A 57,671-nucleotide genomic window follows, 5' to 3' on the forward strand; every position below is an offset into this window, starting at 1 on the left:
GCCAATGGCTAAAAATCTTGACGAGGTTTATGATTTTATCATTGCTGATTCAGAAAAAGCAATCGAATTATTAAAAGTAAATCAAGCTTTAGGACGTGCAGATAAAGTGGCAGCTCAGGCATTATTAGCTAAAGTGTATTTATACATTGCTTCTTCAAAAGAGCATAATGTACCGCAATATGCAGAAATGACTAAAGATGTTGCAACGATGTATCAGTTGGCGGCAAAAAATGCAAATGATGTAATTACGGGACAAAGTGTTTACGGTTTCGAAAATAATCTATTATCTATTTATGATGTTGAAAAACCACTGGGCAAAGAAAACATCTTTTTGCTTTCGATGGATAGAACGGGAGCGACAGAAGGAGATTATTCTAAAATTTCAAAACTGTTTATTCCGTATATCGATGGTGCGACAATTTATTTGAAAAATCCTGATAATACCTACACAAAATCGCATGACGGATGGAGCGTTTTTCAAACGTTGACAGGCTTTTATAACAGTTTTGATAATGCCGATAAAAGAAAAACAGATTTGTTTGTTGCTACAACTTACGATGCATCAGGCGTAGTTTCTGCACAATATCCAGGGAAAATTGTGTATCCGTTTACACGTAAATATATCGATCCAAATTTCATTGGAGATAAAACAAGTACGAAACCGTTTTTAATCCGATTCAGCGAAGTTGCTTTGACTTATGCCGAAGCAGCAGGACCTACAACAGAAGCATATGCATTAATCAACCAAATTAGAAACAGAGCAGGTTTAGGAAATCTGGCTCCAGGTTTAAGTCTTGAAAATTTCAGATTAGCTGTTTGGAATGAGCGTGCACTAGAATTGGCTTTTGAAGGAAACCGTCTGTACGATCTTCGCCGATTCAATAAAGTTTCTCAAGTTGTTCCGGAAGCTTCTGGAATCACTGCAGAACAAGCAGCATTTTACCCAATACCGCAAACAGAAATAGATTTAAACACTGGTTTATAATTCTTAAAAATATTATTATGAAAAAAATACTATACGTCTTGTTTGCCGCTATTGCCTTGATGCAGACAAGTTGTCAAAAAGATCCTTTAGAAGATATTGAAGAAGGAAACTGGAACAACGAACGCAATGTTTTGGAAATCAAATTTGAAAATCAGGTTGGTAACGCTCAAATTGTTCGCGTAGACGATCAAGCGGGAACTATAAATTTAGCTATTAATGTAGATGCTGTTCCTAATCTGAGTAATATCATTATTAAAGAAATTGTTTTGTCTTACGGCGCTAAATCATCTGTAAAAGAAGGTGAGGCTTTGAATTTTGAAAATGCTCAAAACAGCGCACAGCTAACAGTGACCTCTCCAACGGGAAAATCGAGAAATTATACAGTTGTAGCTAGTTCATTTAGAGAATCCCTGGTTGGGACTTATGATATTGACAACCTGATTGTCTATGGAGGAACTGGACCAGAATATGGTGGAGGAGCGGTTTTGGCCATGACAGATAAACCTTGGATTTGGTCAGCTACAGAAGGTCCTGACAAAGAATTAGACAACCAGCTTATTTTTGAGATGACAGGAATTACAGAAGATGGAAATACCTATGGAACCGTTACCAATACAGCTGGAGCTGATGGGAAATATGCTGACTTTGTTTTTATTGGAACACCTCAGACTGATGTCAAAAAATTCTACAGAAATATTCCAAAAGGAGAAGGGAAATGGCTGAGAAATTATGCCACAGGAACAATCACTTTCACTTTTGCCGACGGAACTACTAAAGTTGGAACTTTTGAAAATGCCGGAACTGAAAATCTTGGAAACGGAAGTACTAAAACCATTGCACACAATGCTTTTGCTTTCAACTTGAACGGAACAGACGATTGGGATAAAATTTATACCGATTACGACAAGTTCGTTAAAAAGCCGAGACGTTTTTGGATAGATGTCACTAAAGTATATTAAAATATAAATGCCATAAAGCCTTTTTATGAGACCGATAGTTTCAAAAATTATAGTATCATTTTGGTTAGTGACAACAGTAATCAGTTGCTCGGCAGTGCCCGATGCAACTGTTGCTGTTGATAACACGACCATTATAAATGCCAATTATATTGGTAATGGAGTCCAATGGGATCCTTACCAGCTGGATTATGGCGAAAAGCAATTAAAAATTTCCTCGGAAGACTGGCAGAAATTATACTCTCGTCTTGATTTTATGAAACCCCAATTCATAAGAGTCATGATCAATACGACCTCGGTAATGGAAAGCGGTGTACTTAACGAGACAAAAAATTACGAGAACATTGCCCCAATTTTGGAATACTGCCAGTCCCGAAGTGTAAAAGTAGTTTTGGGAGATTGGGGAGATCGAATGGTAAATAGCAAAACAAACACGATCTCTAAACAACATCTCAAAGCGGCAGCAGAATACCTTGATTTTCTGGTAAACAAAAAAGGGTTTTCTTGTATTCATTATTACAACATGATCAATGAACCAAATGGTTTCTGGTCTTCGACAGACGAAAATTATGAATTATGGAAAAACGCAGCTCTTTATTTTTGGTCAGAAGTCAAAGTCTTAAAGCTTGATAAAAAAGTTTCTTTATTAGGACCAGATATTGCGATTTGGAAAACGGATAAAGTAGATTGGATCACGAATTCAGTCAAAGACTTGGATCATGCAATTGGGGTATATGATATTCATACCTATCCATCAAAAATTACGGTTAACTCTGGTGAATATACTTCTATTTTAAAAGCTTATAAAGATGCCGTTCCAGCCAATAAACCCATTGTAATGGGCGAAATCGGATTCAAGTTTGTGGAGAAGGAAGATGAAGCTTTATTAAAAGAAAATATAGCACGGGCAAAAGCAAAACCGTACGCTTCAGTAGAAGATTCGCAAATGTTTGTTTACGATTATGTCTACGGTTCAGACATGGCCGATGCTTTAATTCAGACTGTAAATGCGGGTTATTCTGGTTCGGTTGCCTGGATGTTGGATGATGCTATGCACGGAAAAGAAGAGAAAAACAAACTCAAAGTCTGGGGATTCTGGAATATTCTGGGAGACGAGTATTTCGGAGCAAAAGAGGAAGAAGTCCGTCCGTGGTTTTATTCTTGGTCTCTGATGACAAAATACATGCCTTCCGGGTCTCAAGTGCACAAAGTTACAGTTGATGGAAATCAAAACCTAAAAGCGATTTCGGTTTCAAAAGAGGGTAAAAATATGATTGCCATTGTAAATGTTTCTTCTCAAGATTTAAAAGTAAACCTGACTTCAAAAGATTTACCTGTTTTAAAACAAGTTAAAAAATTTGTGTATGCCAAAGGCAAATTAAAGCTTGAAGGCGATCATATAGTTCTTCCAAATGAAACCAGCCTGAAATTGGATTTAAAGAAAAATACAGCTGCAACCATTCCCGCCGAAGGACTTTTGGTCTTAACCAATTTCGATTATTAACCTTAAAAAGAAAACGATGAAATCATTATATACTATTCTGATTGCAATGAGTTTGTCCTGTATAGGATGTTCTTCTGATGATAAAAAGGATTCAGGCGGAAAAGAACCAGAAGTTACAACTCCCGTAACACTTCAATTGTCAGATCCAAATGCAACCGCCGAGACCAAAGCGCTGTATTCAAACTTATGGAGAATTCAGGAAAAAGGAACCATGTTCGGTCATCATGATGATTTATTATATGGAAGAAACTGGATAACAGAAGCAGGAAGATCAGATATTAAAGACGTTTGCGGAGATTATCCAGGTGTTTTTAGTGTCGATTTTGCTGAAATTATGGATGACAGAAGCACCACGGCAACACTAAATAATGATCGTGCACGAGTAATAAAAGAAGCACGTGAACGTGGAGAAGTTATCACAGCCTGCTGTCATTTGAATAATCCGTTAACAGGTGGTGACAGCTGGGATAATTCAAAAAATACCGTAGCAAAAGAAATTCTGACGGAAGGAAGCGCAACCAATATCAAATTCAATTCCTGGCTGGATAAATTAGCGGTTTTTGCTAATAATTTAAAAGACAGTAACGGAAAACTAATCCCGATTGTTTTTCGTCCTTTCCACGAGCACACGCAAACTTGGTCTTGGTGGGGTTCGAGTGCAACAACACAAGATGAATTTATTAAACTATGGAAATATACTATTGATTATCTGAAAAATAAAAAACAGGTTCACAGTTTTATTTACGCGATTTCACCTCAATTGGACAGCCAGGGGACTGTAGACAGTTTTTTATTCAGATGGCCTGGAGACAATTATGTTGATTTTATTGGCTGGGATAGTTATCACGGTACCAATACTGCGGCTTTCAGCACCAATCTTCGAAATCTTGCATCGCTTTCTCAGCAGAAACTAAAACCGTGCGGGGTTACAGAAACCGGTGTCGAAGGAATTGTAAAAAACGGAGCGCCTTACGATTCCTATTGGACAAACGAAATTTCGGTTCCGCTTACGGGAAAAAAAGTCAGTATGGTGGTAATGTGGCGTAACAAATACGATCCGTTGCATGAAGGGACTCATTTTTATGCGCCTTTTGAAGGACATAGTTCTGCAGCCAATTTCAAACTGCTTTATGCTAGTCCAAACATGATCTTCAGTAAAAAACTGCCAAATATGTATGTTATGGCAGAAAACACAACAGTAAAATAAAAACCAAAATACAATAATCAAAATGAAATTAATTAAGTGCACCCAAAATCCAGTTTTAAGTCCAAACCCTAATAATTACTGGGAAAATCTTGTGGTTTGTAATCCAGGAGTATGGTATGAAAACGGAACTTTTTATATGCTTTACAGAGCAGCAGGAGATGATGAAGACCATTTTATCCGTGTAGGTTTGGCGACCAGTACAGATGGTATAAATTTTAAAAGAGAATCAGACGAACCTGTTTTCGGACCAAGCAGCAACGGTCCGGATATGGGAGGAGTTGAGGATCCGAGAATTATTAAATTCGGAAATGAGTATTATGTGACTTATGCTTACAGACCTTTTCCTCCGGGACGTTATTGGACATTCCCGCACGATGTGATCAATCTTCCTGTAACGGGACCGGATGCGCCGGCAGTCTACAAGCTAAATATTGCTAATTCCGGATTGGCCGTTACAACCGATTTTAAGAATTTCAGAAGATTAGGCCGAATCACCACTTCAAATCTTGACGATCGTGACGTGATTTTATTTCCAGAAAAAATCAACGGAAAATATGCAATGCTGCACCGTCCAAAACAATGGATCGGAGCAGAATATGGCTGTGATTATCCGGCAATCTGGATTCGCTATTCCGATGATTTGATGGTTTGGGAAGAAAAAAGCACACTTCTTTTAAGCGGAAGAAATGGAACTTGGGAAGAAAAAATCGGCGGAAGCACACCACCTTTACGTACAGATGACGGTTGGTTATTAATCTATCATGGTGTAGAAAATGGAGGAAACGGCTATTACAGAGTGGGCGTTGCTTTACTGGATTTAGAAGACCCCACAAAAGTTACGGCACGTTTGGAAGACTGGATTATGGAACCGGAGCATGATTACGAAATTGAAGGGTTTTACAAAGGCTGTGTTTTTCCTACAGGTAATATGATTGTCGATAATATTTTATATGTTTATTACGGCGCAGCAGATAAATATGTTGGTTTAGCAACCTGCGACATCAATGACTTACTAAAAACCTTAAAAGATTCCAAAAATGAAAATTCAAAATAGCATTGCGCTCATGTGCGTATTACTTGGTTTTTCCGCACAAAGCCAAAATTCGGTTCCAATCGTTTCAATTAACCCAAATGAAGTGATTTCGAATGAGTTTATTGGAAGCGGTATCGAATTTTCGGCCTATCCGCATGCCGATACCGAAGATTCAGAATGGGGAAAATTAATGACGGACGAAAAATGGCAATTGGTGTTTGACCGAGTTTCATACATCAAACCTAAAATTGCCCGGGTAATGGATCAAGCCAATTGGAGATATCTTAAAGGTTTTGACGCTAACGGAAAACCCATAATTGATTTCGAGAGCGATCAAATGAAAGCTTTGTACAAACTTTTGGATTACTGCGAAAAGAATAAAATTGCTGTAATTTTAGGAGAATGGGGACAGCCTTACAAAGTTCATGATATACATTTGAATCTACAAAACAGTTTTACAGGTGCTAATGACCCAAAGTGGATTGATTTGATTGTCAAAAATTTGAATCATTTACTTAAAGTAAAAAAATACAGCTGTATTAAATACTACAATCTGGTAAATGAGCCAAACGGTGATTGGGCAACAACTGATGGGGATTTTGAGCAATGGAAAGAAGGAATTGAACTGCTTCATAAAGCGATAAAAAAAGAAGGACTGGATAAATATATTTCGATCATAGGTCCGGATGCCACTTCATTCAATAACCCAAGATCCAAATACAAAGGTTTGGACTGGGCAAGACAGACCGCTTTACAGATTCCCGATTTAGTGGCTGCTTACGATGTCCATGATTATCCTTCAAAAGAAAGTATTCGCTCCGGGGAATTTCAAAAAACCTTCAGCGAATTGGTTCGTTTTACCGATTCAGTTCAAAAAAAGCCTTTTATTTTAGGAGAATTAGGCCTTAAAGGTGAACCTTCGTCCAAAAAGCATCTAGGTGATAAGTTTACCAGCGTCGACAGCCAGCTTTCGGTTTATGATTATGATTATGGAGTAGATATGGCCGATGCGTTAATTCAGTCCATCAACAGTGGTTTCGATGCTGTAGTTGCTTGGGATCTGGACGATGCAATGCATACAAAAGACGACAGAGGCGATAAATATCAGTTGAAGCGCTGGGGAATGTTCAATAGTTTAGGTAAAGAATTGACAGACGACAAAACGGATGAAAATCTGCGTCCATGGTTTTACACTTGGTCCATTATGACGCGTTATCTGACCAGCGATATGAAAATTGTGAAAATCGAAAATCTCAATCTGGACAAAGTTCGTACCGTAACAGGAATAACCAAAAACGGAGACATTACGATTGCTATTGCAAACAACAGTGATACAGAAGCCAATTTTACAATTGATACCAAAAAACTAAAACTGAAGTCTGAATTGCATAAATACTTATACAGCGAAAACAAACGCCCGGTTGATGCAAAGGGATTTCCGGTTCCGTTGGAAAAAATTAGTTTGAAAAACAACGCAATTCAGGTTTCTATTCCCGCAAAAAGCGTAATTCTTTATACTTCATACCAGCCTTAATTATGATAAATTTAAATATAATTGATTTAGTTGTACTCGTATTATACATCATCTTTATTGTTTGGTGGGGATTAAAAAACAGTAAATCAAGTGATTCCGATGCTTATTTTCTGGCAGGAAGAGATCTAAAGTGGCCAATGGTGGGCTTATCTCTTTTTGCGGCCAGTATTTCGAGTTCAACCTTAATGGGAAATTCTGGAGAAGGATTTATCAACGGAATTGCCGTTTTCAATTACAATTGGATTTCGATTCTGGTAATGGTATTCTTTGCCATCTTTTTTCTTCCTTTTTACATCAAATCGGGAATTTTCACGATGCCTGAATTCTTGGAGAGAAGATTTGATGTAAGATCACGAACGTATTTTTCATTTATTACCATTGTTGGAAATATCTTTTTGGACGCCTCGGCAACTTTGTATGCGGGAGCTTTGATCATCAATATGATTTTTCCTGGTGCAGATATGATGCTGATAATTATCGGAATGGCAGTTGTAGCCGGAAGTTATACCATTATTGGCGGCTTATCGTCTGTTATTAATACAGAAGTGATTCAGGCCTTTATTCTAATAATTGGATCTACTTTATTAGCCTTTTTTGCCATGGACAGCATCGGCGGCTGGGATGCTTTTTATACGCAGTTTCAAGATGGTGTCTGGCTAAAACTGACAAGATCGATGGATGATCCAACTGTGCCGTGGTTGGGAATGTGGGTCGGAATCCCAATTCTTGGTTTTTATTTCTGGGGAAATAATCAGGTTATGGTGCAAAGGGTTTTATCTGCAAAATCGATAGATCACGGGCGTAAAGGTGTTTTATTGGTTGGATTTTTATATCTCTTCACCCTTTTTATATTTATTTTTCCGGGTGTAATTGCGCGTGGGATCAATCTTTTTGGAGTTGAGAATCTGCCTCATGAAATAATCAGCGGAAGCGAATTGAAATCAAAATACGGGATCAATACCGATCAGGTTTATCCGAGATTGATCAATAAAGTGCTTCCGGTCGGATTGATTGGAATTATTCTTTCGGCTATGATTTCGGCTTTGACATCCGCCTTGAGCGCTACTCTAAATTCGGTTTCAACCTTGTTTACAATGGATTTTTACAGCAAGTTTGATAAAAATGCATCAAGTGAAAAAAAGGTAAAAGTGGGAAAAATTACAGCAGTTGTAACTTTAATAATTGCCATTTTATGGGCGCCGTATATTGGTAAATTCGATTCGCTGATTGCGTACTACCAGGAAATTATGTCTTATCTGGCGCCTCCAGTCGTGGCGACCTTTTTCTTGGGATTATTCTGGAGACGTTCCAATGCCATTGGAGCTTTCAGCGGTTTGATGTCAGGACTATTTATTGCCATGATCATTATGTCTGCGAAATATCTTTTTGGGATACACATAGGGCTTCATTTCTTATTACTCGCGCCAATTATTCTGGTTTTGAGTATTTTAGTGAACGTTGCAGTGAGTTTGTCTACAGCTCCTCCATCAGAAGAAAAAGTGAACGGAAATACTTGGACAAAAGCTCTTTGGATAGAGGAAACTGCAGCTTTAAAAAATGTAGTCTGGTATAAAAACTTCCGCGTTCAGGCGTTGCTTTTAGTGCTGGCTTGTTTCGCAATGTATGCTTTGTTTTTCTAATGAAATAAATTAAACAATGAAAAGACTGCTAGTTTTAGCGCTGTTTCTAATCTTTTCCGGATTAGAAACAAGCGCTCAAGTTTCTGATGCCCAAATCGAAAAAAAAATTGATGTCCTTCTGAAGAAAATGGCTTTAAAGGAGAAAATCGGACAAATGAACCAATTGTCTGCCGATGCTATGGAAACCAATTTTAAAGTGATCCAGCAGGGAATGGCGGGATCGGTTTTGAGTATTACCAATCCCGAAATTGCCAATAAAGCCCAGAAAATTGCTATTGAACAAACCAGATTGGGAATTCCGTTAATTTTTGGACGTGACGTGATTCATGGTTTCAAAACCATATTTCCTATTCCGTTAGGACAGGCGGCAAGTTTTGATCCTGATTTAGTAGAAAAAGCAGCTCGAGTTGCGGCGATAGAAGCATCTGAAACCGGAATTCGCTGGACTTTTGCTCCAATGATCGATATTGCCAGAGATCCGCGCTGGGGAAGGATCGCAGAAAGTTGTGGCGAAGATCCATATCTAACTTCTGTCCTGGGTGTTGCTATGATTAAAGGATTTCAAGGAAAAGATTTATCTAATCCAACTTCGATTGCGGCCTGTGCCAAGCATTTTGCTGGATATGGCGCCGCAGAAGGCGGACGTGACTATAATACGACTAATATTACCGAAAGACAATTTAGAAATACGTATTTAGTTCCGTTTGAAAATGCAGTAAAAAAAGCAGATTTGGCTACAATTATGACGGCTTTTAATGCTAATGACGGAATTCCTTCTTCATGTAATGAATTTTTATTGAAGCAGGTTCTTCGAAAAGAATGGAATTTCAAAGGTTTTGTAGTTTCAGATTGGGCTTCGATTACCGAGATGGTCGACCATGGTTTTTGTTCTGATAATAAAGAAGCTGCCCAAAAAGCTATCAATGCCGGAGTTGACATGGAAATGGTCAGCGGAACTTATGTGGCTTATATAGAATCTTTACTGCAGGAAAAGAAAATTACAATTGAAACAATCAACGAAGAGGTTCGCAATATTTTGAGAGTGAAATTCAAATTGGGACTTTTTGAAAATCCTTATGTAAAAGGCAATTTAAAAGAGGTTTTTTACAAGGAAGAACATCTAAAATTGGCAGAAAAAATAGCAGAACGATCTATCGTTTTATTAAAAAACAAAGATGCTGTTTTACCTCTTCAACAACCTAAGACAATAGCTGTTTTTGGTCCATTGGCGGATGCGCCACACGAACAAATGGGAACCTGGGTTTTTGATGGAGAAAAAAATCATACCATGACTCCGATTAAAGCTTTACAAGAACAATATGGAAAAGACATCAACATTATCTATGAACCGATTGTAAAATATTCTAGAGATAAAGATTCTACTGATTTTGCAAAAGCGCGAAAAATAGCCAAACAAGCAGATTTTGTTTTATTGTTTTTGGGAGAAGAATCGATTCTTTCCGGAGAGGCGCACAGTCTTTCCGATTTGAATTTGCAAGGCGTTCAGTCTGAACTTTTAGAAACGCTTGTAAAAAGTAAAACGCCGATAGTAACCATAATTTTAGCGGGAAGACCGTTAACAATTCAGAAAGATGTCGAGCAGTCAAACGCAGTTTTATACGCTTGGCATCCCGGAACAATGGGAGGTTCTGCTATCGCCAATATTTTGTTTGGAAAAGCTAATCCTTCAGGAAAACTGCCGGTTACTTTTCCTAAAAATGTCGGACAGATTCCAATGTATTACAATCATTTGAATACGGGACGTCCTGCAAATGGAAGCGAATTGAGTTTAAACAACATTCCGATTGAAGCTTCTCAGACTTCACTTGGCAATAAATCCTATTATTTAGACAGCGGAAATGATCCGTTGTTTCCTTTCGGTTTCGGATTATCGTATACCACTTTTGAATATGGCAAAATAAAACTTTCTAAAACTGTTTTGAAGAAAGATGAGGTATTAGAGATTTCATTTACTTTAAAAAACACAGGAAAATACGGAGGTTCTGAAATCGTTCAATTGTATGTTAGAGATCTTGCCGCTTCGATTGCGCTTCCAGTAAAAGAACTTAAAAATTTTCAAAAGATTGATTTAAAACCTAAAGAAGAAAAACAGGTAAAATTTATACTCCCAATAGCAGATTTAGCTTTTTACGGAATCGATATGAAGAAAAAAGTAGAGTCGGGAAAATTTGATTTATGGATAGGAACCAATAGTGCAGAAGGCGAAAAAGTATTATTTGAAGTACAATAAAAATATGAAAAAGAACATATACATTTTAGTTTTACTACTAATTCAGCTTGTGTCTAGCGCACAAAGTTTTATAAAAGTAGAAAATGGAAAACTAATAAAGGATGGAAAACCGTATCATTTTGTGGGAACTAATTTTTGGTACGGAATGAATTTGGCGGCTAAAGATCAAGAAAGATTGCTTCGAGAATTAGACCGATTAAATCATCTCGGAGTAAAAAATCTTAGAATCATGGCAAGCTCAGAAGGAAGCTTAGAGACGCCATGGTCCGTACAGCCAACCATGCAAAAAGAACCAGGGATTTATAATGATGAACTTTGGACAGCACTTGATTTTTTATTAACCGAAATGAGTAAAAGAGAAATGACAGCGGTTGTTTGTTTGAATAATTTCTGGCCTTGGTCTGGAGGTTTTGCACAGTATGTGTCGTGGGCAAATAAAGACGAAATAATTCCATATCCGCCTCCAGCTGAAAATGGAGATTGGAAGAAATATCAGCAGTATTCTGCCCGTTTTTACAGTAACAAAAGTGCTAAAAATTGGTTTGAAAATCATATCAAGAAAGTCATAAATCGTGTCAATTCAATTACTAAAATTCCGTACAAGAAAGATACAACGATTATGGCGTGGCAATTGGCCAATGAACCAGAAGGAAGTAATAACATTCAAGATTATCAAAAATGGATTCATGAAACAGCCAAGTTTATTAAGAAGCTAGATTCGAATCATTTGGTTTCTATTGGTTCGGAAGGAAATACACCATCACCGACAAACGGAACTAATTTCGAGAAAGACCATCAAAGTCCATATGTTGACTATTGCACATTTCATCTGTGGGTGCAGAATTGGGGTTGGTATGATCCGTTAAAAGCAAAAGAAACCTATTCTGCAGCTTTAGAAAAAGCCAATAATTATATTGAAGAACATGTCAAAGTTGCAAAGAAACTAAATAAACCAATTGTATTGGAAGAATTCGGAATCTCTAGGGATGGTAATAGTTACGATGTTGCTTCATCCATTCAAATCAGAGATGACTATTACGCCTTCATTTTTAATAAAATTTACAGCTTAAGCCAAACGATACCACAAGTTTCTGGAGTGAATTTTTGGGCCTGGGGAGGCGAGGGAAGACCAAGCACTCCAATGAGTTTATGGAAAATCGGTGATGATTTGATTGGAGACCCCCCGCACGAATATCAGGGATGGTATTCTGTGTATGAGAATGATAAATCTACACAAGAGATTATAAGAAGTTATGCTTCAAAGTTGAATAAGTGAACTCGCTAACATTGATTATCAAATCTTTCAATTATAAATTAAGGTGTTCATGAAGAGGAAAAATAGTTCATTAAAAGATATAGCAGAGGAATTGAAAGTATCAGTTACCACTGTTTCTTTTGTTTTAAATGGAAAAGCATCAGAAAGACACATTTCAAAAGAAATGACGCAGAAAGTTTTAGACTATGCAAAATCAATCAATTATAAACCAAATCTAATTGCACAAAGCCTGCGTACAGGGAAATCGAAGATTTTGGTTTTTATGGTAGATGACATTTCGGATGTTTCATTTTCTAAGCTCGCAAAATTTTTTGAAGATATCGCTTATGAAAATGGATATAAAGTTGTTTTTTGCAGTATTGGAAATGAAGAAACCAGATCTCTTGAATTAATTGATTTTTACCATCTCTTGCAAGTTGATGGATTTGTTATTATGCCTTCACAAGCTATTAGATATAAAATTGCTTCATTAGTAGAGAGCGGAAAACCAATCGTTTTATTTAATAAAGATTTAGTCAGAAGAGCTTACGATAGCTCAGACTTAATTAAAATTGCTAACGGTTTAATGGAATCGCTTTTGCAGCTTTTTAGTAAGTAGTATGCTGTAAAAATTAGTCCTAATCTTAAAGGCTATCCTATTATTTATTCAATAGATTGATTCTTAAATCTTTTATTGTGATAAACAATCTATAGAGGTCCCATCAAGCCGATTGGAACAGAATATTTTATCACTGGATAATTTAGTTTCTTTATCCATTAATTTTTCTCTTTCTGGAGGTGAAATAAACCAACTTTTGGTATCTGTTGAAGGACAAGTAATATTTAAGGCATTAATATGTTTAATATACTCGAACCTAGACTTATTAGTAGCTGATTTTAATGGTTATTTCCTAGTTCAGATTTCGATGTGCCACGATTTTTCCATAAAAATAAAACTACTGGTTTTTGTTTGTTAATTGTTTGATTTTTAATGACTTGTTTTGCTGTTTGTCGCTGTAATTCTTTTTATTGTAAAATTAATGATTCTTCTAGTTGAATTGATAGTTTTTTCCTGTTTTTTAGCTATACGCTATCTCGAAATAATAAAGTATTGATTTGTAATTATCCTGAGCAGTGAGACATGTGTCCATCAGATATTCTTTTACATTATTCCATTCATGAAGACCCCTGTAGTAAAAAAGTTTATGTTGTTCATCAATTATGAATGGTACTATATTGTTAGCTAGGCACTCCTTGAAGATGATTAAGCGTCCTACACGGCCGTTTCCATCCTGAAAAGGATGTATAATTTCGAATTTATAATGAAAATCGATGATATCTTCGATACTCTTATTTTTAATATCATGATAATCCAATAGCAGTTCTTTCATTTTTTCTGCAACCTCTTTAGGAGGACAGGTTTCATTGCCTCCAACTTCATTAGGCATTCTCTTATATTCCCCTACATTAAACCAGTCTTTTCCACTGTCAGATGTGCCAGATTTTAACAAAAAATGGAGTTCTTTGATGATGGACTCTGTAAGTTTATTATTTGCTTTCTCAATAATAAAATCTATACATCGAAAGTGATTGGAAGTTTCAATAATGTCATCTACGTTTACACTTTCCTTAGATGCTCCAATTGTGTTGGTTTCAAAAATATATCTTGTTTGATCATGAGTTAGCCTGCTTCCTTCAATTTTATTTGAATTGTAGGTCAAATCAATTTGCGTCCGGTGATAGATGCCACCTTTCAACTTCATATTTTTTTGTTCTTTTAAAGCATTTAATAAAGCATTTACGGTTGCTTTTTTATTTCCTTTTTTAGGGATTACTGCGTCTTCAGGAATATTCCATGTTTTACCGGTTAGGAACGCCCCTTTTAATTTTCCATTGGAACAATAATTACGAACGGTCCTTTCAGACAGATTCAGCTTTTGCGCAAATTCTACTACCGAGAGATATTTCATTTTTTTTATGAATCCGTTATCGGCAAATATAAGTCAAAAATTAATATAAAAACATCTTTTTTTTGCCGATAGAGGAAACGTTTTTTAGCTGACTCTTGTTCAAAGTTAAATTATTCCCTTAACTTTTAATTGGAAATTTTCCGCAATTATTTGATATAGTTTACAATTCAAAACCTACTACCTTAAAAATGTCTTCGACAATTCTCAGAGAAGCCGATTCGCAAAAATCCAGGCCGGAATAATCTGGATTAAATCCTCCAATGTAAGGCACAGCCATGATATAAATATTTTCATTATAAGATCCATACTGGTCAATGATTTGAAAATTGTCATTAATTGCAATTCCAGAAACTTGTAGAGAATAGCTGCCATCCGCATTTTTTTCCACTAGGGTGCTTCCGTTTTCAAAAATTGTTTCTGCCGCCTCATTTGATTTAAATTTTAAAGTTGCTGGACTTACTGCTTTTTGGGAAAGCAATGTTTTAAAAGGAAAATCGTCATAAGATAAATGTGGCTGTCCAACACAATCTACGAAAGTATCATAATGCTCAACTTTCTGATTTTGATTTTCATCCAGATAGTTATAAATGATTCCGCCGCCATGTTGGGGTTCAACAGTACTATCCTGATTTACGGCTGTAATATCCAAAACACCGGCATGATGCAGGGCTAGAAGTTCGCTGCACGATTTTTGAGGCACAAAGGCAATTACAATAGATATCAAAGGCATAAGCACTTTTTGCAGGCGCTGCATATCTTCGGCAGAAAGGTATTTGGCGGGGTGGTTCATTGCAAAACTTAAAACCGCCAGCATTTCTTTCCAGTAAATGGATTCCTGTCTTTTAATAGATTTTTCTGCCTGAATATATTCTGCCTTTAAAAGTTGGAAAGGATCCAAACGCTCTCTGAGCTCCATCATTTCTTCCACAAATTCCTCTATAGAGAGGTCTTTGATGCGGCTGTAAAAATCAGGATCTTTTGTGCGGAAGATTTCTGTAAAATTTTTTTTAAAAACAAAATCAAGTGAAAGAAATCCATCATTTTCTTTACGATGCTCGTCTATCTCTTTTCTGGTAAGCAACGAATCGTGAGATAAGTGGGAATCTTCCAAATGAAACCGAACGGCAGGAAGCATACCGCTTCTGGAATGTATAACCATTCTAAAATTTGGGCAATCTTCTTCTTTTTCAAAGCTTAGCTGTCCGTTATCTTCTTTAATAAATTTACCGTTATTGCGGGCTAGAGTTCTTATTGCATCAATTGCTGTAAGCGAAGATCCTCGTATAGCGATGGTATGATTTAATTTTAATGCCAACTTTGAAGGCGGATACGGAGAATCAAAATATCCTTTTACCCTTCCTTCATATTTTTTGGGCCAGTTATGTCCTGTACAAATTACGGCATGATCAAATTCTGCTTTTTCATTCTCTGTTACAACACATACTTTCTTTTCTTCTTTATTGTAAATGACATCGGTGACATTTGTGTTATAAAGAATAGTTGTCGTGATTCCTTTTATTGCAGCAATCTGCTGAAGAAGATCGAACTGAGAAGAAAGGTAATGGCCAAATAAAATTCGGGGCAATACTTTGTATTCATTGAAATTGCCCGAATTGATGTTAAATCTTTCCAATAATTCGGCAGGAGCATTTTTAATCCATTCTTCTATAGAGCTAACAATGTCTGGTATTTCATTGTCAGATACATTTGTAACATGCTCATCAGTGGCGCCTTCAACGCTGTATGGCATTCCGGCACCAAGCATGCTCTTTTTCTCATAGATGGTAACATCAAGGTCAGTATTGCCATATTCGACAAGCCTTTTGTAAAGGAAAAGGCCGCTTGGACCGCCTCCTAAAATTGCTATCTTTTTTTTATTTTGCTGCATGTCTAAATTTTAAAGGAAAAGTAATTCGAATTACTAAAGCATAACTTACAAAATTTTAAGATTTCTATCTATAATTTTACTGTAGCATCAGAAATAATTTTAAGAAATTTGAGTGATGAGAACTTTTATCTTTAGTTCGAGATTAAAACAAACTATAATTTATTTAGCCTGTTAACCAGATAACTGATCATTTTTGCAACATCATCGGCAGGAATAGAGAAGTCTTTTTCAATCCAGTTTTTAATTACTGCGATGCTTCCTTTCTCGCCAAACTGATATGCCATTTCAATAAAGGGCTGTATTTCTGGACTAAGCTCTATTTGATTTTTTACGGGAAAATTATTTCTAACACTGGTCAGGATGCGGGCCAGAATGCCGCTTCCATCTGCTTTTGTAAATACAATTTTGCTCATTTCCTTGTCGTTTTCCAGCAGTTTGCAGCTCAGAAGAATTACTTCATCCATATTGGCGCTTTTGCGGAGAACGGCCGACAGCCTTTCAAAAATATCTTCTTCAAGTTCCAGCAGTATATCCAGCGGAATTGTATAATGCCGATAAAATGAATTTCGGTTGACATCTGCCGTTTTGCATAGTTGAGTAATGGTAATTTCGCTCAGTTCGCGTTCCTGCAGCAAACTGAATAAAGCCTCACGCAAAACTTTTTTAGTGTACTGAACTCTTCTGTCTTTTCTTAAATCCATCATAAATTAAATTTTTTACGCTACAAAATGGCTAGTATTTGTCCGCTAACATACAGAATTCCGCACTTTTGAAGCATCAGTTCATTTACTCTTTTATAGCTTTACAAAACAACACGGAAAGATACAAAAAGTTAAATAAGAAACATATTGTATCGTAAAATCAGCTTTTCTATCAAAAAGGTTGTGCGATAAAGTATCAATAAATAGTAAAATTATGAAAAATGAAATAGTAAAAAAGAGAATATTGCTGACCGGCGCATCAGGAACTGTCGGTTTTGAAGCCTTGCAGCATTTGGTAGAGAATCCCGATTATGAAATAACGGTTTTTGATGTTAAAACCAGAAAATCCATTAAAAAATTGGCACCGTTTCAATCTCGTGTCGAAATTGTTTACGGGGATATTGGCAATCAAGAAGAAGTACAGAAAGTTACCCAAAACAAAGATGCAGTTATTCACTTGGCTGCCATTATTCCGCCTCTTGCCGATATAAATCCGGAACTTGCTTATCGCGTTAATGTTCAGGGAACCGAAAATCTTATCCGCGGATTAGAAATAGGTTCACCCGACTGCCATTTGATATTTAGTTCAAGTGTTTCAGTATATGGAGATCGAATTAATAACCCTGAAATCAAAGTGACTGATGCGTTGAAACCTAGTCCAGGAGATCAATACGGAGAAACAAAAGTGCTTTGTGAAACGCTGATTCAAAATTCAAACTTGTCTTGGACCATCTTCCGTCTGGCAGCTATTATGGGAAATCATAAAATGTCCAAACTCATGTTTCATATGCCGCTGAAGACGCCTATTGAAATCTGTACGCCAAAAGATGCGGGCAGAGCTTTTGCCAATGCGGCAGGGTATTTGAAAAAACTTGAAAATCAGATTTTCAATTTGGGAGGAGGAGAAAACTGCGTCATTGTGTACGAGTCTTTTTTGGATAAAATGTTTGATAGATTTGGTTTAGGCAAAGCCAATTTTCCTAGAAGGGCTTTTGCTGAGAAAAACTTTCACTGCGGAATATTAAAAGATGGTGACGTTTTAGACACCATCATTCATTTTCGAGAACAAAATTTAGAGGATTATTTCGAAATGGTAAGCCAGCAGATCCATCCTCTTCAGCGAAAAATAACGTTTCTTTTCCGAAGTATCATTAAAAAATGGCTACTTTCAAAATCTGAACCCTACCGAGCACACATAAAGGGAAATGCTAGAGAACTGAACCAGTTTTTTAACCAGTCAGAATACGAAGCACGCGAGATTTTAGTATAAACTTAAAGGAAAGAAAATTATGAAATCTAAATTAATAATCTTGATACTCTTGTTCATTGCAAATATGAATCTTTTTGCGCAAAATAATTTAAGTGTTGAAGTGACTGGTCTCGTGCCAGATAAAGGAAATGTCATTTTGGGATTATACAACAAGAAGATTGGTTTTCTTGAAAATGGATTCGGAATTGCCAATGTGAAAGTAAAGGCTACTGGGGATCGTATTGTTTACACTTTTAAATATCTCCCTGATGGCGAGTATGCCGTTGCGGTATATCAGGACGAGAACAGCAATGGAAAATGCGACCGCAATATGATTGGCTATCCAACAGAAGGTTTTGGCTTTTCTAAAAATTTTAGGCCAAAATTTTCAGTTCCTAAATTTGATGAGGTCAAAATTGCAGTGTGGCAGTCCGTTAAAACCAACATTGTATTGATACAGAAGTAATCTGGAAATTTTGCGGCTACTCCACAAAATTAGGAGATTCGCATTTCTGCCAGTATTCAACGATTATCCTGATTGTATTTTTTAATTCTCCAAATTCAGACGGCTTAACAAAGAACCCCTGTATGGATTTTGAATAAGCGTCAATTACATCCCGCTGCTCTGCACTTGTGGTGAAAAATAGATAAGGAATGGTTTTTAGACGAATGCTTTCATTCTCAATACCTGTTTTCTAAGTTCAATTCCGCTCAGTTTAGGCATATTGATATCAGAGAAAACGATGAATGGTTCATCATAGGTTCCACGCAGATGGTTCAATGCTTCCTGACCGTCGTTGAAGAATATAATTTCATTCTTGTAATTAAGTTCTTTAAAAACTTCACTAAAAATATCCTGATCGTCCTGATCGTCCTCAATGACTATGATTGCTCCTTTCTTGTTCATGCTATTTTTTTTTGGTCATGATCAGCGGCAAATGTTTTGCATGACAGTTTAAGTTTACTAATTTACTCATTTTTATGATAATATTGTGCTGAAATTTTCGCAGTGCATATTCTGATTGCTTTTAAATTTTTCAGACATGGCCCAATTTCAAAAATTGAATTTTGTCTGAAGTCAGTATCAAGGCTTGATAAGCTTAGATAGAATCGGACGTGAATTAAGACGTCTTCTTGCAATTAATATTTTTAACACTTGGTTGCAATTGTAATTTTTATGGAAACCGTGCGGAATCCCATTGGGTTTCCGCACGGTTTAATATGCTACTAAATAAAAGCTAAAAAAGCACTTTTCGGGCTATAACGCGACCATCTTCTAAAGTAGCTTTAACCAGCAAAACCTGAGAATTGGATTGAATTCCAACAATCTCTACGTATGATTCGCCTCTGTTCTGGCTGCTGAAAAGCAGCTTTCCGTTAAGATCAAAAACTGCGGTCTCCCTTAAAAAAGTTTTTTCAGAATTAAGAGTAATAACCCTGTCTTTCACTGAGATATAGAAAGATGACAGATTGCTTACAATTTCATCAACTCCCAATTTGGATTCTTCACTATAACGCAGTATAAAACGGTCATTGAAAATGCCTGTATTGGTGTAAAAAGTATATGGTCCATTTTTAAGATTGTGCACCGTTCCTGTTTCCTTATCCTGAAGATAGATATCCTTTTGGGCGAGATCGCCGTCAGTACGGTCAATGGAGATAATAAGATTTCCCCTTATGGCCGATCTATACCCCAGCGGTATTGTGTCGGAAGGATCAAAGGGTAGTGCACGACCCTGAATCACCAGTTTTTTGCCTTCATTTATACTGTAAAAATCTGCATATTTATTGGCATCCAGAGATATACCATCGTAATTAACATCCCAGCCGTTGGTTGCTCCTTCGATATATCCGATAAGAACCTGTTTGAAAAGACCTTCTGTATTGGTGAGATTGAGCCATACCCTGTGCCTTTCGATTTCCTGTGGACTTTCGGCTTCAAAGTTTAGATGAGTTTTGCATCCAAGAGGGGTTCGGTATAGGAATGGATTTGAATTTGACGATACTGCATACTGCGCAGCTATTATAAAGAGTAGGGCTGATAAGAATAATTTTTTCATGATTGATAATTTAAATATTAAAAAAAGGCGTTCGCCGTAACCTTTCTAAAATTTTAAATAACAGCATACAAGTTGTGGGGCACTATCAAGTGTCCGAATGTTTTAACCAACAAAATTATTTAAGTAGTTTTATTTCCTATATCTGCTATTTAAGATTTTAGATTTATCTGATAGTCTCGAGCCATAAAAAGGATGCTTGTCAGCTGCAGTCTAAACAAAAGCTTAAAGCCTTAAGGGCTTTTGAAGCATTACATCGATGATTTTTGCTTTTTAACGATCAAATGAAATATTAAGTTATGAATTTTATTATAAAATTGGAAACAACAAATGTGTTTTTAACACAAAAGATCTGCTTTTTCATATGTTATCGACTCAAGTGTTAAATTTTCAAAATAACATATTGTTTATTAGTGTTTTAGTTTTTAATTCTGGAACTATATTGGTGGAGTTTTGCCCCTAGTAATTTCGAAACTTGTCGTATATGCGTAACATTTCGCCTCCTAGTACAGGCATTTTTTTATAATGATATTGTATTAAATCACACAATGATATAAAGGTTCCGCAATATCAAGTTCACCTATTTGTTGTTTAAAGAAAGCAAGGGGATGGTTTTGAAGCGATTCGGCGAGAGACTGCACAAAAATAAAACCCGCCTGGATGCCCCTTGGGCACAGGCGGGCTGTCCATAAACATAATCTTCCAAAAAATGTTTATTTGTAGGATTGAAGGTTGTGCAAATTTAAACTATTTATTAGAGCCACCTTATGAAATTGCTCAATTAAAATATCCTCCAAAGCTGGTAAATAAATTATGACATTGAAGAAATCTTCCGAATTCCTTTGTTATTGGATTGGTGCTAGATTCTTTTGCTGCAGTTTTCTTTTAAGGTTAATGTGTTTAGAGCGAGGCTGCCATATTATCTGCTGCAAATTTTTGAGAATAGATTTTTATTGGTTTGAATAGTTGATCTCATTTAAAATTAATGTTTAAATTTTTATAATTAGGCTACTGATTAAATAAACATTACCTTTCCCTTGAATTAATAAATAGAAGAACGGTGGAGCCATTAGAGATTACAGATTATAAGTATACATTTTTAAAGACGGGTGGTGATTTAGGCAGGCTTATCAATGATTTCAACTGGCATGATACGGCTTTGGGCGCTATTGAATTTTGGAGCGAAAATCTTTGTTCTTCATTAAGTATTCTCCTCGGTTCTTCCGTGCCCTCATTTTTAATATGGAGCGATGAGCATTATTTTTTTTACAATGATTCTTTTCGCCCGTTTTTAAGAAAAAATTTTACTGATTCTGACGTTTTGGGATGTCCTGTAAATGAAGTCCTCCATGCGGAATGGAAAACAGCAGCGTCGACATTAAGGGAAATGTCTGTCAGACAGACCGCAAAAGCCGAAGATAATATTGCGGCATCACTCATTCAAAATGCAATTGTAAAGAATGTATATTTAACCCTTAGCTACAGGGCAATATATGATAAAAAAGGGATGACCCAAGGATTTTTTGTAACCTGTATCGAAAGTTCCGCAGCAATACCAGCACTTATTAAATCAAGTAGCGCAAGGTCTCAGTTAAATAACGTATTAATGCAGTCCAATGCCGGGATTGCACAAGCAAATATAGAAGGACGTATTGTTGAGGTCAATGAGCGTTACTGCCAAATGCTTGGCTATAGCCGCAAAGAAATTCTGAAAATGAATTTAGGAGAGCTTACCCATCCTGATGACCTGGAACAAAACAAGATTCTGCTTGAGGACTGTATTGTAAACGGAAATGATTTCCTGATGGAAAAAAGGTACGTGTGTAAAAACGGAAAGGAAATTTGGGTAAATAATAGTGTTTCTCTAGTAGCTGATTCTGAAGGCAAAAAATACATAACCGCCATAGCTATTGATATCACGGAACAACGGGAAAGAGAAAAAAAGCTTACCATCAGTGAAAATCGTTTTAAAAGTCTTGTAGCAAAAGCACCAGTTGGAACAGCTTTATTTCGAGGCAGGGAATTTTATGTAGATCTTGCCAATGATGTTATGCTTGGCTATTGGAAAAAAAAGGATGATATAATTGGAAAGAAAATAACTGATGTTCTTTCCGATATTACCAATCATGAGTTTTTCGAACGTCTGCTGCAGGTTTATACTTCCGGTTCTGTCTTCAAAGCTTCCGGAGCTTTAATCGTAAATAAGAAAACAGGAAAAAACAATTATTTTGATTATTCTCTCACACCGTTATTTGATGAAAATAATGCTGTTTATGCGGTTCTTCATATGTGCTCCGATGTTACTATCAGCGTTAAGGCACAAAATCAGATAACTGAAAGCCATAATCAGCTGGCATCTATATTTGAACAATCTCCAGTTGGCATTGCCACTTTATCCGTAACTGAAGATCTCGTTTTTCAAAGCGCCAATGCTTTTTATTGTGAACTTGTCGGGCGCCATAAAAAAGAGATCATTGGAAAACCGCTTCTTGAAGCTCTTCCTGAGATAAAAGGGCAGGGGTTTGATGGGCTTTTGAGAGAAGTTATAAATTCAGGCAAAGCTTATATCGCCAAGGAAGTGGAAGTCGAACTGCTTCGCAACGGCAGGCTCGAATATATCTATGTAGACTTAACCTATCAGCTGCACCATAATCTGGAGGGACTGCCAAATATTATTTTGGTAATTGCTACAGATGTAACAAATCAGGTTTTAAGCCGTCGGGAAGTGGAGCAGAGCGAGGCTAAGATGCTCAGCATTATAGCAGCCGCTCCTGCGGGAATAGGACTGTTCGTCGGTCGTGATCTGATAATTGAAAACCCGAACCAGACTTTTATAGACATCGTTGGTAAAGGCCCGGACATTGAAGGACTTCCGCTCAGAGAAGCAATGCCGGAATTGATTACGGAAGGGCAGGCCTACTTAAAAATTTTGGATGATATATTCACTACAGGCATTCCGTTTATATCTTCAGCATCACTTGTGAAAATAAATCAGAATGGCGTTTTAAATGATAATTACTATAACATATCGTATACGCCCATTTATAATAAAGAGGGGGAGATTTATGCGATACTGGATATCGCAATTGATGTCACGGCTCAGGTAAAAGCGCAGCAGGAGAAAGAGGAAAGCGAGGCCCATCTTGAACTGCTTAGAGACACTGTTCCAGCCATGATATTTTATCTGGATAAAGAGATGCGCTACTGCTCTTATAATTCTGTTTTTAAGGATTGGTTTGGCGTGGACAATCAGGAAGCCATTGGCAAGACGGTTCGTGAGTTTATCGGGGAAGCCGCTTATGCTAAAGTACTCCCGCATCTTGAAATAGCCTACGGAGGCGAACAGGAAAGATATGAAATGTTTGCTCCCTCCAGAATGGGAATAGGCAGATGGCTCAGCATTGTATATACTCCCCATAAGAATGCGCAAGGAGAGGTGATAGGGCTTATAGTCCATGCAACGGATATTACCCAAAGCAAACAGACAGAAATTGCGCTTAGAGAAAGCGAATCCAAATTATTAACCGTTATCGAGGCGGCTCCTGTATCAATCTGTCTTTTCGTAGGTGAGGATTTGCGCATTGAAAATCCCAATCATCCATTTATCGCAAATGTCAATAAGGGAAGTGCTATTCAGGGATCTTCAATTAGAGATGTGCTTTCAAACACACATTCGGAAGCATTAGTTAGGGATGTGGAAATGGTGTATCATACCGGAAAGGGTTTTAATAAAGACGGAATTATCGGAATTCATTTTCGAGATAACGAGCCTACTTACCATAATTTGAGCCTTACGCCATTATTTGACGATTCCAATCAGGTTTATGCCGTTTTGTATGTCAGCTCTGATGTCACCAAAGAAATTACCTCTATTAAGAAAATAGAGCAGGCGGAAGAAGCTTTGCGCGCAGCGGTGGAAATTGCCGAAATGGGGACATGGTCTACAGATATTGCAACCGGTATAACGACTGTTTCAGCCCGCCATGCTGAAATATTTGGATTTAAAGGTACTACGATGCATATCGATGAAGCAAGATCGGTGATTAAGATGTCAGACCATAAAAGAGTTACAGGGGCCTTTGATGCCGCTCAAAACAAAGAAACGGGAGGAAAGTACGAGGCAGAATATAAGATTATTAACGGCATTACCGGTCAGGAACGCATTATACATTCTGTTGGGCAAACCTATTTCAATGAAGAAGGAATGCCACTGGTAATCAGCGGAACAGCCAAAGATATTACGATGCAGAGAGAAATGCAGCTGGCGTTGGAAAATGAAGTAAAGTTAAGAACAAGTGAACTCGCAAGCGTGCTTGAACAATTGCAGGAAACAAATAACGAACTGCAAAAATCTAATTACGCCCTGAAGCACTCCAACGAAGAACTGGCGCAGTTTGCCTATGTAGCGAGCCATGACCTGCAGGAGCCTCTGCGTAAAATCAGGTTTTTTGCAGATATGCTGGAGAATGGAAGCTCATCGCTAAGCGCTGCAGAAATAATTATGAAGATTGGAACTTCTGCGGAACGGATGAGGCAGCTCATCGGAGACCTGCTTGCCTTTTCGCGTCTGATCCAGCCCGAAAAAATACATCAGCAGGTTGACTTAAATGCTGTCCTGAAAAATATACGGATAGATTTTGAACTTATGATCAAAGAGAAAAATGCATCAATTAAGATCGCAAAATTACCCGTTGTAAAAGCCTCCAGTCTTCAGATGAACCAGCTTTTCTACAATCTGATGAGCAACGCTTTGAAGTTTACAAATCCTGAAATCTGTCCAAAGATTACAATCAGCGCATCGGTTGCAGCTCCCGATTTTGTCTCAAATTTTACAAACAGCCCGATTCAGCCGTGTAATTTTCATCACATCATTTTTAAAGATAACGGCATTGGTTTTGAGAGAAATTATGAAAACCAGATATTTGAAATTTTCAAACGTCTTCATCCGCAGAATATATATCCAGGTTCGGGTATAGGTCTTGCCTTATGCAGAAGAATTGTTATGAATCATCAGGGAATTCTATTTGCGGAGTCCGAGCTTGGCAAAGGCACCTGCTTTCATGTTTTTTTTCCGGTTGAGAATTAAAAAGCATTATCGCATGAATGGGCTATGATTGCCTATTCAGCGGCAAAAAAGCATATGCGTCCCCAAATAAATGGGGGAATGCAATTTGTTCCCATAAAGAAATTGCGATAGGCAGAGAAAATAATTCTTGGTTTGATTTAAAGGAAATATTGGCCAAGGTGGGAATTGTATAAAGATCGGCGGAAATTGTAAGAATGTCCTGTGCAGGCAAATCTTATATTTGTGCTGTCAGAATAGCGTAAAAAATGTTTCAGGTTCAGAGCACTGATGGGCTAGTGGGCGAATTCTCTTAAAGATTTTCCAGATAGTAGGATCTTTGGCCGCAGCTATAGCCGCAAGGTCCTTATAATTGATATTATGAAAATTTAAGCAAGGCAGCTGTGTATGGAAGTTAAAAAAAGTGCTGAAAAATTTAGCAGGTCAATAAATCAATAAATATATATAAAATGCAGGAAGGTACAGTAAAATTCTTCAATGAAGAAAAAGGTTTTGGTTTTATTACACCAAACAACGGCGGAAACGAAATTTTTGTTCATGTTTCTGGTCTCTCAGAAAGCGTTCGTGAAAAGGACCAAGTCCGTTATGAGGTCAAGGAAGGGAAAAAAGGTCCGAATGCCGTAAATGTGATTTTGGCTTAACCAAAAAAATGAAAAAGATCTAATGCACCTGCCTGAAGCAGGTGTTTTTTTATGCCTGGCTCTTTGCAATGCTAAATTCATTTACCTTGGCCATATCATTTATAGGAACTTGCATGGTTTTGCACTTTTTATTTTAACTGGAAGGCAAAAAAGAAATAATATAAATCTTTGCTTTAATCCTGTAAGTCGGCTCATTTGCCGTATATTTAAATTTGTCTTCTGATAGATAAAAAAATAATCATGGCTAAGAATACTATTATATTTAAGACCGGACAGCTCCTACTTCCAGAAAAAACGGAATTGCATTTTATTACTGATCTGCTGCATGCGGGCCAGCTTGAGCTGGATTACATTGGAGAGGAGAGCCACAGCCAGAATGGCCACCCTGAAGAAGTTTCGCTGCTGGAATTTCACTTTGAAACCGAAGCCCCGTTTGATTACGGCATGCAGGAATCCGAACTTAAAAATCTGCTTGCCTCCCTGCTGGAAGACGGCAGTGCCCAAATCAAGACTAGCGGCAATGATATTATGGTTTACCTTTAATAGGAGGCCTTAAGCAGAATCGAAATGCGGCTGGTTTCGGACACGGGAAATCCCAAGCAATCAAGCAGCGGCAAGCTGTACTGAAAAAAGAAATAGATATGTCTTATAAAAATATATTATTGATCGACGATGACATCGACGATACGCAGTTTTTTGTGGAAGCGCTGCAGGAAGTAAATAAAGAAGCTTTATGCCGCACTGCAATGAATCCATCCAAAGCTCTTGAAGATTTAGCAGTATCGGAGCAGCTGCCTGACATCATTTTTTTAGATTATAACATGCCGGCGGTAAATGGTTTGGAGTTTCTCAAACGCATGCTGCAGATAGAGCGTCTCAGACATATCGAGGTAATTGTGCTTTCAACGCCTCCTGAAGAAGTAATGCTGCCCTGGCTGGACCGCAACAATATCAGGGTGAAGTACATCTCCAAACCTGTACATATGGAAGAGTTGCAGGAAATACTCAGAGAGATTATCTAGATCCATTTAATGATGCTGTTGTTGTTCAATGACAGTCATTTTATGATTGATAGCCTCAAAAGCTCTATTTTCAGTATTTTTTATTAAACTTTATTTCTGCTTTTTGGGAATAGGCGCGTAGTTAATGAAAAGAATAAACTTGTGGATTATTGATCTTTATCATGCTGCTTAATCTTGACAATAAACTTGTGTTTTCCCTTGCTTTGAATCATTGGGATGCTTAATTTTACTTACATCATTGCAGCATGGAATTAGCGCTGTAATATTATATTAACATAAAATGAATAGAAAAATAATTTTACTGGTTGATGATGACTGCGACGATGCTGAATTTTTCAAGTGGGCAATGGTTGGAACGGAAGAGACTTTTGCGGTTAAATTTGTGGACAGCGGCGATGCAGCACTTCAGCTGCTTTCTGAGCTGGAACCGCTGCCTGATTTGATTGTTGTGGATGCCGGAATGCCGAAAATGAACGGCTGGGAGCTGCTCAAGCATATCAAGACGGATTTAAGGCTGGGAAATGTACCGGTTGTAATGATGGCCACTTCCTCACGAATCCAAGGAATAGAAGAAGCCCATTCATTGGGTGCGGCAGCTTATATTGTAAAGCCATCTGATTTTGATGAACTGAAAATGATAATGAAGCAGCTCTGCATCGGCGTACAAACCGATTTAAAGAATACGCTGGATGATATGCATGCAAGCCTGCCAGCAAATATTTATACATTCAGCTAGATTACACCTTTTTCATTTACTATAAAAACACAGTAAATGTCAAGTCTGTTTCCTAAAAACATGATAAGTCCCTGCTTTTGCACACGCACCAGGTACTTTTCTAAATTCACATTATTTAATGAAGATTAAAGATATAGTTAACCGCGGTCTGGTTACCTTAACCAACTGTGACCAAGAACCCATACATATTCCTGGAAATATCCAGCCGCATGGATTTTTAATTGGACTTACTAATGACTGGATAATAGACTACTGCACCGAAAATATTTCCAGCTTCCTTGATTTAAGCCACACGCAGGCTTTGGGAAAGAAATTTGAGACTGTTTTTGGCGGCACGGCTCATAATCTTGTTTTGAATTACACAAATTCTGAGACGGTTCAGGATGTATTTCCGCTGGAGGTAGAGCTTATGGGAAGGAAATTTCAAATCAATATACACAAAAGCGGCGATATATATGTTCTTGAGGCTGAACCTCAGTTCGATAAACAGATTTTGGCGGATGTCTACACGCAGACTATTCAGTTTGTAACGCAGATGAACAGCACAAAATCTTTAAAAGACCTTTGTGCGCTTGTAGCAGAAGGCACCAGAGAGATAACAGGCTACGATCGCGTAATGATCTACCGCTTTGATGAACAGTATAACGGTGAAGTGTATGCGGAAAGCTGCAGGAAGGATCTGGAGCCTTTTTTAGGGCTGCATTATCCGCATACAGATATTCCGGTTCAGGCAAGGGAATTGTATATCAGGAACCAGCTCAGACTGATTACTGATATAAATTATCAGCCCGTGCCTATTTTTACTGTGGATGACAAAGAGGATAAAAACCTTGATTTAAGCCTGTCAATACTAAGAAGCACGTCTCCAATTCATGTGCAGTATCTTAAAAACATGGGAGTCGGCGCTACGCTTACCATTTCACTTATCCACCATGACCGTTTATGGGGGCTCATTGCCTGCCACCATTATTCGAAAAAGAATATATCTCCGGGTGTAAGGCTGGCGGCAAAACTTCAGGGACAGTTCATTACCTCGCAGATTGATATCCGTGAATCTAATGATGAAAATCTGAATGCCAAGAAAACACTTCAAGCGTTAGAGCATTTGACGGCTCTTGATCTTCCTCTGGCAGAAGATTCTCTGGATACTCTCATACAAATGCCGGAATTATTAGCCGTCTGCAATGCTTCAGGAGTTTCCATACTGTTTAGAAATAAAATGTATAAAAATGGTCAGGTCCCTGAAGATAATCAGATAAGAAGTTTTACGGCGCAATTGGGCAGTAAGGGCTACAATGAGTTTTACGCCAGCAGAAAAATAGGGGAGGACTTACCCGAGCTGGAAGGCTCTTCTAATTTTGCAGGTGCAGTTTACCATGCTCTTGGAGGCTCAAACCATATAATCTGGTATAGGCCGGAAACCGTCTCAGAAATCAACTGGGCAGGCGATCCGGAAAAAAGCATAGTGAAAGATGATAAGGGGCTGCATCCAAGAAACTCATTTAATACATGGAAACAGATTGTCAAGGGACAGAGCGGCATCTGGAAAGAGTACGAGATCAATTCAGCAGCGAAATTTGCGCATTCACTTCATAAAAATCTAATAATGATCCTGCTAAGTGAAGAGGAGGAGAAATACAGGCTTCAGAGTGAAGTATTGAAGGAGACCAATTCTGAACTGGAAAACATTAACTGGATCAGTACCCATGATCTTCAGGAGCCTTTAAGGAAAATACAGATGATTACCTCCAAGCTGCTTTCCGAAAAAAGACATGATCCTGAGCATCCTGAAATTGATTCATTGGAACGCGTGTCAAAATCTGCGGCAAAAATGCGCGAACTGCTGCAGGATATCTTGAAATACACGCGGATTAAAAACACAAGGGAGGCAGCCGAGAAAATAGACCTCAATCTGATTCTTGATGCGGCAATAGAGGAAAACAGCGATCTAATATCAGAATGCAGTGCTGTCATTGAATGCCAGAAACTGCCACAGGTCAACGCTATAGGTTTTTTAATGAAGCAGCTTTTTATAAATATTATTCAAAATTCCTTAAAATATGCTTCTCCTGAACGGAATCCTGTTATAAAAATTACCGCTTCGCAGCAGCCTGAAATTATAAAGGGGCGTTTTAAAGTGTATTGCAGCTGGGTCAAATTTTCTGATAATGGAATTGGATTTGACCAGAAATATGCAGATTCAATATTCAAGGTTTTTACCAGGCTTCATACGCAGCAGGAATACAGCGGTTCAGGGATTGGACTGGCACTATGCAAGAAGATAATGCAGGCATTGGGAGGAGCGATCTCTGCAGAAGGAAAATCAGGACTGGGAGCCAGCATTACCATTTATTTTCCCTGTGACGAGCAGGATACACTTATTTAAATATTTGTTCGAGCAGGCAGGTAAATTGAGAATTTATATGATTAATTTTTGAAAAGCTGTTTTCAGATTCGGCTTCACTTTATTATTGATGCAGTTGCCGCTTAAGTTGTTATAAGGCCGATAGATAATGAGTGCTGTCTTAAATCCTGCAGAGCTTTCTATGCGTTATTTATCGCTATATAGCTTCATTTGATATTAATTGCCTATCTTTGAAATTATTAACCGGTTTTACGGATATAATTCGGTCGTTTATCTATTTTCAAAAAGCTCAATGCAATTGAGATTTGCTGATTTTTAAATTCTTGTCTTATGTTTTAACTGCAATCTAGAATTTATGGCTGGCCAGAAAAATATTGCCCACAAGATACTAATAGTCGATGACGACCAGGATGACAGAGGTTTTTTAGCTGATGCACTTTTGGAAATCGATCCCTGCATTGAAATATTTGAATTGGAGGATGGTATAAGCCTCATGAGCAGCCTTCTTGACAATGCAGAAATTCCGGATATTATTTTCCTGGATATCAACATGCCCGGAAAAGACGGGCTGCAGTGCCTTAAAGAAATCAAGATGCAGGACGGCGATTTAAAGAGAGTAAAAATCATAATGCTTTCCACCAGCAGCGATCCTGAAGATATAGAAACAGCTCATGAGTTCGGCGCTTCTTTTTATGCGGTAAAACCGAGTTCATTTGATGTTATGAAGCTATTCCTCACAGAAGTTATGAATATGGACTGGAGTCTAGAAAACAGGCGGCAATTTCGTCTTATATAACAATGGACTCTATTGGAATTCTTTTATAAATTCAAAATCAGTCTCGAGCATTTTTATAAGTTTGCAGGTGAATTCTCTTTCTGTCACTAGGAGCAGGATTTATATAATGCATGAAAATTCATCATTACAAACTGCATACTCACTGGATGTGTTTCGTGTTCGGATGAATATTAAGATAAAATATCTGACGGGAAGGTCATTTCAAATACAGCGCCGGAACCGTCGGCAGTAATATTTTTAAGCTGGCCATTATGCCTTTCGGTAATTTTTTTGCAGAGGGACAGTCCCAATCCTGTTCCTTCGTACTGGTCTTTGGAATGAAGCCTCTCAAAGGCATTAAAGATTTTTATCGAGTTTTCGGGAGCAATTCCTATACCGTTGTCCGATACGGTGATTCTTAAATTTCCTTCATCAGTACTGCATTGTATTTTGATGCGGGAGTCAAAGCTTTCGCGTGAAAATTTCAAAGAATTGGCTATAAGATTGTAAAAAAGCTGATGGAACAAAATTTTAGACCCTTTCACCGTGGGCAATTTGGAATGTTCAATTACGGCAGATTTTTCAAGTATCTTAATTTCAAGATCCTCCTTGATTCTTTCTATCGTTTCATTGAGATCCACTTCTTCTTCTACCTCTGGGCTGCCGGCTGAAGAATAATTCAATATGGAATCGATCATCTCTGTAAGACGTTCAGCACTTTTGTTCAATTTATTGGCATACTGGCTGATGCGCGGCATCTGTTGTCCCTTGGCAGTTTCCTGTTTTAGAATATCGGAAAACAATAAAATCTTGCGTACTGGTTCCTTAAGGTCATGGCTGATTACATGTCCAAACTGTTTGAGATCATCATTGGAGCGTCTAAGTTCCATAGTGCGCTGTTCTACCAGCTGCAGGAGCTCCTGAGCGTTTTTTTTCTGCTGCGTAATGTCCTGGGCAATTCCCACAATAATATTTTCTTTGTTGTCACTCTCGGAAAGCGATCCTGAAAATCTAAGCCAGTACAGCGTATCATTGACCGCTGCTCTGATCTCGCAGTTCAGGTCTCCCATGCGAGTCAGGTTTTTTAGGGCATCCTGCCACAATGCCAAATCTTCCGTATAAATCAGGCCGTTTAAGTCTGAAAGTGAAATTTCACTATCTTTTTCAAAAAAGCTTAAAAAACGCTTGGAGCCGGTAATAGTTCCCTTATCCGTATCAATTTCAAATGTCCCCAGTTGTGCGGCATCAACAGCCAGTCTTAATCTTTTTTCAATTTCTATGGTCTGCTGTCTGGCTACATTGAGTTCGGTAACCTCTGCCGCCGTATTCATGACTCCGTATACTTTTCCTTCCACATCAAATATAGGGGTAAAATTGTAATTGAAGTAATGCGGTTTTAGGATACCCTCCACAACAATGTCTACCCTAGCATTTTTTGCCTCGAAAGGTCTTCCGGTATGGAGCACCTCTCTGAGCTGTTCGAATATTTCCTGATTTTTAAGTTCGGGAAGAATTTCAGTGTAGTTGGTTCCTATTACATCAGGTCCCTTTCCATATGTCTTAATCATACACTTGTTGGCCAGGACTATTTTCATGTTATAACCGGTGTATACCCCTATAGGGAAAGGTGCCGTATCTATAACGTCACGCAATACACTTTCTCTCATTGATTCTGGAAGATTCGTCATAATACCAGTTAAATTGTTATGTAGAAGTTTTCAAAAGCTGGCTGTCTGCTGTCATTTTCAGATACCAGTTTAACCGCTTTGTTGATCAGTTGTGCCATTTTACTGTAGTCGGCAGGCTTTGTAATGAAGTAATCGGCCCCCAACTCGTACATTCTTTGAATGTCGGCCGGATTGCTGCTGGTGGTAAAAATGACAATAACATGATGTTTGAGATGCTGTGATTCCCTTATTTTTTTCAAACATTCCGGTCCTGAGAGAACAGGCATGTTAAGATCCAGAAAAATCAAATCTGCTGCAGGCTCCGGAGGACCTTCAAGCAGATTGATCAATTTTGATCCGTTGTATGAAATGGAGAGTTTTAAATCAGGAAACTGTTCTGAAAAAATATCAGAAAAAAAATCGCAGTCATCTATATCGTCATCGGCCAGCAGGACATGCCTGAATATTTTTTTAGTCATAATAGGGTTCTGCTTAAGTGCAGCTATCTCAAATATACAATTTTAATAGCTTATCTCTGTTTTACGGTTTGAATTTTATTATATTTTAAAAATGCACCGCTTTAATAATGTGAATCTAGATATAGATATGGTTGTAGATTGCTATTCCGCCGGTTTCCATTATAATGATCTGAATGTGCTGGTCCAGATTGGGGCTCTATTGTATTGTCGCTGCAAAATATTTGTATCCGTCACGGAATCACAATCAAAGTCCGGCTCGTCATCTTGCCCATGATAGAGATCCGGTATTGCCGCCGTCTGCTGTTTTTGAGCCGCAAATACTGTTTCTGCGGAATTTTGAGCGCAGATGACACGAAAGGTCTTATCTGATTTCTTCCTGAAGCTGGAAAAGGTTAGTGATTTCATTATTATATAAATATAGAGGCCTGCCTTAGCATTTTAAATTTTATCAAAAGTAAATTGATCTGCAGGCTTTCGATTATAGAATTACGTTGTGGCTTTACATAATTTCATTGTGTAAATAAATCAATTTCCAATTTCAGTTTATCTGCAATCAGTTATCCCGGATGTAAACGGAGGTATTTTTTGATATGAATCTCCAGAAGATGAATGTCTTGAGATGGAAAATAGTTTTTAAGCTGTTGACTATAATCTGGGCAAGATGAAATTCACAGCTAGTCGTTTATTCAATTTTTTTAATCAAGTGATTTAACTATTTTTTTAACATTGCCAATAAGTGTGCATCATATCTAAATAATTATATTTGATTGATTATACTAAAACAGCAGATCTTTCACAATGGAAAAAACGATACAGCTAAAGGTGAGAAAAGATTTGGATGCACGAGAGCAGCATACGATACTAAAACTCAAAGGCAGCCTGATTTCAAAAGGCTACACCGAGATTATCCATATTTTGGATCAGGACGAAGATTATCACATCAATACCTTTGAGACGGCGACCGAAAAAAAAAATGAAGTCCAGCAGTATATTGCGGTCTTTATCGACAAGGAAAGCCTTCAGAGGGCCGTCAGCATCAAATAATTAAAAGGTTCTTTATCTTAGGGAGCCCGCTGGCCTTCGGTCTGGCAGGCTTCTTAGTTTTAGTTTGCCGCCACAGAAAGCCAATGCAATTATCGGCTTTCTTTTTTTATGCTCTTCCTATCTGTTGCAGGTTATCGCAAAGCAGACTCGTAATCTGCTTACGGTGCTTGGAAGGTTTGTTCTTAATTCCACTGCATTGCAGCGACCCTCTTCAACCTGTTGTGAATGAAAACCTCTTCCCCTAATTTTTATGCACTTGAGATTCCGATCCGGAATGGCTAACTTAGCAGCAGTTCTTTTATATCTATTTTGGATGCGTTAACCGTTAATTTCTGCAATCTTTGATGTTTCACAGGAACAGAGCTCCAACAAAATCCGAATTATGATACATCGGAATGAAAAACTGTAAATGATTCCCTGAGGTGAACCTTAATTTTACCTTGTTGAAAAATTAAAATACAATATAATGAAAATACAGAAAAGAAAAAGAAAAGATGTAATAGAGAAGGCGCAGAATTCGATAGAAAGAAAAAGTATGATCATCAATGTAATGGTTTTTTCGATACTTTCGTTTATAGCAGTGCTTCTCATCACTGTAATTGCCTAAAGGCTTTTCTGCTCTTCAGGAGCTGTACGTGTAATGAGAAGATAAAAATCCGTAAGGTGCCAACATGCAGGGCGCAATTCAAGGGAACATCGAAGGTCCTTATTAATATTGTAATTATAGCGGATCTACTCTTTATCAGTAGGCAATCAAAAAATTTGGAGGCTAAACTCATTTATGGCAATAAAGCAATAAACCAGCGTGCCGGATTATAAGTGTTAGAAATTTGTGGAATCTAATTCGTTTTTTTACTTATCAGGGCCAATTGAACAATAAATATACTTTAAAAGCTGTTGCGGAAAATATTAGGTGAGCAATAAAAAGCTGGATATAGTAGCCTTTATAATCGATTGCAGGCTTTTTAGGAACGAGGCTGAATAATATCATCCATCCCGCAATACCTATTGACCCAATGCAGATTCCTAGAATAAGAGCGGTCAGCCACGAGATTTCCATAATATCATTATTCCAAATTACGTGATATCCGATTACAAATAGGATCCCTATCAGATAATGGACAACCCAAGCCAAAATTGATTTAACATTCAAAGAGACTTCAATGCGTAAAAAAGACATAACATATGTAAGCAGTAGAGGTTCTTTGTACACTTCCCTTGCGGCAGCTGAAACAGCATAGCTGAAAAGGGTCATTAGGGATGTAGCGGCAACTGCCTCTATGAAGATCTGGAATATAGTTTCAATAGTCATTTCCTAAGGTTTTATCATTTTTGACTTGGGTAAAATAGTATTTTGATATGTGCTGGAGGATGATAGCGGTTATTAAAGAAATTATTCTGGTCTGCAGTTTTTCTTATTCTGAATTTTAGGATCTAGTCTGCATTGGCTCCAATTGGACTATTGGGTAAAATTTCATCTACTTTTTCGGTAATTTTTCCTGCGGCTGCAGCCAATGAGTCCTTGTATTTCGCCAATCCGATACCTGCTACCGGTAAAGCGAGTTTTCCAATAAGAGAGCCTGCTTCGGGGTATCCATTTTTACTAAGATAGGACGAAAGTAAAAGTGACCCCACAGCGCCGATTAAAATATAGCTGTCTGGCAGATCGGCAATTTTATTTTCAATAAGCGATTTCAGTTCATTAAAGTTTTCCGAGTTAATTAAGTTTTCCATAAATTAGATAGTTAAACGTTTTTAGTTTTAAATAGTTGGCTAAAATTAAGGAGCTTGATTCTTATTTTCTTATATAATTGAAATCCAGCTTTACAAAATAAACCACTTTTGAAGAGCTGGAAAAATAATTTTTCAACCTCTGTTTGCACTATCCCTCACAAGATTTTGCGATTTCCACCTACAATTTCAATATTGGATTCAGAAATGATTTTTGCTTTGGACAAGTCTAGGTCATCGAGCGAGCTTGGTCCTTCTACCGAGGATTTTTTTACAACACTGAGCGTGCCGTTGAGTTCCATTACGACAGCTCTTACCTCACTGATCTGATCAATGCCTGCGGCACGGATTGCCGAATAGATTTCTTCTTTTGTAATGGTCTCTGCTACCATCGTTTTCTCTATAAACCTGCTGTCATAAAAAACAATTCGAGGCTCCGTATTGATAATCTTTTCCATCTGAGCGGATGATCTTGCCAGCCATGCAAAAATATACTGCAGTAGAATAATGAGCAGAAGCACTACGGCGCCTTCTGTAACCGGTATTGTGGCGAGCATGATATCAGACAGGGTAGAACCAAGGGCGATGGAAACGATAAAGTCAAAAGCATTTAGTTTGGCAAGCGTCCTTTTGCCTGATATGCGCACAAAAAGGAAAAGTGTGAGAAATGCTGTAACGGTTGTAACGGCGGCTCTAATAATGCCCTGCCAGTCCTGAAAAAAGATATCATTCATAAATCTCGATCAAATTTAGTTTGTGCCTTACAGCATTATTATCAAATTAACGGAACCATAAAAAGCATTTAGTTAATTTTGGAAAATTGTAAAAATGGCCGCAAGGCAATCCTGCGCAGGGTAATCTGCTGATTGTATAATTATGAGTTTTTTAAATATATCACTAATTGAACCATATCGATCCGATCACCATTGAATCTTAACCAAACCCTTTCCTGAAAGCTTGTACTGGTTGATTTTTGAACTTTTATCAAAGGGGTCAAGGGCTTCTTTGTCCTGAAACACTTTCATATTTAAATCCCGATTGCCCAATTTCATGATCTTGAGACTGCATGACATCTCCCGGTCGCCCTGAAGATCGATCGTAAGGGTTTTTCCCCTTTTGCTATTCCGGTTCGGATAATCGATAAAAACCAAAAAATCTTCCTCGATTTTTATATACTGTCTTGGTATCACGCCGAATGCCATTCCCGAACCATAGACTTCCTGACCGACCTGCCCGCTTTTTTGCCAGCCGTTGTACAAATCTTCCAGCGGAACCCATAAATCGGCTTGTATTTCTCCTGTTTTGACTTCCTGGGAGAGCATTTCCTTGGGGAGCATTGTAGGATAATAATAGGCTATCCTGCTGACGGCATATTTGACAAATTCCCCAATCAGGGTTTTTACGGACGGAAGAAAGGGCACATCCTTGGTCTCTACCAGATATTCGGATAAGGCGGCATAGACCTCCACCTCCTCGTATGCGGCGGTGTACGGTGCGTCATTGAGGGGAAAAATGGAAAAGAAGTTTGTGTAGTTTTTCCCATAGCCGTATCGGCAGTCATAGAGCTGGACATTTTTAAAAAGTCCTGCAAGGCAGGCATAGCTCAGCTCAAGATACAGCTTTTTATTGGTAATTTTATAAAGTTCCAGTAACGCGCCGGCTGAAAAGGCGGTATTGTTGGCCTGATACAGTATATTTAGACCGAGGTACTGCAGTCTTTTTGCCGCTTTTTCGGCCTCTGCCAAATACCGCTTTTCCTTGGTCAGCTTGTAGACCAGAAGCATTAGATGGGCGTAAGAGCCGGGAACATCATTTTCGCCTCCGGCGCCCGGAGCCGTCTCTGCCTTGATTATCTCCAGGGTTTCCATATTGTAGAATACCGGCCATGAGTATTTGAAATGATGTGCCACTTTTATGGCGTAATCAATGGAATCAAGCAGGAGCGTCTCGGCTGTCTTGTCCCCATGTAGGGCAATTCTAGCCAAGTTCATCAGCGGATGGTGCAGATACCAGGAATCCATCACCATTTCTTTTTTCTGCTCTTCCGACCCATCGAGTTTGTCCGAAAGGGCGGGAAGCCATCTGTTGATGCAGTTAATTTTGGGATCATAAAACGCGGACAGCCCTTTGGCAAGATCCTCGCAAAGTGATAGTTTTTCCCCGCTCCATTTCTCATATTCCTTTAAAGGTGCCAGTACGGCAAGCTGCACCATGCTTTCAGCAGGAGTTTCAAAGTCACAGAGGTAGGCATTCAGATAAGGATTTCCATCTTTCTGTGTCCAAGCGCCTTTACTTCGGGTTAAGTCCGTTATGGCTTTCCTTGCAATATCGGGCCAATTGTTATACTCGACTCTTGGCTGTTTTAGCACTTTGTAAATCTTTACAAGATTATTTAAGAAGTTTTCGCAGATCTCGGCTGTTTGTTCGAAAATTTCGGCATCCAGTATTACATATGCATCCGATATGGTAAAAGGGATGCCTGAAGGCAGTGGCAGCTTATCAGTAGTTGGAAGCTGAAATCCAAGCTCGGGCCAGTTTCCGCCTACCGTATTTTGAGATTCTGTCTGGGTGGCCTGGCAGTATTCCGAGAGCGAGGTAAGGTTTTGGAAATAGAAAAACGATCCTGTCTGTGGCTTTGTAATGCTGGCAAAGATAAGCCCTGAGCGGGATCCGTACTGCTGCATATGTATTTTTCCAGCGGTATTCTCTATTATTCCATTCTGTGGAATGGGGATTATATCACGAGGCCAAAACGGGATCAAAAGAGGTATATTTGCCGTAAAGAATGTGGTGTAGTGCAGGATAGGCGTCTGACGGTCAGGAAATCCGGCACGTACTTCGTAATTTCCCAATCTGGAACTCAAAGTGATGACAATAGAATCGCCATCATCAAAAAGATTGGACACTTCAAAGCAGCTGTTTATTGCAAATGCTGCACGAAAAGCCATTTTTCCATTTTTGGGCGTAATGGCAACAATCCAAAGAGAGTCGCCTGTATTGTAAAACTGGTAAGTATAGTCAAGAACCTTTCTTTCTAAAAGTATTTCACTATTCTCAATATCTGCCTGAGCGGTGGTGCTCCAAGGTGTAACTGTATGCATAATGATATTTTTTAGTTTTTAAAAGCGCCTTCCGCTGAAAGCTGTCTGCTAAAATATGGCAAGACCCGTCAGTACAGATCCTAGGGAGAGCAGCAAAAAATAGGCGAATAATGCATAACCTTTAATAAATGTTTTCATACGCAGTTGATTTACTGTAAATTTCATCATTAAAGCGGTTTGCCGCCTTACATAATTTATTGGTGTTATTATAAGATTTCTCCGAATATCAAAATAGCAAATAGATAAGCCAATCTTCTGTATATCAATATTTAAATGCTGTAAAAATCATTGGGAAAGCTGTAAGAACCAGCACGAGTCAAGTTATAAATTTGACGTATTAACTTAAAAAAAAACTCATATGAAAACTGCAATAAAAAAAACAGACGAAGCTAAAAGCAAAACCACATCCAAAGCTGCCAAGCCGACGGCATCAAAAACAGCTTCCAAAGGGACCGTAAAAGCAAAACCTTCCGCTGCAGAAGGATTGAGAGAATTGTTTGTAGATTCGCTGAAAGATATCTACTGGGCGGAAAAAGCGCTGGTAAAAGCGCTGCCAAAGATGGCCAAAAATGCTACTTCAGAGAATCTGATCACAGCAATCAATGACCATCTTGCAGTAACTCAAAAGCAGGTTTCAAGACTTGAAGATGTCTTCAAATCTGTAGGGGAAAAAGCAGCAGCTAAAAAATGCGACGCCATGGAAGGGCTTTTAAAAGAAGGGGAAAGCATTATGCAGGAGACCGAAGCCGGAGCGGTAAGAGATGCCGGGATCATTGCGGCATCGCAAAAGATCGAGCACTATGAAATTGCTACCTACGGAACTTTGGCTGCCTTTGCTACAACCCTTGGAGAGGATGATGCGGTGCTGCTACTGGAGAAAACCTTGGCAGAAGAAAAACAGGCCGATGTTACGCTCACAGAAGCTGCCTACAATACAATCAACTTCGACGCAAAGGAAGAAGATGAAAATTAAAATCAAATTATAATTTTTACAATTACAATTTGATTTTAAGAAACCTGCATCATTTAGGTGGTGCAGGTTTTTTTTATCCAACATAATATGGGCGGCAAATCACCGCTGTTTCGTAAATCATAAGGGAAGTGATGCAGCTTGTGATGAGAAATTCTACTTTGATGTCCGGATCGTTGCTGATTTTGTTTTTGTAAGAATTTTAAAATATCCTGTAAAATTAATGGCTTAAATTATAGTTACTTAGCTGTCTATTAATATTAAAAAGAACATTATGAAAGCAGCTGTCATTCACGCACCTGGTTCCGTAAAATACGATACGGTAGAGGATCCAAAAATAAGTTCACAGGACGATATAATTTTGAAGGTCACTTCCACGGCCATATGCGGATCGGATCTGCACATTTATTCCGGTGCAATGCCCACATCGCCGATGGTGCTGGGACATGAATTTATGGGAATTGTCGAGGAAACCGGCCCCGCGGTTACCCATCTCAAAAGAGGCGACAGGGTAGTTGTCCCTTTTCCAATTGCCTGCGGAAGCTGCTTTTTCTGCAATCACGATGTGCCGGGAAACTGCGAACACAGTAATCCAGAGCATTATGGGCCTGAAGGCGGGATCCTTACCGAAAAGGGCGGGGCGCTTTTTGGCTATACTGATCTTTACGGAGGCTATGACGGAGGACAGGCACAATATGTAAGAGTGCCTTATGCAAATTACGGACCCCGCGTGGTGCCACAAGACCTTTCGGATGAGCAGGTGCTCTTTTTGACCGATATCTTTCCTACCGGATACACGGGCGTAGACTGGGGTGAAGTGAAAGGGGGAGAGACCGTCGCCATTTTCGGTTCGGGACCCGTCGGGATTATGGCCGCCAAGAGTGCCTGGCTAAGGGGCGCATCGCAGGTGATAATTGTCGATACACTTCAGTACAGGCTCGATAAGGCAAGAGTTTCTACGGGCGCGACCACTATTTTGTGGGATGACCCAAAAGATGTGGTCGAACATATTAGGTCCCTTACCAATGGCCGCGGAGCCGATGTCTGCATCGATGCGGTTGGATTTGAGCCGGAAAGAAGCCTTACAGACAAAATCAAGGCCACCATTAATTTTGAGAAAGGTTCCATAAAAGTGCTTGAAGCCTGTATGAGTGCGGTGCGAAGAAGTGGAACTGTTTCAATACTAGGCGTTTACCCTGTGAATTATGATAACTTCCCGCTGGGGCAGTTTTTTGATAAGGGGATCATCTTAAAGGGCGGCCAGGCGCCGGCCCACAAGCATATTGACAAGCTTCTGGACTATGTTGTGCAGGGAAAAGTGAAACTGGACGACATCATTACCCACAGGCTTCCGTTGTCCGAGATTTCGCATGCCTATGATATATTCAACAAAAAAGAGGACGGCTGCGTGAAGGTAGTGCTTGACCCTTGGAGATAATAGGAAATCCTTGCTTATGCTATAAAAAAAATCTGCATCAAATGCAGATTTTTTTATGTCAAAGGGCTAGGTAATTTTCCGAAGCATCTCTATATTGAATAGTCAGTGTATTTAGACTTTTTTTTACGAAACTTTTAAAGAGGCTTTTAGTGGGCTATTTACTGGGCAGCGGGCACCAGAACCGAATCCATAAATTTTCCGGTGATGACCGTCCCTTGCTCGTCTTCCCATTGGGTAATTACATTTTCGATAAGCTCGGGCTCGAAGCCTATTACTTTCATGACCGGTCCGCCGAATTCCTGCTGTACGTCCTGTCCTTTTTTATATCGGTTCTTCATAATCAAATCTTTTTAATGCATCGATCATCATTAAATTGGACAATAAATGCAGATGTTATTTTTATATAGTGGCAGCACATATGGCTGGCATGCAGTTTTTTTATTAATGCTATTCTCCTGTTTCCATATTCGGGGCATCAACGGGTTTGGACTGCGAGGATCCTATCTGGCGCAGGTAAATAGAAAGTAACACTATGGCAAATACCGATAGAAATTCACTTTGCCAGTTTTGGAAGGACTCAAACCAGAACCTGGAATCGATGATATAATCTGAGATCTTCTCCAACGGGATCCCTTTAAGCGCCAGCTGCTCGTTTTCGTCTTTGAGGCTGCCGAAAAAATGAATGACAAATGATATAAGAAACAGCGCCAATAGGGCTATAGTCAGGGAATGTTTGTAGATGCCCAATATCAGACCGCCTTTTTTAACCGGCCAAGGCGCGCCATTCCTGTCTGCAGAAGGCTGCCTATCCACTTCCTCCTGCCTGTCAAAATCTTTGGACTCCGATGAGCCTTTCTGCTGCAGGAAGATTGTAAGTATTACGAAAAGTGCCATTTGAAGAAATTCGCTTTCCCAATTTTCAAATGTGGACTCCAGGAAGTGCCCTGAGCTGAAATAGCCTGCCATGGTGACGGCCGATGCCCCTTCTTCTAAAATTTCTTTATTGTGCTGCTTGTAGCCAAATAAAATTTGGCCGGCTATTGAAAAGATAAATAAAAGAAAAAACACAATGGAGAGTCCGTTGTTGCGCAGAAATCTTTTCATGGTTTAAATATTTAACTAAACAAATTTCATAAAAGACCTGTCTTTTTCTGTTATATTTTTAACCACAAAAATTATAAAATTTTCTATTTGAAGAGGAAATGTTTTGTGATAAATAGTTAAAATGTTGGAAAGAAAATCGTCCTCATGAAGAAATTGAATAAATAATAATCCTTTTAGGACTAATTTGTAATTGTCAAGAGGTTGATTGTTAGTTGATTTTGTCGATTTTAATATTTTTTTTTATAATTTTGATGCTCTTATCTTGCTTGAAAGTTCTTCCTTAGAATGTCATAATTTATCATGAAATACATAGTTATTGTGATGAATATTTTTGCTTTGTTTTACTTAGTTCAAAGCTGTATCACATTTGTACCGCGTATGCGTGGAACCCATATATAACTGGGATTGCGACTTTCTGCATCGGAAAGTAGAGGGCACAAAGAACCACAAAGAAAAAATACACAAAAGAGCCAAATGTCAGTAACTAACATTTTGGCTCTTTTTTTTATTTTGTAATATTTGGTATTGTTTTGCTCGGATTTGTATCTCATATTTCGGAATAAAAAAATAACGATAAGGCAGATTATGGCACAGTTTGGCATCTTATGTCACATCAGGATAGGATTTATAGTGCAATGTGGGTAGATATTAGACTGCTGTTTGCCTCAGTCCTTAAGGCCAATGCAGTGGGATGATCATTACCCACAACCATTCCTCTGGCAAGATCGATCCTTCAGAGGCCAAATAAGAATAGTACCAGAAAGAAACTTCCTATTCTCCCTTATTCGTCTGAAGATAATTGATGAAAGTACGGGGTGAAACTCCAGTAACTTTTTTGAATGTAACGGTAAATCGGGTATGGGACGCAAAACCGGATTGGTCGGCCAGGTAACTGATTTTGTATTTTAAATATGTTGCATCGTTTTTCAGACAGTCGATGATATAATTTATTCTTAATTCATTGATATATCCGGCAAAGTCTTTTGATTTCTGTTTGCTGATGACATGCGAGAGATAACGATGATTTATGTTCAGTTCTGCAGCAACTGAATTTAGGGACAATGTTTTATTGAGAAATGATTTTGATTTTTCGAACTCCTTAAGGCTTTGTAAAATGCCTTTTTCGGTAGCCTCCGATATGTATTCCTTACCGCTTTCTTTTTTTGGTATATCCGTATTGACATGTAAAACCGCTTTTACAGGATTGATGTATGCCCTGATTTTTTTATTGTCCTGTTTTCTTTTATAAATGTAGGCGGCAATTGTAATTAAGATCGTAAACAGGCAGATGCAGATAATAGCCAGTTTGCTCTTCCTGTACTGCGACTGGTTTTGCAGCTTGCTTTCCTGGAGTGATTTAATCAATTCATCTGCAATAACTTTTTTATTGGCATTTTCGGCTTTGGTAAGTTTTAAATTTTTTTCATTGTAAAGGATGTATTTTTTACTATCATTTTTTTTGTAAAACTCCATCAGAGAGCTGTTAACCTCCTGCTTTAATGCAGAATAATCTGATTTGTTACCGATTTCTTCCGCTTTTGTGTAATTCAATAAAGCCTTTTTGTAGTCTTTGGTAAAAGTATATACATTGCCCAAACCATTATAAACAAAGCCTAGAACGGGGCTGTCATGTGCTAATGCTCTCTTAATATTTTTTTCGGCTTTTTCATAATAAAACAAAGCAGAATCAGGCTTTTTCATTTCCAGATAATTTCTGGCAATTATTTCCTGATTGATTGCAATCTGATAATTCTTGTCGGTTGTTGTAGAGGCTTTTTCGAAAAACTCATTCCCTTTTTTAAGATGAGCAATAGCTTTTTCGTAATTAGAATCGTGTAATTCGTAACACGCTAATTCTTGGGATAAATTTCCCTGAAAACGGTACATTTCGTTTTTGTCCTTAATTTTTTTGCTTATGCTGACCGCTTTGTCCAGATATGTTCTTCCTAAATTATATGTCTCATTTTCACGGTAGATTGAAGCTAGAAAACCGTAAATTTTAGCCTGAGCATGATAATTTTTATCTATTGTGGCTAGACTGTCCGCTTTCTTTAAAGAGGAAATAGCCTCATTATGGACTCCGTATTGGTACAGTATATGGGCCCTGAGCATACTTGAATTCAGTCTTTCCAAATTGTTCTTGGAAATGGCATAAAGTTGATCGGTATTATGGAGTGCTTTTTTGGGATCAGAACCAAGCAGATGATAGGTTTGCTCATAAATCGTATCAAATGATTTCTGCGAATACCCTAAAAAGGAAGATAGGAAGAATGTAAAAAGAAGCAAAGTAGTTTTAAAGTGCATATATAATCGGTTATAAATTAATTTGATCTGTTATATATTATAGCTGCAGAGGGGTTATGCTATACTTTTTAACTGCGGAAAAGTAGTTAATATTTTTTTAAAGAACACCAATAGTAAATTTTCTTAACAATAATAATATTTTATGTACGATAAGCGTAATTTTTTGCCAAGATAAAAAATAATTTCTCCCTTCCTTAACATACATAGACCTGTGATTTTTTTCCATCTTATAGCCCTCCTTTTATTTTGTTTTTTTAGTCTCAAATTTCGTCGGCCTGTTCCAAAATGGATTGCACACCAGATCAATACCTTATCTCGTTTTTTACAAGGATTATTTTTGTGTTTTGATTAAGTTGTTGGTATGTAGTTGTTTGTGTTTTTTTTTATTCGTTTATACTATATAAATTACGTAATTGATATAGTACTGAATGATTTTTCACCTCCGCAAATGATTAGTTTCGCAGTCGAAAATTTTAAAAAATATAATTATATGATTAAAGATGTTTATTTGAAATTTAGACGCCTAAATAGTAGTAGATCAATCCTCATGCTATTTTTTTTTTGCTTACTGATAAGTTTTAAAATTACTGCCCAAAATAATATCAGTAATGAAACCAATCCATATTATAAAATAATTTCATTTGGTCAAAAAAATGATTTCGGGAGTTTTACTTCTACTGTAGTCTGGAATATCAGAAATTCTAAAAACAATTCCAACGTTACGCTTTACGGTTCAGAGATTAATAATTATGTTTTTGAAGAACCGGGCGAATACGAAATTAATTTTCAAGACAACAAAAAACATGTTGGAGAGTGTAATCATGATGATTTTCCAGCCAGATTTCATATAAAAGTAGAACCAGTCAAGATAATTTTTGATTTTTCAAAAATTAGGTTTTCCAGCAAATTACAAGCAAATACGGATTATACCGATTTAGAGATCAGCGTCCCTGTAACGATTGACACAAAAAACAATTCAATTTCAAAAGCCTTGAGTCCGGTTATGTCTGTTTCCGGTGTAGGTGCATCATTAAAAGCCAAGCCAGTGGAACGTGAAATTGTTTTAACAAATAGAAATCATGTTTTTAAATATAGAGTTTCTGGGAGAATTGATAAACAAACCTATCTCATGTTTGATTTTTACGATTTGTATGGTCAGGTTCAAACCTATAATCATCCGCAATTAATAAAATAATAAATTTTTTATGGTAATAAATTACTCTGTCTTAAATAAGGTTTCGAATTTAAGAAGGGCATTCTATGTGCTTTTTATATTCTTTTTAGGCCAAATTGCAATACATGCGCAGTGTGCTACTCCTGTTATGGGATGCTCGTTTACTGATTTGTCGAACTTTGGAGTCGATTCCAATAATAATGCGAGAACAATTGAATACGATAACTTCGTTTCCAGTTATCATGCCACTATCGTCAGGACTTCTGATGGATCTCTTCAGATATGGGGAGAAAAAGTAGCAGGAAGCGGAAGCGCTGATATTCTATCTCCAATAACAATCAATGCAGCAAATTATCCAGCTCTGAATGCTGCAACTCCTTTAAAAGCGGCATTGGGAAGTGACAACGGAAATTTAGTACAAGGAATTCTGCTGGCAACAGATGGTTTGTACGCATGGTCTGTGGAAGGAACTGTACTAGACGACCAAATAACTTCTGGAAATTCTTTTGAAAAGCTTACAATCAACGGAAATACAAACGGTTTACCAACGGGCGTAAATCCTGGTGATGTTAAAATGATGTTTGCGACTTTTAAAACTTTGGCAATTACAACTTGCGCAGGAGAGGTTTGGGTAATCTCTCAAACGCCTGAAGTGAGAGGTAACGGCTCAACTGGCGACGCCCTGACTTGGTATCGGGTAACGACTTCGGATCTTGGTAATCCATTTTTGACTGATGTTGTTGCCTGTAGGGGAAATTACGATGGATTAATGGCTTTAAAATCGGATGGAAGTGTATATGTTTGGGGATCAAATGTGTTGCTGGGAAACAACACACCGATTATTGCGAATCAAAATAGGGCAGCGCAAATGACACTGCCTGTAGGTATCACACCAAAAATGATCGGTTCGTCTGGAAACAATACTTTGAGATCGTATTATATTTTAGCTACTGATGGCAACTTATTTACATTAGGTAGAAATGCCAGCAGACAATTAGGGGACTGGACAGGAACAGATAGATTTTCGTGGGTTCAGCCGAGATATAATTCTGCAACCGGTCCTGTGATGAATGATATCAAGTGGTTTAGTGTACAAGAGCATGATGCTACCTATGGCAGTGTCAATGTGATCAACAGCAATAAAAACCTATACGCTTTTGGGCAAAATCATTTCAATTTGCTGGGAGTACCAGGTAATTCCAGTAATCCGTCAATGCCAACCGGTTTGACTGTCAACGATAAAATTTTGGCTGTAGAAACGGGAGGGCATACTTCAATGATTGTGAAAAATTGTGAAGGTAATTTTGGTTACGCAGGTCACCGAATTAGAGGAAGTATGGGGAACGGAAGCAATGCCAACGTAACAGAAACAGTGTATACTTTTGCAACTGCACCGGTTCAGATTTGTGGTGTTGAAACACTTCCTGTAATTAAAGTTTCTGCAACAGGAGAAGGGCCAAACTCAAAATATTGTGTAGGCCAGCCAGTTACTTTAAATCTTACTCCAGCTGGGGGAAAACTTAGTGTATTAAGTGGTCCCGGAAGCGTAAGTGGAAACATATTGACATTTACTGGCGAAGGAACAGTAGTAATCGAGTATTCTGTTTCGGATTCCTGCGGAGGTGTCCCAACATTAACAACCAGAAGTTTTGAAACAGCGCTCTGTCCTTCTGATCTTCAGATAACAAAAGTGGTGGACAACCAAAATCCAAGTATTGGGACTAATAGTGTTTTTACGATTACAGCAACAAATAATGGTCCTTTCAAAGCATCTGGAGTTGTGGTAAATGATGTACTTCCTTCTGGATATACTTTCGTGAGCGCAACGCCATCAGTCGGAACTTGGTCGGCACCCAACTGGACTATCGGCAATCTCGCTAGTGGAGCCAGTGCCACTTTATCTATTACGGCTACAATTAATTCTTCAGGATCATACACCAATACAGCTGTAATTTCAGGAAATGAAAACGACCCTGATCTTTTAAATAACACATCGACAGTAACACCAGTTGTGCAATCCAATCTTTCTGTAACCAAAACGGCAAGCAATGCAACACCAAGTGTCGGAGAAAGAATCACGTTTACCATCACGGCATCCAATGCCGGTCCAAGCACTGCAACAGGAGTTTCTATAAACGATGTACTTCCTTCGGGATATACTTTTGTTAGCGCAACGCCATCAGTCGGGACATGGTCGGCACCAAACTGGACAGTCGGCAATCTTGCTAATGGTGCAAATGCTACCTTGTCTGTTGTTGCTGCAGTAAATGGTTCGGGATCATACACCAATACAGCTGTAATTTCAGGAAATGAAAACGACCCTGATCTTTTAAATAACACATCGACAGTAACACCAGTTGTGCAATCCAATCTTTCTGTAACCAAAACGGCAAGCAGTGCAACACCAAGTGTAGGAGAAAGAATCACGTTTACCATCACGGCATCCAATGCCGGTCCAAGCACTGCAACAGGAGTTTCTATAAACGATGTACTTCCTTCGGGATATACTTTTGTTAGCGCAACGCCATCAGTCGGGACATGGTCGGCACCAAACTGGACAGTCGGCAATCTTGCTAATGGTGCAAATGCTACCTTGTCTGTTGTTGCTGCAGTAAATGGTTCGGGATCATACACCAATACAGCAATAATTTCGGGTAATGAAAATGATCCGGATCTTTTAAATAACACATCGACAGTAACACCAGTTGTGCAATCCAATCTTTCTGTCACCAAAACGGCAAGTAGTGCAACACCAAGTGTCGGAGAAAGAATCACGTTTACCATCACGGCATCCAATGCTGGGCCAAGTACTGCAACAGGGGTTTCTATAAACGATGTACTTCCTTCGGGATATACTTTTGTTAGCGCAACGCCATCAGTCGGGACATGGTCGGCACCCAACTGGACAGTTGGCAATCTGGCTAATGGTGCAAATGCTACCTTGTCTGTTGTTGCTGAAGTGAATGGTTCGGGATCATACACCAATACAGCAGTAATTTCGGGTAATGAAAATGATCCGGATCTTTTAAACAATACCGCGACGGTAACACCAGTTGTGCAATCCAATCTTTTTGTCACCAAAACGGCAAGTATTACAACACCAAGTGTCGGAGAAAGAATCACGTTTACCATCACGGCATCTAATGCTGGGCCAAGTACTGCAACAGGGGTTTCTATAAACGATGTACTTCCTTCGGGATATACTTTTGTTAGCGCAACGCCATCAGTCGGGACATGGTCGGCACCAAACTGGACGGTCGGAAATCTTGCCCATAATGCAAATGCAACCCTTACAGTTACTGCAATCGTAAATGCGACAGGTTCTTACACTAATACAGCTATTATTTCAGGAGAACAGGATGATCCGGATAGAAATAATAATACAGCTTCTGTAACACCAAATGTAAATCATCTGCCTATTGCTTATGATGATACAAATGCCAATATACCGTCAACATCAGATGCTACGGCAATCAATCCTTTGCGGGCAACAGATTCAGATGGGACTATTGTGAGTTTTACAGTTATAACCTTACCATCAAATGGAGTTTTGGCTCTGAATGGAAATCCTATTGCAGCGGGTCAGGTTTTGACTCCATCGGAAGCTGCAAATCTTACTTATGATCCAAGTGGATTATTTACAGGAAACGATACTTTTACTTTTTTGGCAACAGACAATTCAGGCGCGGTTTCAGCATCAGCAACGATTACGATTCCTGTTGGTAATAATCCGCCAGTCGCGCATGATGGTTTAGGCGTAACAATTCCTTCAAAAGCCGGGGCAACTCAATTAGATCCTTTGACAGCAACAGATACAGATGGAACTGTCGAGAGTTATACGATTGTAACGCTACCGTCTCATGGAGTTTTGACTTTAAACGGAACGGCAATAACTGCGGGACAGGTTTTGACACCGGTAGAGGCTTCAAACATTATGTACGATCCTAATGGGAATTTTGCAGGAAACGACAGTTTTACTTTTACAGCAACAGACAATGACGGAGCCATTGATCAAACCCCGGCTGTAATTACGATTACGATTGAAAATACTGATATTGATGCAGTTTTAGATCAGCAGAGTGTAGTAAGCACCGATCAAACGATTACGGTTTTGAATGTTTTGGACAATGATACTTTAGATCACAACCCAGTGATTCTTTCTGAAGTTGATTTGAAAATTTTAGTTCCAGATTCAAGTGGATTTTTAACATTAAATCCGGATGGAACAATAGAATTGGCTGCCAATACGCCTGCAGGAGTTTATACTTTGACGTATGAGATTTGTGAAAAAGCAAATACAACCAATTGCAGTTCTGCCCAGGTTTCTATTACTGTTGAAGAACCAAATTTTGAAATAAAAGCAGAAACCCATTGCGCTAACAATTTACCTTATGTCTCCTATGAAGTTGTGGAAGATAATTTCACTCCAAACGGATTATTGACAATTAATTGGATCAACAACAACGGCGATGTGGTAGCTACACAAAGCAACATGCCTTTAAAGGGAGATATTTTATGGCTAGGAACAACGGTTGACAGCAACAACAATCGCACAAACTGGCCAGGTTGGAAGTTTGTTAACGGACAATGGATTCCCGATAATGACGGATTTCAATCCGCTTTTACCCTACAGTTTGTATTGAACTCAAATAAAACGGTTGTAGTTAATTATCCTTCTGGAAGTTCATGTAATGCAAGACCGCCATTTACCATCCAGGCTATAGACGAACCAAACGTAATATTAGCCGATGGAACTAACGGTTCTATGGAAATTGTAAATGTTTTGGATAATGATCTATTGAACGGCAATCCTGTAAAAGCGGCTGAAGTTGAGGTAAAAGGATTGGATTTTCCAACAGGAATCACTATAAATCCTGATGGAACAATAGACGTAGCGCCAAATACAGCAGGAGGAAGTTATACGATAACTTACGAAATTTGTGAAGCTGCCCATTTATCCAACTGCAGTACAGCAACAGTTTCGATTTTTGTTGAAGTTCCATCAGTTGCCATTTTGAAAACAGTAACCTTTAATGATACAAATGGTAACGGATTTTCAGAAGCAGGAGAAACCCTGACATATAATTTTTCTATAACCAATACCGGTAACACAGATCTTCAAAACATTTTGATAGCAGATCCTTTACCAGGAATTATCCTGAATGGAGGTCCGATCAATCTTGCCGTTGGAGAGACAGATAATTCGACTTTCTCAGCAACTTATACGTTGTCGCAATTAGATGTAAATCAAGGAATGGTCAGCAATCAGGCTACAGTCTCAGCAGTAACCAAAAATGGTAGTATCGTTTTAGACAAATCCCATCCTACAGATTTTAATAATGATGGTTTTACAACCATAGAACTGAACGGATGTGTCATCAAAGTCTTTAATGCCGTCTCTGCAGATGGAGATGGAATCAATGAAAAATTTGTCATCAGAGGCTTGGAGTGTTTTCCAGACAACACGGTTCAGATATTCAACAGATGGGGAGTTTTGGTTTTTGAAAGGGATCATTACAATAATAACGATATTGTTTTTAGGGGTATTTCAGAAGGAAGGGTTACCCATAAAGAAGCAGACGGATTACCGGAAGGAACCTATTATTATATTCTAAGATATAAAGATGGCCAGTCAAACCCGAGACAGGAAGCAGGATATTTATACTTTACCAGATAATATTTATACCAATTAAATGGCTTTGTAGAAAGAAGCCATTATCAAAATAAAATAGATGAAAAAAATAGTTTTTGCTCTAATGTCCTTTTTTTGTTGGGCCGCCGGTTTTGCACAGCAAGATGCGCAATTCACACAATACATGTACAATACGATAAACATCAATCCTGCGTATGCGGGATCAAGAGGAATGCTGAGTCTATTTGGCTTGTATCGTACACAATGGGTTGGGCTAGATGGCGCTCCTGAAACCAGCAGTTTTTCGATAAACACGCCACTAAGCCATAATCTTGGGTTGGGTGTATCTTTGGTTAATGATAAAATTGGTCCGACAAACGAGAATAATTTATCGGTGGATTTCTCTTATTCCATACCAACATCGGAAAACGCCCAGCTTTCTTTTGGAATAAAGGGAAGTGCCAATGCTTTCAAATTGGATCCAAATAAATTAAGTCCGGAAACTGCTGGCGATCCAAAATTTCAGGATTTCAACAATAGGATTACGCCAAATGTCGGAGCCGGAATTTATTGGCATACCGACAAAGCTTATGTAGGCTTATCGGTGCCTAATTTTATCCAGACCAATCGTTATAATGATAATGAGATCGCTATTTATAAGGAAAAGATCAACTATTATCTTATGGCAGGTTATGTGTTTAATTTGGATTATTATGACAGGATCAAATTCAAACCAGCCTTATTGACAAAAATGGTTGAAGGCTCGCCATTGCAGGTCGATGTTTCTGCTAATTTTATGTTTAATGACAAATTTGTAATCGGTGCAGCCTACAGATGGAGCGCATCAATTAGTGCATTGGCCGGCTTCCAAATTACAGACGGTATGTATCTCGGATACGCCTACGATCGCGAAACAACAAGATTGGCCAATTATAATTCGGGTTCGCATGAAATCTTTCTTCGTTTCGAATTCTTAAACAAATACAGCCGTATAACTTCACCAAGATTCTTTTAATCATGAAATTTAAAAATTTAATAATAAATCTAGTTTTCTCTCTTTCATTTTTTTATGGAACAGCCCAAAATGCCGCACTAAAGAAAGCAAAAAAAGATTATGATAAATATGCTTTTGTAGACGCTATTTCTATTTATGAAAAAGTTGCAGAAAGACGTTATGGCGACGAAAAGATGTTTCAAAAATTAGGGAACGCCTACTATTTTAATGCCGAACATACAAAAGCAGTAAAATGGTATGCTGCCCTGTTTGCTTTAAATGATCAGCAAAAATCGGAATATTGCTATAGATATTCCCAAGCCTTAAAATCTATTGGAGAATATAAAAAAGCAGATGAAGTGCTTGAAAAACTTAATGAAAAAGTGGAAAGCGATACGAGAGGAGAATTGTTTGCCAATAATAAGAATTATTTGGAGCAGATCAAATTCAATTCCGGAAGATTTGAAATTGCAGATGCAGGAATTAATTCCGTTCATTCGGACTATGGAAGTACTATTTTAAAAAACAAACTGGTATTTGCATCGGCAAGAGATACAGGTCTGGTAACGAAGAAATTATTCAAATGGACCAATAAATCCTTTACCAATTTATATGCAGCCGAAATAAATTCGGATGGAAGTCTAAAAGCCCCAAGACGATTTGACAATAAAATCAATACCAAGTTTAACGAATCGACTCCCACTTTTACTAAAGATGGAAAGACAATGTATTTTACCCGCAATAATTTCCTAAAAGGAAAAAAAGGCAAGAATGAAGAGAAAATTACATTATTAAAAATCTACAAAGCAGAATATGTAGTTGATAAATGGACTAACATTGTAGAACTTCCTTTCAACAGTAATCAATACAGCACTGCTCATCCCGCTTTGAGTACAGATGAAAAGAAGTTGTATTTTGCTTCAGATATGCCCGGAGGTTCCGGTCAGTCTGATTTGTATAGCGTAACTATAAATGATGATGGGACTTTTGGAAAACCTGAAAATCTGGGACCCGGAATCAATACAGAAGAAAGGGAAACCTTTCCTTTTATCTCTGGAGATAACGAGTTGTATTTTGCCAGCGACGGCCGACCTGGATTGGGAGGTTTGGATATTTTTTGTTCCAAGATTCTTAAAGATGGCGATTTCGGTCTAGTGCAAAATGTTGGAGAACCTGTAAATACAAAATTTGACGATTTTGCTTTCGTAATAGATCATTTGACAAGAATCGGATTTTATTCTTCAAATAAGGAGGGCGGAATTGGCAATGATGATATATACAAGTTTTTGGAAACCCGAAAATTAAATTGTCATAAAACCCTATCCGGTATTATCACAGATAGCGAAAGTGGCGAAGGATTAATGGGAGTTACTGTTGTTTTATTGGATGAAAAATTTGAAAAATTAGAAGAAATAACCACAAGCAAAGAAGGTATTTACAGTTTTGAAATAAAGTGTAATACCAAGTATTACATTAGAGCTTTAAAAGAAGATTATGAAACTACTGAAAGTGAAGTAGAAATTGATCCATCTACAGATCAATCCGAATTAAATCTTAAGTTAGAAAAACGAATTCGTCCAATTGCGGTTGGAACAGATTTGGCTAAAACTTTAAAAATTCCTTTTATCTATTTTGATTTGGACAAAGCTATCATAAAAAAAGAAGCTGTTTTTGAGCTTGAGAAAATTTTAGCCGTATTAGAGCAATATCCTGACATGAAAATTGATGTCCGTTCTCATACCGACAGTAGGCAGAGCAAAAATTACAACATGGTTTTATCTGATAAAAGAGCAAAAGCAACTTTGGACTGGTTTGTAAAAAGAGGAATTGCTCCTTCCAGATTAACTGGAAAGGGTTACGGTGAAAGCCAATTGGTCAATGAATGTTCTGATGGAGTAAAATGCAGTGAGGAGGAGCACAGGCTGAACAGAAGAAGTGAATTTGTCATCGTCTCATTTTAATATGAATAGAAAATGTACCAAATCGACATTATTACTGATTCAATTAGATTGTAAGATTCTCCGCAAATTAGCAAAAACCTAAATCTCTATAGATATAAATTTATGTAGATTTTCAAATTTTTATCCAACGAATAATTTTAAACTATGTTGCAACAGCAGAATTCCATTACGAGTATTTACCTGGCAGAGGATGACGAAGATGACAGCACTTTATTTCTGGAAGTTTTCAGCGAAATCCATCCTGAAATTGCTGTAAATGTATCCGAAGATGGTCAGCAGCTTTTAGATCATCTTCATGAAACGATGTGGGATAAACCTCAAATAATATTTCTGGACATAAACATGCCTCTTAAAAACGGTTTTGAATGCCTGAAAGAAATCAGGAGCAGTAGCTGTTTTGATTCAATAAAAATAGTGATGTTTTCGACCAGCAGCAGCAAGCTGCATATAGAACTCTGTTACAAACTGGGAGCCGATCTTTATGCGGTTAAGCCAGGACCTTTTCAAGAGGTTAGAGAAATCATTAAGGATATTATGACAGTTGATTGGGGAAAAACCGAAAGAAACAGATCAGAGTTCCTTCTGTCCGCTAATAAAATGAGTATCGTATAAAAAACTGCTGCCTAGTTTTGGACATGACTTACTTAAATGGAACGAAAGAGATTTTTTGGTTTGTTTTTATAAATGTTTATGGATTGTACTGCCATTGTTTTAAATATGTGCTGTGCAAATAAGTTTGAAGCGCTGTAATCTTATGGAAATATCCTGCAAGCTTTTGATTATCTGTTGTTGTGATTTTGATTTTATAATTGTAACAGAACTGTTTAACAAACCAAAAAAATAGCAGTGGACTGGCGCGATTCATTTGGGGTTCTGTTGAATGATTTAGTTAGTCATAGCATACATGCCGAATTACTCCCAAGTTTTTGGGAGTTTTTTTATGCAGTTCACTGTTTGGGGTTTTCTGTGGTTTTTAAAAGTGTATCATATAGATTCTCAATGTCAAGAATTTCATAATCAGCACTCTGCTTGTTTACAGTATATGATTTTGTCATCATACATTGGTAGTGCTTATAGGAGGGCTCAACAATAATTTCGTTTTTGAAATTGATGAGTAACGAGATGGTGCACCAGAGACCCTCTTCCTAATCGCTCTGGTAGTTGTACATCAGCTCGGTAAGGTTGATCACAAATAAATCATCCTTTAATGCACGGTCATTCAATTGTAGTCAACAGGGATGAATAAGTTTTCTTCAAGGTCAAGACGCACCATTTTTCGCCATCAAGCTATAAGCACTCGATTTAGAAGTTTTCTGTTTATCGATGTCATGATATTTCAGTGCGTTGATTTTAGAATTTTAAATAATACAAAAGCTATTTATAAATGCTTTCTATTTGTCTTAAGTTTTTCATTATCAGTTATTTGTTTGTGTAAAAAAAATCTTTAAATAAAATGTTTTTTTGTGAAAACATTTCTGAATAAATTAAACATAAGTTAAATTTTGTATTTTTATTCCTACTTTACGGAAAGACGTAAAAAAAGCAGGATTATACTTATTACATTTGAATTATCAGCATCTGTAAGGGAATCCATACTCTAAGTGCACGTAGATATGAATAACACGAAAGGATGGATGAAAAGTAAAATTATTAATCATATAAACAAATTAACTATGAAAAAGTTAAGTTTAAAAAATCTTAAAGTTGTAAAACTTACAGAAAATGAGCAAAAATCTATTAAAGGAGGAAAAGAAAAGCAACACTGGGATACTTCAGACCAATGCAACCGTACTTCTGGGCCTTATGTAATGGGATGCTACGCAAATCCTTGATTATTTTTTAAACTGTAATTATCTGAAAAGATTAACGGTTTAAAATAAAATTTATTCAATACTCAGCTTATTTCTTGCTGAGTATTGTTTTTATTTTAATTGTTATTCTATAAAAGATGGTTTCCTTAAATTATCATTAATCTTCTTAAAAATATTAGTTATGAAAAAATTAAGCTTAAAAAATCTAAAAGTTGTTAAGCTAACATCACAAGAGAAAAAAGCAATAAAAGGTGGTGGCTGGGATACATCTGATCAGTGCAACCGTACTTCAGGACCTTATGTGATGGGATGTTACACAGGAACACCAGAAGATAAATAAGGTGTAAAACAACATATTTCGGGATTATTTACAAATCCTTTAAAAGAAATGCATAATAAATTTATTTATTATGCATTTACCTCAAATTTCCCTCTAATGATTTTATTTTTTTGTTGATCGGCATGACTTCATAAATTATAAAAAAAAAATAATAAATGATAAGAACGTTAGTATTTTTATTACTTGTATATACTCAGGCTGCCAATTGTCAGAACACCGTAACAGAGACTCATAAACTTGCAGCAGTATGTAAAATATGGGGTTTTTTAAAATATTACCATCCAAATGTTGCTAGAGGAGATTTTAACTGGGACAAACAGCTTAAGGATATTTTACCCAAAATAGAAAAAGCAAAAACTAAAGAAGAATTTTCATTGACTATTACCAATTGGATAGATTCTTTAGGAACAGTTCCTGAGACTAAGATTATCGACAATGAATCTGGCTCTGAGTATTTTGATGAAAATTTTGACCTTTCCTGGATTACAAATAATACTCTGTTTTCAAAAAATCTTATCAAGAAAATGAAATTTATTGAACAAAACAGATTTCAGGGCGATCAGTATTACGTTTCGACATTTAACGCTGGGAATGTTTTTGTCAGAAATGAAAATTATTTAAATTTTAAACCAGACAGCAAAGAATCAAGGATTCTGGTTTTATTTATGTTTTGGAATGTCATAGAGTACTTTTATCCGTATAAATATTTAATGGATAAAAATTGGGACAAAAGTTTAGAGGAGTTATTGCCAGTATTTGTTAATGCGGGCGGAGAAGAGGATTTTTATGTAGCGGTTAAACGTTTGACAGTTAGATTAAATGATTCGCATGGGCTATTTTATAAATATCCTGATCCTAATCCGGAATTAAATAAAAACAAATATTATTTTCCTGCCGGTGTCAAAATAATTGAGGATAAAATTGTTGTTACCGAAATCCTAAGTGACAGTATCGCTAATGCTGATAACATTAAGGTGGGAGATGTAATTACTAAAGTTGATGGTAAAAATGTTAAGGATATTGTACTTGAAAATAAAGAGTATGTAAATGGTTCGAATGAAGCTTTTTA

At 37.8% G+C, this 57,671-nt stretch carries 46 protein-coding genes (2 of these 46 running past the window's edge); 31 read left to right on the forward strand and 15 right to left on the reverse strand.

Annotated features, from left to right (window positions below; translation table 11 throughout):
- The 10 genes in view from K6T82_RS05555 to K6T82_RS05600 are tightly spaced (at most 49 nt apart) and all read left to right on the forward strand, a layout consistent with a single transcriptional unit that may run on beyond the window.
- Positions 1-985: the 3' portion of a RagB/SusD family nutrient uptake outer membrane protein gene (locus K6T82_RS05555; RefSeq protein WP_223704932.1), read on the forward strand. It extends 509 nt beyond the left edge of the window; the window shows 985 of its 1,494 coding nt (coding positions 510-1,494); its start codon lies beyond the left edge, outside the window; its stop codon occupies positions 983-985.
- A 17-nt stretch (positions 986-1,002) separates the two neighbouring features.
- Entirely contained in the window at positions 1,003-1,944 is a 942-nt protein-coding gene (locus K6T82_RS05560) for a hypothetical protein (protein ID WP_223704933.1), read from the forward strand.
- A gap of 25 nt (positions 1,945-1,969) precedes the next feature.
- A complete protein-coding gene (locus K6T82_RS05565; protein ID WP_223704934.1) occupies positions 1,970-3,445 on the forward strand; it encodes a hypothetical protein in 1,476 nt (491 codons plus the stop codon).
- Between the two features lie 16 nt (positions 3,446-3,461).
- The gene (locus K6T82_RS05570; protein ID WP_223704935.1) at positions 3,462-4,652 is read left to right on the forward strand and encodes a glycoside hydrolase family 26 protein; all 1,191 of its coding nucleotides are present in this window, start codon (positions 3,462-3,464) and stop codon (positions 4,650-4,652) included.
- Positions 4,653-4,674: 22 nt separating this feature from the next.
- Positions 4,675-5,706, forward strand: coding sequence for a glycoside hydrolase family 130 protein (locus K6T82_RS05575; RefSeq protein ID WP_223704936.1), 1,032 nt, complete (start codon positions 4,675-4,677; stop codon positions 5,704-5,706).
- Positions 5,690-7,219, forward strand: a complete 1,530-nt coding sequence (locus K6T82_RS05580) for a glycoside hydrolase family 5 protein (protein ID WP_223704937.1) — start codon at positions 5,690-5,692, stop codon at positions 7,217-7,219. The genes K6T82_RS05575 and K6T82_RS05580 overlap by 17 nt, the downstream gene beginning before the upstream one ends.
- A 2-nt stretch (positions 7,220-7,221) precedes the next feature.
- Positions 7,222-8,859 (forward strand): sodium:solute symporter, encoded by a 1,638-nt coding sequence (locus K6T82_RS05585; protein ID WP_223704938.1) that lies wholly within the window; start codon positions 7,222-7,224, stop codon positions 8,857-8,859.
- Between the two features lie 16 nt (positions 8,860-8,875).
- A complete protein-coding gene (bglX, locus tag K6T82_RS05590; protein WP_223704939.1) occupies positions 8,876-11,110 on the forward strand; it encodes a beta-glucosidase BglX in 2,235 nt (744 codons plus the stop codon).
- 4 nt (positions 11,111-11,114) lie between these two features.
- Positions 11,115-12,386: a glycoside hydrolase 5 family protein gene (locus K6T82_RS05595; protein WP_223704940.1), complete on the forward strand. Its 1,272-nt coding sequence runs from the start codon at positions 11,115-11,117 to the stop codon at positions 12,384-12,386.
- Positions 12,387-12,435: 49 nt separating this feature from the next.
- Entirely contained in the window at positions 12,436-12,984 is a 549-nt protein-coding gene (locus K6T82_RS05600; protein WP_223704941.1) for a LacI family DNA-binding transcriptional regulator, read from the forward strand.
- A 460-nt stretch (positions 12,985-13,444) separates the two neighbouring features.
- On the opposite strand, the gene K6T82_RS05605 is transcribed toward K6T82_RS05600, so the two are convergent.
- The 3 genes from K6T82_RS05605 to K6T82_RS05615 form a co-directional block, all read right to left on the reverse strand.
- Positions 13,445-14,335, reverse strand: coding sequence for a Fic family protein (locus tag K6T82_RS05605; protein ID WP_223704942.1), 891 nt, complete (start codon positions 14,333-14,335; stop codon positions 13,445-13,447).
- Positions 14,336-14,495: 160 nt separating this feature from the next.
- Entirely contained in the window at positions 14,496-16,223 is a 1,728-nt protein-coding gene (locus tag K6T82_RS05610; RefSeq protein ID WP_223704943.1) for an FAD/NAD(P)-binding protein, read from the reverse strand.
- 152 nt (positions 16,224-16,375) lie between these two features.
- A complete protein-coding gene (locus K6T82_RS05615) occupies positions 16,376-16,927 on the reverse strand; it encodes a TetR/AcrR family transcriptional regulator (RefSeq protein WP_223704944.1) in 552 nt (183 codons plus the stop codon).
- Positions 16,928-17,138: 211 nt separating this feature from the next.
- Here K6T82_RS05615 and K6T82_RS05620 point away from each other — a divergent pair, with 211 nt between their 5' ends.
- Together K6T82_RS05620 and K6T82_RS05625 are read left to right on the forward strand one after the other, a co-directional pair.
- Entirely contained in the window at positions 17,139-18,194 is a 1,056-nt protein-coding gene (locus K6T82_RS05620) for an NAD-dependent epimerase/dehydratase family protein (protein WP_223704945.1), read from the forward strand.
- Between the two features lie 19 nt (positions 18,195-18,213).
- Positions 18,214-18,639: a DUF2141 domain-containing protein gene (locus K6T82_RS05625; protein WP_223704946.1), complete on the forward strand. Its 426-nt coding sequence runs from the start codon at positions 18,214-18,216 to the stop codon at positions 18,637-18,639.
- Between the two features lie 195 nt (positions 18,640-18,834).
- Here K6T82_RS05625 and K6T82_RS05630 read toward each other — a convergent pair whose 3' ends face one another.
- Positions 18,835-19,080 (reverse strand): response regulator, encoded by a 246-nt coding sequence (locus K6T82_RS05630; protein WP_223704947.1) that lies wholly within the window; start codon positions 19,078-19,080, stop codon positions 18,835-18,837.
- 331 nt (positions 19,081-19,411) lie between these two features.
- Positions 19,412-20,233 carry a T9SS sorting signal type C domain-containing protein gene (locus K6T82_RS05635; protein ID WP_223704948.1) on the reverse strand — a complete coding sequence of 274 codons (822 nt, stop codon included), beginning with the start codon at positions 20,231-20,233 and terminating at the stop codon, positions 19,412-19,414.
- A gap of 1,057 nt (positions 20,234-21,290) precedes the next feature.
- Here K6T82_RS05635 and K6T82_RS05640 point away from each other — a divergent pair.
- From K6T82_RS05640 to K6T82_RS05670, 7 genes are all read left to right on the forward strand, one after another.
- Positions 21,291-25,316: a PAS domain S-box protein gene (locus K6T82_RS05640; protein WP_223704949.1), complete on the forward strand. Its 4,026-nt coding sequence runs from the start codon at positions 21,291-21,293 to the stop codon at positions 25,314-25,316.
- Positions 25,317-25,762: 446 nt separating this feature from the next.
- The gene (locus K6T82_RS05645; RefSeq protein WP_223704950.1) at positions 25,763-25,954 is read left to right on the forward strand and encodes a cold-shock protein; all 192 of its coding nucleotides are present in this window, start codon (positions 25,763-25,765) and stop codon (positions 25,952-25,954) included.
- 240 nt (positions 25,955-26,194) lie between these two features.
- Positions 26,195-26,497: a hypothetical protein gene (locus K6T82_RS05650; protein WP_223704951.1), complete on the forward strand. Its 303-nt coding sequence runs from the start codon at positions 26,195-26,197 to the stop codon at positions 26,495-26,497.
- Between the two features lie 98 nt (positions 26,498-26,595).
- A complete protein-coding gene (locus K6T82_RS05655) occupies positions 26,596-26,976 on the forward strand; it encodes a response regulator (protein WP_223704952.1) in 381 nt (126 codons plus the stop codon).
- 280 nt (positions 26,977-27,256) lie between these two features.
- Entirely contained in the window at positions 27,257-27,712 is a 456-nt protein-coding gene (locus K6T82_RS05660; protein WP_223704953.1) for a response regulator, read from the forward strand.
- A gap of 118 nt (positions 27,713-27,830) precedes the next feature.
- The gene (locus K6T82_RS05665) at positions 27,831-30,098 is read left to right on the forward strand and encodes an ATP-binding protein (RefSeq protein ID WP_223704954.1); all 2,268 of its coding nucleotides are present in this window, start codon (positions 27,831-27,833) and stop codon (positions 30,096-30,098) included.
- Positions 30,099-30,432: 334 nt separating this feature from the next.
- Complete coding sequence (locus tag K6T82_RS05670; RefSeq protein WP_223704955.1) at positions 30,433-30,873, forward strand: response regulator; 441 nt, start codon at positions 30,433-30,435, stop codon at positions 30,871-30,873.
- A 170-nt stretch (positions 30,874-31,043) separates the two neighbouring features.
- Here K6T82_RS05670 and K6T82_RS05675 read toward each other — a convergent pair whose 3' ends face one another.
- From K6T82_RS05675 to K6T82_RS05685, 3 genes are all read right to left on the reverse strand, one after another.
- A complete protein-coding gene (locus K6T82_RS05675) occupies positions 31,044-32,519 on the reverse strand; it encodes a PAS domain-containing sensor histidine kinase (protein WP_223704956.1) in 1,476 nt (491 codons plus the stop codon).
- A gap of 29 nt (positions 32,520-32,548) precedes the next feature.
- On the reverse strand, positions 32,549-32,998 hold the full coding sequence (locus K6T82_RS05680; protein WP_223704957.1) for a response regulator: 450 nt from the start codon (positions 32,996-32,998) through the stop codon (positions 32,549-32,551).
- Positions 32,999-33,157: 159 nt separating this feature from the next.
- Entirely contained in the window at positions 33,158-33,403 is a 246-nt protein-coding gene (locus tag K6T82_RS05685; protein ID WP_223704958.1) for a hypothetical protein, read from the reverse strand.
- A gap of 393 nt (positions 33,404-33,796) precedes the next feature.
- Between K6T82_RS05685 and K6T82_RS05690 the strand changes: the two genes are divergently transcribed.
- Both K6T82_RS05690 and K6T82_RS05695 read left to right on the forward strand, forming a co-directional pair.
- Positions 33,797-34,042 carry a hypothetical protein gene (locus K6T82_RS05690; RefSeq protein ID WP_223704959.1) on the forward strand — a complete coding sequence of 82 codons (246 nt, stop codon included), beginning with the start codon at positions 33,797-33,799 and terminating at the stop codon, positions 34,040-34,042.
- Between the two features lie 466 nt (positions 34,043-34,508).
- A complete protein-coding gene (locus K6T82_RS05695) occupies positions 34,509-34,649 on the forward strand; it encodes a hypothetical protein (RefSeq protein ID WP_223704960.1) in 141 nt (46 codons plus the stop codon).
- Between the two features lie 252 nt (positions 34,650-34,901).
- On the opposite strand, the gene K6T82_RS05700 is transcribed toward K6T82_RS05695, so the two are convergent.
- The 4 genes from K6T82_RS05700 to K6T82_RS05715 all read right to left on the reverse strand — a co-directional run bounded on the left by K6T82_RS05700 (position 34,902) and on the right by K6T82_RS05715 (position 38,874).
- Complete coding sequence (locus K6T82_RS05700; protein ID WP_223704961.1) at positions 34,902-35,354, reverse strand: hypothetical protein; 453 nt, start codon at positions 35,352-35,354, stop codon at positions 34,902-34,904.
- A gap of 122 nt (positions 35,355-35,476) precedes the next feature.
- Positions 35,477-35,776, reverse strand: a complete 300-nt coding sequence (locus K6T82_RS05705; protein WP_223704962.1) for a hypothetical protein — start codon at positions 35,774-35,776, stop codon at positions 35,477-35,479.
- A 155-nt stretch (positions 35,777-35,931) separates the two neighbouring features.
- Positions 35,932-36,507: a DUF421 domain-containing protein gene (locus K6T82_RS05710; protein ID WP_223704963.1), complete on the reverse strand. Its 576-nt coding sequence runs from the start codon at positions 36,505-36,507 to the stop codon at positions 35,932-35,934.
- Positions 36,508-36,693: 186 nt separating this feature from the next.
- Entirely contained in the window at positions 36,694-38,874 is a 2,181-nt protein-coding gene (locus K6T82_RS05715) for a hypothetical protein (RefSeq protein ID WP_223704964.1), read from the reverse strand.
- Between the two features lie 358 nt (positions 38,875-39,232).
- On the opposite strand from K6T82_RS05715, the gene K6T82_RS05720 reads away from it, so the two are divergent.
- A complete protein-coding gene (locus K6T82_RS05720) occupies positions 39,233-39,847 on the forward strand; it encodes a YciE/YciF ferroxidase family protein (protein WP_223704965.1) in 615 nt (204 codons plus the stop codon).
- A gap of 271 nt (positions 39,848-40,118) precedes the next feature.
- Positions 40,119-41,282 (forward strand): zinc-dependent alcohol dehydrogenase, encoded by a 1,164-nt coding sequence (locus K6T82_RS05725; RefSeq protein WP_223704966.1) that lies wholly within the window; start codon positions 40,119-40,121, stop codon positions 41,280-41,282.
- Between the two features lie 158 nt (positions 41,283-41,440).
- Here the strand turns inward: K6T82_RS05725 and K6T82_RS05730 are convergent, their stop codons facing one another.
- The 3 genes from K6T82_RS05730 to K6T82_RS05740 all read right to left on the reverse strand — a co-directional run bounded on the left by K6T82_RS05730 (position 41,441) and on the right by K6T82_RS05740 (position 44,690).
- Positions 41,441-41,620, reverse strand: a complete 180-nt coding sequence (locus K6T82_RS05730; protein WP_223704967.1) for a hypothetical protein — start codon at positions 41,618-41,620, stop codon at positions 41,441-41,443.
- Between the two features lie 109 nt (positions 41,621-41,729).
- Positions 41,730-42,386, reverse strand: coding sequence for a DUF6766 family protein (locus K6T82_RS05735; RefSeq protein ID WP_223704968.1), 657 nt, complete (start codon positions 42,384-42,386; stop codon positions 41,730-41,732).
- 771 nt (positions 42,387-43,157) lie between these two features.
- Positions 43,158-44,690: a tetratricopeptide repeat protein gene (locus K6T82_RS05740; RefSeq protein ID WP_223704969.1), complete on the reverse strand. Its 1,533-nt coding sequence runs from the start codon at positions 44,688-44,690 to the stop codon at positions 43,158-43,160.
- Positions 44,691-45,237: 547 nt separating this feature from the next.
- On the opposite strand from K6T82_RS05740, the gene K6T82_RS05745 reads away from it, so the two are divergent.
- The 8 genes from K6T82_RS05745 to K6T82_RS05780 all read left to right on the forward strand — a co-directional run.
- Complete coding sequence (locus K6T82_RS05745) at positions 45,238-45,885, forward strand: hypothetical protein (protein WP_223704970.1); 648 nt, start codon at positions 45,238-45,240, stop codon at positions 45,883-45,885.
- 10 nt (positions 45,886-45,895) lie between these two features.
- Positions 45,896-51,541 carry a DUF7507 domain-containing protein gene (locus tag K6T82_RS05750; RefSeq protein WP_223704971.1) on the forward strand — a complete coding sequence of 1,882 codons (5,646 nt, stop codon included), beginning with the start codon at positions 45,896-45,898 and terminating at the stop codon, positions 51,539-51,541.
- Between the two features lie 55 nt (positions 51,542-51,596).
- Positions 51,597-52,511, forward strand: coding sequence for a PorP/SprF family type IX secretion system membrane protein (locus K6T82_RS05755; protein ID WP_223704972.1), 915 nt, complete (start codon positions 51,597-51,599; stop codon positions 52,509-52,511).
- Positions 52,512-52,513: 2 nt separating this feature from the next.
- Positions 52,514-54,451 carry an OmpA family protein gene (locus K6T82_RS05760; RefSeq protein WP_223704973.1) on the forward strand — a complete coding sequence of 646 codons (1,938 nt, stop codon included), beginning with the start codon at positions 52,514-52,516 and terminating at the stop codon, positions 54,449-54,451.
- 144 nt (positions 54,452-54,595) lie between these two features.
- Complete coding sequence (locus tag K6T82_RS05765) at positions 54,596-55,063, forward strand: response regulator (RefSeq protein WP_223704974.1); 468 nt, start codon at positions 54,596-54,598, stop codon at positions 55,061-55,063.
- Positions 55,064-56,124: 1,061 nt separating this feature from the next.
- A complete protein-coding gene (locus tag K6T82_RS05770) occupies positions 56,125-56,283 on the forward strand; it encodes a hypothetical protein (RefSeq protein WP_223704975.1) in 159 nt (52 codons plus the stop codon).
- 160 nt (positions 56,284-56,443) lie between these two features.
- Positions 56,444-56,602, forward strand: coding sequence for a hypothetical protein (locus K6T82_RS05775; RefSeq protein ID WP_223704976.1), 159 nt, complete (start codon positions 56,444-56,446; stop codon positions 56,600-56,602).
- A gap of 155 nt (positions 56,603-56,757) precedes the next feature.
- Positions 56,758-57,671, forward strand: partial view of a S41 family peptidase gene (locus K6T82_RS05780; RefSeq protein WP_223704977.1) — the 5' portion only. Its footprint extends 748 nt past the window's final position; only the first 914 of its 1,662 coding nucleotides appear in the window; the start codon lies at positions 56,758-56,760; its stop codon lies off the right edge, out of view.

The sequence above is a fragment of the Flavobacterium potami genome, assembly GCF_020026915.1.
Lineage (GTDB): Bacteria > Bacteroidota > Bacteroidia > Flavobacteriales > Flavobacteriaceae > Flavobacterium > Flavobacterium potami.

Coding starts and splice junctions, on each gene's coding strand:
- bglX (WP_223704939.1), top strand. CDS start 8,876: ATGAAAAGACTGCTAGTTTTAGCGCTGTTTCTAATCTTTTCCGGATTA.
- K6T82_RS05735 (WP_223704968.1), bottom strand. CDS start 42,386: ATGAAAAGATTTCTGCGCAACAACGGACTCTCCATTGTGTTTTTTCTT.
- K6T82_RS05630 (WP_223704947.1), bottom strand. CDS start 19,080: ATGAACAAGAAAGGAGCAATCATAGTCATTGAGGACGATCAGGACGAT.
- K6T82_RS05665 (WP_223704954.1), top strand. CDS start 27,831: ATGAAGATTAAAGATATAGTTAACCGCGGTCTGGTTACCTTAACCAAC.
- K6T82_RS05770 (WP_223704975.1), top strand. CDS start 56,125: ATGAAAAAGTTAAGTTTAAAAAATCTTAAAGTTGTAAAACTTACAGAA.
- K6T82_RS05655 (WP_223704952.1), top strand. CDS start 26,596: ATGTCTTATAAAAATATATTATTGATCGACGATGACATCGACGATACG.
- K6T82_RS05645 (WP_223704950.1), top strand. CDS start 25,763: ATGCAGGAAGGTACAGTAAAATTCTTCAATGAAGAAAAAGGTTTTGGT.
- K6T82_RS05705 (WP_223704962.1), bottom strand. CDS start 35,776: ATGGAAAACTTAATTAACTCGGAAAACTTTAATGAACTGAAATCGCTT.
- K6T82_RS05560 (WP_223704933.1), top strand. CDS start 1,003: ATGAAAAAAATACTATACGTCTTGTTTGCCGCTATTGCCTTGATGCAG.
- K6T82_RS05750 (WP_223704971.1), top strand. CDS start 45,896: ATGGTAATAAATTACTCTGTCTTAAATAAGGTTTCGAATTTAAGAAGG.
- K6T82_RS05685 (WP_223704958.1), bottom strand. CDS start 33,403: ATGAAATCACTAACCTTTTCCAGCTTCAGGAAGAAATCAGATAAGACC.
- K6T82_RS05730 (WP_223704967.1), bottom strand. CDS start 41,620: ATGAAGAACCGATATAAAAAAGGACAGGACGTACAGCAGGAATTCGGC.
- K6T82_RS05605 (WP_223704942.1), bottom strand. CDS start 14,335: ATGAAATATCTCTCGGTAGTAGAATTTGCGCAAAAGCTGAATCTGTCT.
- K6T82_RS05615 (WP_223704944.1), bottom strand. CDS start 16,927: ATGATGGATTTAAGAAAAGACAGAAGAGTTCAGTACACTAAAAAAGTT.
- K6T82_RS05710 (WP_223704963.1), bottom strand. CDS start 36,507: ATGAATGATATCTTTTTTCAGGACTGGCAGGGCATTATTAGAGCCGCC.
- K6T82_RS05650 (WP_223704951.1), top strand. CDS start 26,195: ATGGCTAAGAATACTATTATATTTAAGACCGGACAGCTCCTACTTCCA.
- K6T82_RS05610 (WP_223704943.1), bottom strand. CDS start 16,223: ATGCAGCAAAATAAAAAAAAGATAGCAATTTTAGGAGGCGGTCCAAGC.
- K6T82_RS05585 (WP_223704938.1), top strand. CDS start 7,222: ATGATAAATTTAAATATAATTGATTTAGTTGTACTCGTATTATACATC.
- K6T82_RS05625 (WP_223704946.1), top strand. CDS start 18,214: ATGAAATCTAAATTAATAATCTTGATACTCTTGTTCATTGCAAATATG.
- K6T82_RS05635 (WP_223704948.1), bottom strand. CDS start 20,233: ATGAAAAAATTATTCTTATCAGCCCTACTCTTTATAATAGCTGCGCAG.
- K6T82_RS05775 (WP_223704976.1), top strand. CDS start 56,444: ATGAAAAAATTAAGCTTAAAAAATCTAAAAGTTGTTAAGCTAACATCA.
- K6T82_RS05675 (WP_223704956.1), bottom strand. CDS start 32,519: ATGAGAGAAAGTGTATTGCGTGACGTTATAGATACGGCACCTTTCCCT.
- K6T82_RS05755 (WP_223704972.1), top strand. CDS start 51,597: ATGAAAAAAATAGTTTTTGCTCTAATGTCCTTTTTTTGTTGGGCCGCC.
- K6T82_RS05700 (WP_223704961.1), bottom strand. CDS start 35,354: ATGACTATTGAAACTATATTCCAGATCTTCATAGAGGCAGTTGCCGCT.
- K6T82_RS05620 (WP_223704945.1), top strand. CDS start 17,139: ATGAAAAATGAAATAGTAAAAAAGAGAATATTGCTGACCGGCGCATCA.
- K6T82_RS05575 (WP_223704936.1), top strand. CDS start 4,675: ATGAAATTAATTAAGTGCACCCAAAATCCAGTTTTAAGTCCAAACCCT.
- K6T82_RS05660 (WP_223704953.1), top strand. CDS start 27,257: ATGAATAGAAAAATAATTTTACTGGTTGATGATGACTGCGACGATGCT.
- K6T82_RS05765 (WP_223704974.1), top strand. CDS start 54,596: ATGTTGCAACAGCAGAATTCCATTACGAGTATTTACCTGGCAGAGGAT.
- K6T82_RS05570 (WP_223704935.1), top strand. CDS start 3,462: ATGAAATCATTATATACTATTCTGATTGCAATGAGTTTGTCCTGTATA.
- K6T82_RS05715 (WP_223704964.1), bottom strand. CDS start 38,874: ATGCATACAGTTACACCTTGGAGCACCACCGCTCAGGCAGATATTGAG.
- K6T82_RS05725 (WP_223704966.1), top strand. CDS start 40,119: ATGAAAGCAGCTGTCATTCACGCACCTGGTTCCGTAAAATACGATACG.
- K6T82_RS05690 (WP_223704959.1), top strand. CDS start 33,797: ATGGAAAAAACGATACAGCTAAAGGTGAGAAAAGATTTGGATGCACGA.
- K6T82_RS05745 (WP_223704970.1), top strand. CDS start 45,238: ATGCTATTTTTTTTTTGCTTACTGATAAGTTTTAAAATTACTGCCCAA.
- K6T82_RS05580 (WP_223704937.1), top strand. CDS start 5,690: ATGAAAATTCAAAATAGCATTGCGCTCATGTGCGTATTACTTGGTTTT.
- K6T82_RS05595 (WP_223704940.1), top strand. CDS start 11,115: ATGAAAAAGAACATATACATTTTAGTTTTACTACTAATTCAGCTTGTG.
- K6T82_RS05600 (WP_223704941.1), top strand. CDS start 12,436: ATGAAGAGGAAAAATAGTTCATTAAAAGATATAGCAGAGGAATTGAAA.
- K6T82_RS05720 (WP_223704965.1), top strand. CDS start 39,233: ATGAAAACTGCAATAAAAAAAACAGACGAAGCTAAAAGCAAAACCACA.
- K6T82_RS05670 (WP_223704955.1), top strand. CDS start 30,433: ATGGCTGGCCAGAAAAATATTGCCCACAAGATACTAATAGTCGATGAC.
- K6T82_RS05740 (WP_223704969.1), bottom strand. CDS start 44,690: ATGCACTTTAAAACTACTTTGCTTCTTTTTACATTCTTCCTATCTTCC.
- K6T82_RS05695 (WP_223704960.1), top strand. CDS start 34,509: ATGAAAATACAGAAAAGAAAAAGAAAAGATGTAATAGAGAAGGCGCAG.
- K6T82_RS05565 (WP_223704934.1), top strand. CDS start 1,970: ATGAGACCGATAGTTTCAAAAATTATAGTATCATTTTGGTTAGTGACA.
- K6T82_RS05760 (WP_223704973.1), top strand. CDS start 52,514: ATGAAATTTAAAAATTTAATAATAAATCTAGTTTTCTCTCTTTCATTT.
- K6T82_RS05680 (WP_223704957.1), bottom strand. CDS start 32,998: ATGACTAAAAAAATATTCAGGCATGTCCTGCTGGCCGATGACGATATA.